This window comes from Romboutsia sp. 1001285H_161024_C4 (genome assembly GCF_015550185.1).
In the GTDB taxonomy this organism is placed as follows: Bacteria; Bacillota; Clostridia; order Peptostreptococcales; family Peptostreptococcaceae; genus Romboutsia_C; species Romboutsia_C hominis.
Genome location: NZ_JADNAJ010000002.1, coordinates 1 through 57,671 on the forward strand (window position 1 = coordinate 1; position 57,671 = coordinate 57,671).

The 57,671-nt window shown below is 27.5% G+C and carries 51 protein-coding genes, 1 tRNA gene, 1 rRNA gene, 1 other RNA gene and 1 riboswitch (1 of these 55 running past the window's edge); of the genes, 47 read left to right on the forward strand and 7 right to left on the reverse strand.

Annotated features, from left to right (window positions below; genetic code table 11):
* The 25 genes from I1959_RS03540 to I1959_RS03660 form a co-directional block, all read left to right on the forward strand.
* A 23S ribosomal RNA gene (locus tag I1959_RS03540) occupies positions 1 to 79 on the forward strand; the annotation flags it as partial.
* A gap of 65 nt (positions 80 to 144) precedes the next feature.
* A tRNA-Thr gene (locus I1959_RS03545) sits at positions 145 to 219 on the forward strand.
* Between the two features lie 524 nt (positions 220 to 743).
* Positions 744 to 1,073, forward strand: coding sequence for a PadR family transcriptional regulator (locus tag I1959_RS03550; protein WP_092923816.1), 330 nt, complete (start codon positions 744 to 746; stop codon positions 1,071 to 1,073).
* A gap of 90 nt (positions 1,074 to 1,163) precedes the next feature.
* Positions 1,164 to 1,436: a DUF2812 domain-containing protein gene (locus I1959_RS03555; RefSeq protein WP_195237137.1), complete on the forward strand. Its 273-nt coding sequence runs from the start codon at positions 1,164 to 1,166 to the stop codon at positions 1,434 to 1,436.
* Positions 1,411 to 1,662, forward strand: coding sequence for a hypothetical protein (locus I1959_RS03560; RefSeq protein ID WP_195237138.1), 252 nt, complete (start codon positions 1,411 to 1,413; stop codon positions 1,660 to 1,662). Before I1959_RS03555 ends, I1959_RS03560 begins: the two co-directional genes overlap by 26 nt.
* Positions 1,663 to 1,810: 148 nt before the next feature.
* An RNA gene (gene rnpB, locus I1959_RS03565) (RNase P RNA component class A) lies at positions 1,811 to 2,152 on the forward strand.
* 655 nt (positions 2,153 to 2,807) lie between these two features.
* Positions 2,808 to 3,659: a GDSL-type esterase/lipase family protein gene (locus tag I1959_RS03570; RefSeq protein WP_195237139.1), complete on the forward strand. Its 852-nt coding sequence runs from the start codon at positions 2,808 to 2,810 to the stop codon at positions 3,657 to 3,659.
* 41 nt (positions 3,660 to 3,700) lie between these two features.
* Complete coding sequence (locus I1959_RS03575) at positions 3,701 to 4,174, forward strand: DUF4358 domain-containing protein (protein WP_195237140.1); 474 nt, start codon at positions 3,701 to 3,703, stop codon at positions 4,172 to 4,174.
* 252 nt (positions 4,175 to 4,426) lie between these two features.
* Positions 4,427 to 5,803: an MBOAT family O-acyltransferase gene (locus tag I1959_RS03580; RefSeq protein ID WP_207733522.1), complete on the forward strand. Its 1,377-nt coding sequence runs from the start codon at positions 4,427 to 4,429 to the stop codon at positions 5,801 to 5,803.
* A 14-nt stretch (positions 5,804 to 5,817) separates the two neighbouring features.
* Positions 5,818 to 7,011: a DHHW family protein gene (locus I1959_RS03585; RefSeq protein ID WP_195237142.1), complete on the forward strand. Its 1,194-nt coding sequence runs from the start codon at positions 5,818 to 5,820 to the stop codon at positions 7,009 to 7,011.
* A gap of 476 nt (positions 7,012 to 7,487) precedes the next feature.
* On the forward strand, positions 7,488 to 7,919 hold the full coding sequence (locus tag I1959_RS03590; protein ID WP_092923831.1) for a MarR family winged helix-turn-helix transcriptional regulator: 432 nt from the start codon (positions 7,488 to 7,490) through the stop codon (positions 7,917 to 7,919).
* 145 nt (positions 7,920 to 8,064) lie between these two features.
* Positions 8,065 to 8,541 (forward strand): glutathione peroxidase, encoded by a 477-nt coding sequence (locus I1959_RS03595; RefSeq protein ID WP_092923834.1) that lies wholly within the window; start codon positions 8,065 to 8,067, stop codon positions 8,539 to 8,541.
* A gap of 43 nt (positions 8,542 to 8,584) precedes the next feature.
* Positions 8,585 to 9,481: an NAD(P)/FAD-dependent oxidoreductase gene (locus I1959_RS03600; protein ID WP_092923836.1), complete on the forward strand. Its 897-nt coding sequence runs from the start codon at positions 8,585 to 8,587 to the stop codon at positions 9,479 to 9,481.
* A gap of 21 nt (positions 9,482 to 9,502) precedes the next feature.
* On the forward strand, positions 9,503 to 9,820 hold the full coding sequence (gene trxA / locus I1959_RS03605) for a thioredoxin (RefSeq protein WP_092923839.1): 318 nt from the start codon (positions 9,503 to 9,505) through the stop codon (positions 9,818 to 9,820).
* A 37-nt stretch (positions 9,821 to 9,857) separates the two neighbouring features.
* Entirely contained in the window at positions 9,858 to 10,391 is a 534-nt protein-coding gene (locus tag I1959_RS03610; RefSeq protein ID WP_092923842.1) for a glutathione peroxidase, read from the forward strand.
* Positions 10,392 to 11,097: 706 nt separating this feature from the next.
* Positions 11,098 to 12,141: an Ig-like domain-containing protein gene (locus I1959_RS03615; RefSeq protein ID WP_207733523.1), complete on the forward strand. Its 1,044-nt coding sequence runs from the start codon at positions 11,098 to 11,100 to the stop codon at positions 12,139 to 12,141.
* A gap of 175 nt (positions 12,142 to 12,316) precedes the next feature.
* Positions 12,317 to 13,234, forward strand: a complete 918-nt coding sequence (gene galU, locus I1959_RS03620; protein ID WP_092923848.1) for a UTP--glucose-1-phosphate uridylyltransferase GalU — start codon at positions 12,317 to 12,319, stop codon at positions 13,232 to 13,234.
* Positions 13,235 to 13,379: 145 nt separating this feature from the next.
* Complete coding sequence (gene galE / locus I1959_RS03625; RefSeq protein WP_195237517.1) at positions 13,380 to 14,426, forward strand: UDP-glucose 4-epimerase GalE; 1,047 nt, start codon at positions 13,380 to 13,382, stop codon at positions 14,424 to 14,426.
* A 242-nt stretch (positions 14,427 to 14,668) separates the two neighbouring features.
* Positions 14,669 to 16,759 carry a cell wall-binding repeat-containing protein gene (locus I1959_RS03630; RefSeq protein WP_330615169.1) on the forward strand — a complete coding sequence of 697 codons (2,091 nt, stop codon included), beginning with the start codon at positions 14,669 to 14,671 and terminating at the stop codon, positions 16,757 to 16,759.
* A gap of 110 nt (positions 16,760 to 16,869) precedes the next feature.
* Positions 16,870 to 17,481: a DedA family protein gene (locus tag I1959_RS03635; protein ID WP_195237145.1), complete on the forward strand. Its 612-nt coding sequence runs from the start codon at positions 16,870 to 16,872 to the stop codon at positions 17,479 to 17,481.
* Between the two features lie 326 nt (positions 17,482 to 17,807).
* Entirely contained in the window at positions 17,808 to 19,283 is a 1,476-nt protein-coding gene (locus tag I1959_RS03640) for an N-acetylmuramoyl-L-alanine amidase family protein (protein WP_092923857.1), read from the forward strand.
* A gap of 78 nt (positions 19,284 to 19,361) precedes the next feature.
* The gene (locus I1959_RS03645) at positions 19,362 to 20,594 is read left to right on the forward strand and encodes a DUF6080 domain-containing protein (RefSeq protein WP_442971099.1); all 1,233 of its coding nucleotides are present in this window, start codon (positions 19,362 to 19,364) and stop codon (positions 20,592 to 20,594) included.
* Positions 20,595 to 20,614: 20 nt separating this feature from the next.
* Complete coding sequence (locus I1959_RS03650) at positions 20,615 to 21,517, forward strand: decaprenyl-phosphate phosphoribosyltransferase (RefSeq protein WP_195237147.1); 903 nt, start codon at positions 20,615 to 20,617, stop codon at positions 21,515 to 21,517.
* A gap of 8 nt (positions 21,518 to 21,525) precedes the next feature.
* A complete protein-coding gene (locus I1959_RS03655; RefSeq protein WP_166505969.1) occupies positions 21,526 to 22,170 on the forward strand; it encodes an HAD-IB family hydrolase in 645 nt (214 codons plus the stop codon).
* Positions 22,171 to 22,230: 60 nt separating this feature from the next.
* Positions 22,231 to 22,638 carry a GtrA family protein gene (locus I1959_RS03660; protein WP_195237148.1) on the forward strand — a complete coding sequence of 136 codons (408 nt, stop codon included), beginning with the start codon at positions 22,231 to 22,233 and terminating at the stop codon, positions 22,636 to 22,638.
* Between the two features lie 2 nt (positions 22,639 to 22,640).
* Here the strand turns inward: I1959_RS03660 and I1959_RS03665 are convergent, their stop codons facing one another.
* The gene (locus I1959_RS03665) at positions 22,641 to 23,726 is read right to left on the reverse strand and encodes an acyltransferase family protein (RefSeq protein ID WP_195237149.1); all 1,086 of its coding nucleotides are present in this window, start codon (positions 23,724 to 23,726) and stop codon (positions 22,641 to 22,643) included.
* Between the two features lie 480 nt (positions 23,727 to 24,206).
* Here I1959_RS03665 and I1959_RS03670 point away from each other — a divergent pair, with 480 nt between their 5' ends.
* The 8 genes from I1959_RS03670 to I1959_RS03705 all read left to right on the forward strand — a co-directional run bounded on the left by I1959_RS03670 (position 24,207) and on the right by I1959_RS03705 (position 37,257).
* Positions 24,207 to 26,045, forward strand: coding sequence for a cell wall-binding repeat-containing protein (locus I1959_RS03670; RefSeq protein WP_195237150.1), 1,839 nt, complete (start codon positions 24,207 to 24,209; stop codon positions 26,043 to 26,045).
* Between the two features lie 197 nt (positions 26,046 to 26,242).
* On the forward strand, positions 26,243 to 26,491 hold the full coding sequence (locus tag I1959_RS03675) for a hypothetical protein (RefSeq protein ID WP_195237151.1): 249 nt from the start codon (positions 26,243 to 26,245) through the stop codon (positions 26,489 to 26,491).
* A gap of 234 nt (positions 26,492 to 26,725) precedes the next feature.
* A riboswitch (cyclic di-GMP riboswitch) is annotated at positions 26,726 to 26,809 on the forward strand.
* A gap of 69 nt (positions 26,810 to 26,878) precedes the next feature.
* The gene (locus I1959_RS03680; protein WP_195237152.1) at positions 26,879 to 29,626 is read left to right on the forward strand and encodes a cell wall-binding repeat-containing protein; all 2,748 of its coding nucleotides are present in this window, start codon (positions 26,879 to 26,881) and stop codon (positions 29,624 to 29,626) included.
* Between the two features lie 180 nt (positions 29,627 to 29,806).
* On the forward strand, positions 29,807 to 30,415 hold the full coding sequence (locus I1959_RS03685; protein WP_207733524.1) for a DUF4352 domain-containing protein: 609 nt from the start codon (positions 29,807 to 29,809) through the stop codon (positions 30,413 to 30,415).
* A gap of 644 nt (positions 30,416 to 31,059) precedes the next feature.
* Complete coding sequence (locus I1959_RS03690; RefSeq protein WP_195237153.1) at positions 31,060 to 33,306, forward strand: cell wall-binding repeat-containing protein; 2,247 nt, start codon at positions 31,060 to 31,062, stop codon at positions 33,304 to 33,306.
* An 84-nt stretch (positions 33,307 to 33,390) separates the two neighbouring features.
* Complete coding sequence (locus tag I1959_RS03695; protein WP_195237154.1) at positions 33,391 to 36,390, forward strand: cell wall-binding repeat-containing protein; 3,000 nt, start codon at positions 33,391 to 33,393, stop codon at positions 36,388 to 36,390.
* Positions 36,391 to 36,637: 247 nt separating this feature from the next.
* A complete protein-coding gene (locus I1959_RS03700) occupies positions 36,638 to 36,793 on the forward strand; it encodes a hypothetical protein (protein WP_195237155.1) in 156 nt (51 codons plus the stop codon).
* A 32-nt stretch (positions 36,794 to 36,825) separates the two neighbouring features.
* On the forward strand, positions 36,826 to 37,257 hold the full coding sequence (locus I1959_RS03705) for a cell wall-binding repeat-containing protein (RefSeq protein WP_330615170.1): 432 nt from the start codon (positions 36,826 to 36,828) through the stop codon (positions 37,255 to 37,257).
* A 54-nt stretch (positions 37,258 to 37,311) separates the two neighbouring features.
* On the opposite strand, the gene I1959_RS03710 is transcribed toward I1959_RS03705, so the two are convergent.
* Both I1959_RS03710 and I1959_RS03715 read right to left on the reverse strand, forming a co-directional pair.
* Complete coding sequence (locus tag I1959_RS03710; RefSeq protein WP_195237156.1) at positions 37,312 to 37,482, reverse strand: hypothetical protein; 171 nt, start codon at positions 37,480 to 37,482, stop codon at positions 37,312 to 37,314.
* Positions 37,483 to 37,648: 166 nt separating this feature from the next.
* Complete coding sequence (locus I1959_RS03715) at positions 37,649 to 38,005, reverse strand: helix-turn-helix domain-containing protein (RefSeq protein ID WP_092923892.1); 357 nt, start codon at positions 38,003 to 38,005, stop codon at positions 37,649 to 37,651.
* 181 nt (positions 38,006 to 38,186) lie between these two features.
* On the opposite strand from I1959_RS03715, the gene I1959_RS03720 reads away from it, so the two are divergent.
* Together I1959_RS03720 and I1959_RS03725 are read left to right on the forward strand one after the other, a co-directional pair.
* Positions 38,187 to 38,978: a conserved phage C-terminal domain-containing protein gene (locus tag I1959_RS03720; protein WP_207733525.1), complete on the forward strand. Its 792-nt coding sequence runs from the start codon at positions 38,187 to 38,189 to the stop codon at positions 38,976 to 38,978.
* Positions 38,979 to 38,986: 8 nt separating this feature from the next.
* Positions 38,987 to 40,291: a replicative DNA helicase gene (locus I1959_RS03725; RefSeq protein WP_195237157.1), complete on the forward strand. Its 1,305-nt coding sequence runs from the start codon at positions 38,987 to 38,989 to the stop codon at positions 40,289 to 40,291.
* 38 nt (positions 40,292 to 40,329) lie between these two features.
* On the opposite strand, the gene I1959_RS03730 is transcribed toward I1959_RS03725, so the two are convergent.
* The 3 genes from I1959_RS03730 to I1959_RS03740 are packed head-to-tail and all read right to left on the reverse strand — an operon-like array spanning position 40,330 to position 40,995.
* Entirely contained in the window at positions 40,330 to 40,479 is a 150-nt protein-coding gene (locus I1959_RS03730) for a YvrJ family protein (protein WP_092923898.1), read from the reverse strand.
* A 4-nt stretch (positions 40,480 to 40,483) separates the two neighbouring features.
* Positions 40,484 to 40,711, reverse strand: coding sequence for a DUF2922 domain-containing protein (locus I1959_RS03735; RefSeq protein ID WP_195237158.1), 228 nt, complete (start codon positions 40,709 to 40,711; stop codon positions 40,484 to 40,486).
* Positions 40,712 to 40,770: 59 nt separating this feature from the next.
* On the reverse strand, positions 40,771 to 40,995 hold the full coding sequence (locus I1959_RS03740; RefSeq protein ID WP_092923904.1) for a DUF1659 domain-containing protein: 225 nt from the start codon (positions 40,993 to 40,995) through the stop codon (positions 40,771 to 40,773).
* A 182-nt stretch (positions 40,996 to 41,177) separates the two neighbouring features.
* Here I1959_RS03740 and I1959_RS03745 point away from each other — a divergent pair, with 182 nt between their 5' ends.
* Positions 41,178 to 41,456, forward strand: coding sequence for a Mor transcription activator family protein (locus tag I1959_RS03745; protein ID WP_330383783.1), 279 nt, complete (start codon positions 41,178 to 41,180; stop codon positions 41,454 to 41,456).
* A 326-nt stretch (positions 41,457 to 41,782) separates the two neighbouring features.
* Positions 41,783 to 44,098 (forward strand): cell wall-binding repeat-containing protein, encoded by a 2,316-nt coding sequence (locus I1959_RS03750; protein ID WP_195237159.1) that lies wholly within the window; start codon positions 41,783 to 41,785, stop codon positions 44,096 to 44,098.
* Between the two features lie 308 nt (positions 44,099 to 44,406).
* Here I1959_RS03750 and I1959_RS03755 read toward each other — a convergent pair whose 3' ends face one another.
* Positions 44,407 to 44,604 (reverse strand): hypothetical protein, encoded by a 198-nt coding sequence (locus tag I1959_RS03755; protein ID WP_092923913.1) that lies wholly within the window; start codon positions 44,602 to 44,604, stop codon positions 44,407 to 44,409.
* A 543-nt stretch (positions 44,605 to 45,147) separates the two neighbouring features.
* Here I1959_RS03755 and I1959_RS03760 point away from each other — a divergent pair.
* The 10 genes from I1959_RS03760 to murJ form a co-directional block, all read left to right on the forward strand.
* Positions 45,148 to 45,633 carry an acyltransferase family protein gene (locus I1959_RS03760; protein ID WP_092923916.1) on the forward strand — a complete coding sequence of 162 codons (486 nt, stop codon included), beginning with the start codon at positions 45,148 to 45,150 and terminating at the stop codon, positions 45,631 to 45,633.
* Positions 45,608 to 45,787, forward strand: a complete 180-nt coding sequence (locus I1959_RS03765) for a hypothetical protein (protein WP_166505950.1) — start codon at positions 45,608 to 45,610, stop codon at positions 45,785 to 45,787. Before I1959_RS03760 ends, I1959_RS03765 begins: the two co-directional genes overlap by 26 nt.
* Before the next feature lie 39 nt (positions 45,788 to 45,826).
* On the forward strand, positions 45,827 to 45,970 hold the full coding sequence (locus tag I1959_RS03770; RefSeq protein ID WP_166505949.1) for a hypothetical protein: 144 nt from the start codon (positions 45,827 to 45,829) through the stop codon (positions 45,968 to 45,970).
* Between the two features lie 64 nt (positions 45,971 to 46,034).
* Positions 46,035 to 46,664, forward strand: a complete 630-nt coding sequence (locus I1959_RS03775; protein ID WP_195237160.1) for a DedA family protein — start codon at positions 46,035 to 46,037, stop codon at positions 46,662 to 46,664.
* A gap of 699 nt (positions 46,665 to 47,363) precedes the next feature.
* Positions 47,364 to 49,007: an EAL domain-containing protein gene (locus tag I1959_RS03780; RefSeq protein ID WP_195237161.1), complete on the forward strand. Its 1,644-nt coding sequence runs from the start codon at positions 47,364 to 47,366 to the stop codon at positions 49,005 to 49,007.
* 332 nt (positions 49,008 to 49,339) lie between these two features.
* Complete coding sequence (gene secA / locus I1959_RS03785; RefSeq protein WP_195237162.1) at positions 49,340 to 51,682, forward strand: preprotein translocase subunit SecA; 2,343 nt, start codon at positions 49,340 to 49,342, stop codon at positions 51,680 to 51,682.
* 514 nt (positions 51,683 to 52,196) lie between these two features.
* Positions 52,197 to 54,164, forward strand: a complete 1,968-nt coding sequence (locus I1959_RS03790) for an N-acetylmuramoyl-L-alanine amidase (protein WP_195237163.1) — start codon at positions 52,197 to 52,199, stop codon at positions 54,162 to 54,164.
* A 197-nt stretch (positions 54,165 to 54,361) separates the two neighbouring features.
* Complete coding sequence (locus tag I1959_RS03795; RefSeq protein ID WP_408638361.1) at positions 54,362 to 55,015, forward strand: sugar transferase; 654 nt, start codon at positions 54,362 to 54,364, stop codon at positions 55,013 to 55,015.
* An 80-nt stretch (positions 55,016 to 55,095) separates the two neighbouring features.
* Entirely contained in the window at positions 55,096 to 56,130 is a 1,035-nt protein-coding gene (locus I1959_RS03800) for a cell wall-binding repeat-containing protein (protein WP_195237164.1), read from the forward strand.
* A gap of 27 nt (positions 56,131 to 56,157) precedes the next feature.
* A protein-coding gene (murJ, locus tag I1959_RS03805; RefSeq protein WP_195237165.1) for a murein biosynthesis integral membrane protein MurJ crosses the window boundary here: on the forward strand, positions 56,158 to 57,671 show its 5' portion. Its footprint extends 25 nt past the window's final position; 1,514 of the gene's 1,539 nt are visible here — the first part of the coding sequence; it begins with the start codon at positions 56,158 to 56,160; the stop codon falls past the right edge of the window.

A 57,671-nucleotide genomic window follows, 5' to 3' on the forward strand; every position in this document is an offset into this window, starting at 1 on the left:
TACCTGGTTGATAGGTCGAAGGTGTAAGTGCAGTAATGTATTTAGCTTATCGATACTAATAGGTCGAGGACTTGACCAAAATAAAATGATTGACTAAATGATATGCAGTTTTGAGGGTACTAAACTTAATCAAAAAAATAATATGCTGGTGTGGCTCAACGGTAGAGCAGCTGACTTGTAATCAGCAGGTTGTAGGTTCGATTCCTATCACCAGCTCCAGTAAAAGACTATGTATTTATACATAGTCTTTTTTGTTATAATAAATTACTTGCAATATTATAACTAATGATAAATCAAAATATAGAGTTTTATATTATATAAAAAATAAATATTATATATAAATTATGTTTTATAATAAAATTTATACACAATATAATCTAATTATGATATATTGTAATTAGATATATCAATAATGGATATATTAATTAATGATATAGAGGTATAGATAGTAAAATTGTTTAATCAATACCTAGACATATAAGTAAAAGAGAAGAGTAGATTATGTGGGAGTAAATAGGTATTAGTGGTTGGGTAGCGTTAATAATAATTTTTGATTTATGTTTTGTTGTTAAGTTAGCTGTTATAAGTAGAATAAACGAATCAGCAATAGTTAATATGGGTAAAAAAGATTCCATTAAACATGTAGAAAAAATATTTGAATATGCGCAAAAAATAAAAATGTAAAGCTAAAGAGAGATTAAATATTGAACTAGGTTTATACCTATAGAAAGGAAGTGAGTAGAGTGAGTAGAAATAATTCACTACAAGAAGAGCAGTTAACGGAATCAGGGTATTATATACTTTTAGCATTATTAGTACCTATGCATGGTTATGGAATTAGTAAATATATAGAGGAGTTGACTGAAAAAGAAGTTATAATAGGGCCTGCTACCTTATATACTATGCTAAAGAAGATGCAAGAACAAGATTATATAGAATTAGCTGGAGAAGAAGGAAGAAGAAAGATATATAAGCTTACAGAGAGAGGACTAAAAGTTATAACTATGGAAAAAGAAAGAAGATATAAGATGGCTCTTCATGGTGCAGAGGCCTTTAGTAGATTAGAGAGATAGATATAAGTAAATCAAAACGATTTAATGATAATGTAGATTAGTTATAAAGGGTAAATATAATAAATTAATGATATTAAAAAGGTGATAATTATGAGTAAAAATGTAAAATATATAGCATCAATGGGATTAGGATTTGCGGAAGAAAAAGAAATGAAAAAGCTAGGAAAATTAGCTAAAGAAGGATGGATATTTGAGAGTTTTGAGAAGTTATCTTATAAGCTTGTAAAAGGAGAACCTCAAAATCTTATATACTGTGTTGATTATAATGAAAATAAAGATGATTTAGATTCTTATATAGAATTGATAGAAGAAAGCGGATGGACTCATGTAACTTCTTATGAAGGAATACAAGGCTATGAATAAAGGTGTTAAAAAGACCGCGATCTACTCAGTAGTAATAGCGATAATATCAGGATTAATAGCTTATATAATGGAGAATATGGCAATAGATTCAAGTGTATATGAATGCCTAAAATTTATTGTTTATATGATAGCAGGAGGAGCTTTTGGATTTTTTATAGCTTTAATACCATGTAGTATGTGTATTAAAAGCAAGATGAAAAAAGCAATATTATCAGCTAAAAATTAATGATTGCAATTCTAAAACGTATATATAAAATATTAGATAATACCTATAGGGCTAATTAATTATTAGTCCAGATGATAGAAATATAGGTAAAATTTAAATTTTGACATAAATAATAATATATGATATATTATATACATCAATTAAATATTAAGTAAGCCAGACAATCGCGGGTAGCTTTTAGCTACGTGAGGAAAGTCGGAGCTCCATAGAGCAGGGTGCTAGGTAACGCCTAGTGAGAGTGATCTTAAGGAAAGTGCAACAGAAAATAACCGCCACTTTTGTGGTAAGGATGAAAAGGTGAGGTAAGAGCTCACCGTTTGCTAGGTGACTAGCAAAGCCGTGTAAACCCCACCTGGAGCAAGGCCAGAATAGGATAAAAAGGGTATTGCTCGTACCCTCCGGTTGGTAGGCCGCTTGAGTTTATTGGTGACAATAAGCCTAGAAAGATGATTGTCAAATACAGAACTCCGCTTATAGACTTGCTTATTATTTATAACACTAGTTTAGCTAGTGTTTTTTTATTGCACAAATTTATATAAAAAACAATTAAACTAAATTGAGTATATCGAAAAATAAAGAGGATAAATATTGGGGTTAAAAGAAACTATAGAGCTTATACGTAAAATGTATTGAAAAATAAAAAAATCTATATTAACTATATTCTATTAAAATTTCAAATAATCTTTTTAAAATATCATATCTAATATTAAAATAGAGCTATATATCAAGAGAAGCATTGATAATATATGTATAAATTTATACATATGTTAGAATATATTGAATTAAATTATTGTAAAAAGTTTCCGGTAAAATTGTTACATTTCTGACATATTGTTTATCCAATTTGTTCCTTTACTAACCAAAAGTATTACCTTATAATTAGCATTGCAACTTACAAAATTCGACAAGAGGTGATGCTTATATCTAAATAAAGATTAAAGTGATAATATTATATTTATTTAGATAATCGATTATATAAATAAATATAAACAATACAGAAATGTTTATATAAAAAAATATATAAACATAGATTTTAAATTGAGAAATTTAGAATTAGAAAAAATTACATTTAATAAAAAATTTTATTTATATTATAATAGAATTCATAATAATTAAAAAGTAACTAAGAGAAGGGTAGAACTACTATGAAAAGAAAACTTAATAAAAAAAGAGTAGCAATAGCAACATTTTTACCACTAGTAGCTATACTAGCCCTATTCACAGTAATTAGAGGAGAAATGAAAAACTCAGGTAATGAAAAAATTAGTAATAGTAAAGAAATAAGTAAAGACAAGAATAACAACGATAATACTAATAGCAATGAAGTATTTGAAATGGCTAATAGTGATAAAACAGTAGAGTCAGGTGTAAAAGCAGTAAAGCGATTAGAAAGTAAAAATATTACAGAGATTCAAGAAGAAATAAATGATATTAAACGTAAAAAAGAAGAGAATGAACCTAAAGATAAAAATAAGAAGGTAGACTATAGCACTTTGTTTGAAAACTCAGTTATAATGGGAGATTCAAGGGCGGAAGGTCTTACAGAGTATGAGATATTAAGTGGATCATCAGTAGTTGCCTATAAAGGTAGAACTACTGTAGAGGCAAAAGATGATGTATCAACCGTAGTAGATTTATCACCTTCAAATGTAATTATGACTTATGGAATGAATGACTTAGAATTATACAGTAATCCTAAAGATTTTATAAAAAGCTATGAAAAACTAATCAAAGAAGTTCAAAGTAAGTTACCAAGTTCTAAAATTTATCTAACATCTATTTTCCCAGTACAACAAAAAGCCATAAACAAACAACCTATGCTTAAAAATTTAGATAGTTTTAATATAGCATTAGAAAATATGTGTAGTGAATTAGGAATTAGATATATAAATGTAGGTACTTTAGACTCTAAGTATTATGAACCAGATGGAATACACTTTCTACCAAGTGCTTATAAATTGTGGTTAAATTCTATGGTATCACAAATGAATTTATAAGATTAGCATTTATGGACAAATCTATAAGGGAAGTGATTATATTGAAAAAGAAATTAAAAGTTAGTCTAATGATTCTTGTAGTTATGTTTTCTATGATTTTTATGAGCGTATGTGGAATTAATCAAAATAAGAAACTAGAAGATATAGAAAAAGATATAAGTAGTAAAGTTAGCTTAGATAAGATGGAAAAAGGAAATAGCAAAACTTTAAAAAGATACTATGGATTAAATTCAAATGACTTAGATGGTTTTATATTATACACTCCAAAGTCTACTATGGATGTAGATGAGATGTTAATAGTAAAAGTTAAGGATGAAAGTCAAGTTCAGTCTATAGAAGATGTTATAGACTCTAGAGTTAATAAACAATTAGAAAGCTTTAGTGGATATGGACCAAAGCAATGTGAGCTTTTAGATAATTATGAATTAAAAGTTAAAGGTAAGTACATATTTTTTGCTGTATCACCAAAGGCAGAAGAAATGAAAGAGGCTTTTAAAGAAAGTATTGTTAAGTAATATAGTTTAAAATAAATACAATATACAAATGGCAAATTATGCAAAATATATGATTTGTATCGATATAAAAGTCAATTAACGTATACTTTATAAAATGAGAAAGTTTTAAATTAATATTTATTAAGATTTGAAATTTGCTTTAAATAAATATTTATATTTAAACGTAATAGTATTAAGTAAAAATTGATTAATTTAATTAAATAAAGAAAATAGAAAGTAGGTAAAGGTGTGGTTTTTAGTAGTATAATTTTTATGTTTACTTTTTTACCTATAACACTAATGCTATATTATATAGCTCCTAGAAGTTTTAGAAATTTTATATTACTTCTTATAAGTTTAGTGTTTTATGCATGGGGAGAGCCTGTGTATGTATTTTTAATGATATTTACAACCATATTTGATTATATTATGGGGCTTATTATAGACAAGCATAGAGGCAAAAGTTTGTCAAAGGGTATATTTATACTCACAATAGTAGTTAACTTAGGAATATTAGGATTTTTTAAATATTATGGTTTCCTAATAGAAAATATAAATACTTTATTTTCTTTAAATATTTCCTATTCACAACTACCTTTACCTATAGGAATATCTTTTTACACATTCCAAACATTATCTTATGTAGTAGATGTGTATTTAAATAAGGTAAAAGTCCAAAAAAGTGTTATATCATTTGGACTTTATGTATCTATGTTTCCACAACTTGTAGCAGGACCTATAGTTAGATATTCTGATATAGACTACCAAATAGATAATAGAAAAGAAACTGTTAGTAAATTTGGAGAAGGTGCAGAAAGATTCATACAAGGTCTAGGAAAGAAAGTTTTATTTGCAAACAACATAGGTATGTTATTTACAAGTGTACAAGCAATGGATATAAACTCTATTTCAGTGCTTACATCATGGCTAGGAATAATAGCATACACACTTCAAATATACTTTGATTTTAGTGGATATAGTGATATGGCAATAGGTCTTGGAAAAATGTTTGGATTTGACTTTATAGAAAACTTCAACTATCCATACGTATCTAAAAGTGTTACAGAATTTTGGAGAAGATGGCATATAAGTCTTGGAAGCTGGTTTAGAGAATATGTATATATACCACTAGGTGGTAATAGATGTTCAATACCAAAGCAAGTTAGAAACTTATTTGTAGTATGGTTTTTAACAGGTCTATGGCATGGATCTAGTTGGAACTTTATAGTTTGGGGATTATACTATGGAGTAATACTTTTTATAGAGAAGATATTCTTAAAAAATGTACTAGAAAGCATTCCATCATTTATAAGACATCTATACACTATGATATTAGTTATGATAGGATGGGTATTTTTCTCATATGATAATCTAGGAACTGGACTTTTGTATATAAGTGTTATGTTTGGATTAAACGGAAATCCAATCATAGATAGTACTTTTATGTATTATTTCTATACTAATATAATAATTTTAATTCCTATAATACTATGTTCAACACCAATAGTTAACATGGTATATCAAAAGATAGTGTATAAGAAAAAATGGGGTATTATACTAGGAATAGCTATAAATTTAATAATACTATTTATAGCAACGGCATATCTAGTAAATGCAACCTACAATCCTTTCTTATACTTTAGATTCTAGGAAGGGAGATTATTATGAAAAAAAGATGCTTAAAAAATAAAAATGAATCTAAAATATATAAACAAACTAGATATAAAAATAGATATTTTAAAGTCTTAACTATAGTATTTTTAGTATTTATATTTTTAGTATTTACATTAAATATTGTAACTAAGGATAAGGACTTTTCAGAATCGGAAAATAGAATGCTTGCAAAGAAACCAAAGTTTACCTTTGAGAGACTATTAGAAGGTAGATTTACAACAAAATATGAAAAGTATAAGGTAGACCAATTTATAGGAAGAGATTTCTTTATAAATGTAAAGTCACATATAGATAGAATGCTTGGGAAAAAACAAAACAACGGAGTATATATATGTGATGATGGATATCTTATGGAAGAGTTTAGTAAGCCAGATAAAGAAAGTTTAAATGAAAATATAAAAGCTATAAATGATTTTGCTAAAAAGCATAAGGATATAAATCAATATATGTTTATAGCACCAAATGCAATTAGCATACTAGATGATAAATTACCTACATATGCTCCAGTATTAGATCAAAAGAAATATTTAGATGATTTAAATAAATCTTTAGATAATAAAATAAACTTTATAGATTCATATAATGCACTAGATAAACATAAGGATGAATATATATACTATAAAACAGACCATCACTGGACGACTTTAGGAGCTTATTATGGATTTTTAGAAACTGCTAAAGCTATGAAGTTAGATAATAAAGGAAAAGAATATAATATAGAACCAGTAGCTAATGATTTTTATGGAACATTATACTCAAAAAGTGGATTTGCATCTAAGGATACTGATACTATAGATGTATATATTCCAAAGGACGATAGTGACCAAGTAGTAGTTAATTATGTTGAGGAAAAGAAAAAAGCACCATCTATATATAATAGTGAGAAGTTAAAAACTAAGGATAAGTATGGAGTATTCTTAGGAGGCAACCATCCATTAGTTAAGATAAGTACAACATCAACTAGTGATAGAAAGCTATTATTAGTTAAGGATTCTTATGCAAATAGTATGGTTCAGTTTTTAACTCCTTATTTTAGCGAGATAATAATGGTTGACCCTAGATATTTCTATGAAGATATAGAAAAATTAATAGACAAAGAAAATGTAACTGATATGCTTTATTTATATAATGCTAATACATTTTTCTCTGATAATACATTAGCACCAGTTTTAAATAATATATAAATACTATTTTAAGTAAAATAATAATAGATAAGTATTAACAAAGAAAAACAATACTATTTTATATTATATAGGGTAAAATTTATATAATCAAACTACTAATTTAGATACTGTATGGCTAATATACAGTATCTTTTTTTATCGTTATTATTTATAAATATAAGGTAAAATATATAATCAATAATCAAGCTATAATGATATAATCTAATTAAATCACAATTGTTATATATTACGAAGTAATTATTAATTAAGAGATAGATTTATACTAAGCTCAATTCCTATGATTTTAATATTAGTAAAAGAATAAATCCACGAATAAGAAATTTTTGAATTAGAAAAATGATTAATAATTTATAGGAAACCAACAATATATTTACTTTATTATTGACAACTAAAAAAATATCGATTATTATAAAGATAAATTAATTGAGTTAAATTAAATTTTAATTAATTAAAATAATTACAAGAAAGAGGTTGCTATGGGTAAATACGATGTTTTAAAATTGGAAAACCAGATCTGCTTTCCTTTATATGCATTATCAAGAGAGATAATAAAGCTATATAAGCCTTATCTTGATAAATTCAATCTTACGTATACTCAGTATATTGCAATGCTTGTAATGTGGGAAGAGGAAAAGATAGTATTTAAAGAACTTGGAAGAAAACTTCATTTAGATTCTGGAACTCTTACTCCTGTATTAAAAAAGCTTGAGTCTATGGGGTTTATAGTAAAGTACAGAAGTAAAGAAGATGATAGAATTGTAATTGTTGAGCTTACTGAAAATGGAAGACAACTTAAAGATGAAGCTATTACAATTCCAGAAAAAGTATTTTGCGAGTCTAAAATTTCTGGAGAAGATGCTATTCAACTTAAATATTATTTAGATAAGATATTAGAAGGTTTTATATAATTAAAGATGTAGTTCACTTTTTAAGTGAATTCATCATCTTTGATTACATTGATACTTTCATGTATCAATTATATTAATTTTTATATACTAATCGATTGAATTAAATTAAATTTATATAAATTAAAAATATTTGGAGGGATATATTATGAAATTTTATGATTTTACTGCAAATAAAATGAATGGTGTAGAAGTTAAAATGGATGAGTATAAAGGAAAGGTGTTATTAGTTGTAAATACAGCTAGTAAATGTGGGCTTACTCCACAATTAACAGAACTTGAAGAAATGTACAAAGACTATAAAGATAGAGGGTTTGAAATACTTGGATTCCCTTGTGGTCAATTTGCTAATCAAGAGTTAGATTCAAACAAAGAAATAAGTGACTTCTGTCTTGTAAATTATGGAGTTACATTTACAATGTTCGAAAAGATAGATGTTAATGGAGAAAATGCACATCCAATATATAAATACTTAAAGAGTAATGCAAAAGGAATATTAGGAAATAAAATAAAATGGAACTTTACTAAATTCCTTATAGACGCTGAAGGTAATGTTGTTGATAGATTTGCACCTACTACAACTCCTAGTAAAATAAGAAAAGATATAGAAAAATTACTACCATAAAAGTAGTATTTTCTATTAAAAATATAAAGAGGAGGAAGATAATATGAGCGAAAGATATGATTTAGCTATAATAGGTAGTGGTCCTGCTGGATTATCAGCAGCATTAAATGCCAAAATAAGAAAGAAGAGTTTTATAATATTTGGAACTAAAGAGCTTAGTGGAAAGCTTACTAAAGCAGAAAAGATAAATAACTACTTAGGGTTCTATGGAAAAGGTGGAAAAGAAATAAGAGATGAATTCATGAACCATCTTGAGTCAATGGATATAGAAATTACAGAAGAAAAGATAAACAACATATATGCTATGGGAGATTACTACTCATTAATGGCAAAGGATAAGATTTATGAAGTATCTGCTGTAATATTAGCCACTGGTGTTAATTTCGGAAAGACATTTAAAGGTGAAGAAGAATATTTAGGTAAAGGTGTAGGATATTGTGCTACTTGTGATGCTCCTCTTTACAAAGATAAAGTTGTTGCAATAATTGCTTATAATAAGCATGATGAAGATGAGGCGAACTTTATAGGTACAATTGCATCTAAGGTTTACTATATACCAATGTATAAAGAAGAAGTTGAAGTTGACGAAAAAATAGAAATAATAAATGATACTCCATTAGAAATACAAGGTAGTATGAAAGTAGAAAAGTTAGTTCTAAAAAATTCAGAAATAGATACTGACGGAATATTTATCCTTAGAGATAGTATATCGCCAGGGCAACTTGTTCCAGGGTTAGAGCTGGATGGAAATCATGTAAAAGTAGATAGAAAAATGCAGACTAATTTAAAAGGATGTTTTGCAGCTGGTGATATTGTTGGAACTCCATACCAATATATAAAATCAGCAGGTGAAGGAAATATCGCTGCATTATCAGCTGTGTCATATATAGATGAGCTAAAAAGATGTTCAAAAAATAAAATAAATGAAATTGCATTATAGAAAAGAATAAGAGGTTCAAAAATGGTTGAAATAATAAATGAAAGTAAATTTGCAAATGAAATTAGCGAAGGAGTTGTTGTTGTAGACTTTTTTGCAACATGGTGTGGTCCATGTAAAATGCTATCTCCGATAATTGATAGTTTAGCAGAAGAAATGAAGGATAGCGTTAAATTTATAAAGGTAGATGCAGATGAGTCTGTAAATATACTACAGGAGTATGGTGTTGCTGGACTACCTACAATAGCAATTTTCAAAGAGGGTCAAAAGCAAGATATGATAGTAGGGTTCTCACCAAAAGAAATTCTTGCTGAAAAAATAGAAAATTGCTTAAACAAATAATAAATCTATAATAATAAAATAAAAGGAGAGATTAAATATGATATATACTTTCAATGTACAAGAAATAGGTGGCAATGAGGCTACAATGAAAGACTATGAAGGAAAAGTATTACTTATTGTAAATACTGCAACTGGATGCGGATTTACTCCACAATATGAAGGTCTTCAAAAAATATATGATAAATACAATGATAAGGGGTTTGAAATATTAGATTTCCCATGTAATCAATTCTTCGGGCAAGCACCAGGAACTAATGAGGAAATAGTAACTTTCTGTCAACTTAAATACAATACTACTTTTAAGACTTTTGCTAAAATAGATGTTAACGGAGAAAATGCATCTGAGTTATACAAATACTTAAGAGAGCAAGCTCCAAATGCAGAAGAAGATGCTGCTTCAGAAGGTCTTTATGCTATGCTTAAGCAAGGTGGATTCACAACAGAAGGTGATGAAATAAAATGGAACTTTACTAAATTCCTTGTTGATAGAAATGGGAATGTAATAAAAAGATATTCTCCAACTTGTGAGCCAGAAAAGATAGAAAAAGATATTGAAAGCTTACTTAAATAGATTAATTAATACTTTAAGTAAATTTAAAGATTATTATAAAAATAGTATACAACCTAGAAGTATTAATAAAAACAAAATACTAAGTCAAATTACTTAGTATTTTTATAAATAAAAAAAGTATAATGAAAAATACAATTATTACATTAAAATCTATTGTATAAAAATAATATTTTTTAATTCGCATTATTAATATAATGCGAACTTGGGAGTAGTTTAGTAAAATAATATAAAAACCACATCCATTTACTATTAATAAGTAGATGAATGTGGTTTTTATATTGTAATTCTAGTTTGATTATACTATTTGATTATATATAATCAAAATCAATTAATTGCAATATAAGGCTTACAATATATTAATTATACTTTTCACCATATATTTCATAATGTAGTATTGTTTTTCTTTGTTAATATAAAAATTTTTAGAATATGAATGTAGATAAAGATAAAAAGGCTAATGATATAGTTAGTGAATAATAAGAGTATATAATAACAAGTAATAAAAAATGAATGAAATAATTTAATTATGAAAGGTATAAGTGAAAAGAATAAACTAAATTATTTGGTGGAGCTTTTTATAATTAATAATTTCACTATAAATAATAAAAGTTACAATACGTAAAATTAATATATAAAAATATCATAAAGTTTTAGATACTAGAATGGTAGAAAAGATACTATGGAGGAATAAATATTGAATCAGCGTGTGAAGCAGAATAAGGTCATAATAATGTTAATTGCTATATTTTTATTGGTTAGCATCAGTGAAATTAACTCTTATGCAGAGGAAAAATGTTATAAAGAATTAGAAAATATAGAACCAGAAAATAATGAAGAAACAATAGATGAAAAAGAAATAAGTGAGATTATAAACATAAGCGATGTAAATTTAAAAAGAGCAATAAATAAAGAACTAGATAAAAGCGATATAAACTCGTCTGTAACAAAATCAGAAATAGAAAGTCTTAAAAGTATAAGCTCAGGTAATGGAAGCAATAAAAATATAAAAAGTCTGTCAGGCCTAGAATATGCAACGAATCTAGAAAGTATAGATTTATCAAATAATAATATAGAAAATATAAGTGAAATAAAAAACTTATTTACAAATGGAAAACTAAAAAGTGTAAATATATCAAATCAAATCATAGATCTTGGAACTGAGAGCATAATAGAAAATAAGTACAGAATATATAATAGTATAGATAATCTAGATAACAAGCAAATAGTACCAAACTATATAAGTGATAATGGAAAATATGTAGAAGGTAATGTACTGTGGGATGATTTAGAAAGCTTTAAAGATTATAACTTATACTATAACTTTGAAGAAAATGTAGACAAAGATGGGAAGCACTTAGTATTTGGTGGTAGAGCATATAAGTATCTTCAAGTGGGAGGAGATGTATCATCAATAAATAATGATAAACAAGAAAATAATCAAGAATCAAATAAAGGTGAAAATTTAGATTCAAGCGATGATAAAGATGTTGATAATGATAATATAACAGATAATAATATAGACAAAGATATAAATGTAAACGAAGTAAATATAGATAAAAAAAATAACTCTAATAATGAAGTGACAAATACCGATGATGATAAAATTGAAGACAGCAAAGAGAAAAGTCAAAAACAAGAAGTAAAGAAGGAAGAAAATAAAGAAGAAAGTAGTTTATTAACACCAGAAGTGATGACATCAATAGCTATATTTGGTATAGGTATAGGTATTAAATTTATGAATATGAAGTAGCATTATATTACTTTAAATGATAAAACTAGATAATTTAGTATAAAGTTTATCAAATAAACTTCATTAAATTGAAAATTGTTGTATAATATAGAATGATAATTAAAATGTTAATAACATTACAGATAAATATACAATAGAAAATTATTATATTAATTTATGAAGGGAAGTAAATGCGATGACAGTTAAAAAAGCTATAATACCAGCGGCTGGATTAGGAACAAGATTTTTACCAGCTACAAAATCTCAACCAAAAGAAATGCTACCAATAGTAGATAAACCAACTTTACAATATATAATAGAAGAAGCAATAGAATCAGGTATAGAGGAAATATTAATAATAACAGGAAGAAACAAAAAGTCAATAGAAGACCATTTTGACAAGTCTGTTGAATTAGAACTTGAACTTGAGCAAAAAGGAAAAACTGAAATGTTAGAAATGGTAAGAAATATATCTAACATGGTAAATATACACTATATAAGACAAAAAGAACCAAAAGGATTAGGTCATGCTATACATTGTGCTAAAAGTTTCATAGGAAACGAACCATTTGCAGTACTTTTAGGAGATGATATAGTTGACAATGAAACTCCTTGTTTAAAGCAATTAATAGGTGCTTATGATGAGTACAAAACAAGTATATTAGGAGTACAAGAAGTTGCTAAAGAAGATACTTGTAAATATGGAATATTAGATGTTAAACACATAGAAGATAGAGTTTATAAAGTTAAGGACATGGTTGAAAAACCAGCTGTTGAAGAAGCTCCATCAAACATAGCTATACTTGGAAGATATATAATAACTCCAGCTATATTTGATATACTTGAAAATCAAGAGCCAGGAAAAGGTGGAGAAATACAATTAACAGATGCTCTTAAGACTTTAGGAAACCAAGAAGCAATATATGCATACAACTTTGAAGGAAGAAGATACGATGTAGGAGATAAGTTTGGGTTCTTAGAAGCAACTATAGATTTTGCTTTAAAAAGAGATAACTTAAGAGATGATTTAATGAACTACATGAGAAAAATAGTAAATGAAGAAGATAAAAAAGAATTAGTATCAGATAAAGAAGTAGCATCAGATAAAGAGTAATAGTTTATATATTTAAATTCCAAAACAAAGACTAAAAACAATAATATATATTTAAACTATTAAGTATGCCTAGACATAAATTTATGCAAAAATATTATGACTAGGCTTTAAAAATAAAAAATATTAGAGAAAGAATGTGATGAATATGGCAGTTTTAGTAAGTGGTGGTGCTGGGTACATAGGAAGCCATACTGTAATAAAGCTATTGGAAGAAAACCATGAAGTAATAATAGTTGACAACTTATGTAATAGTAGCAAAGAGGTTGTAAATAGAATAATAGAGCTAAGTGGTAAAACTCCAAAATTTTATGAAATAGATATTACAGATAAAGAAAAGATGGATAAGGTATTTGAAGAAAATAATATAGATTCCATAATACATTTTGCATCACTTAAGGCTGTAGGAGAATCGGTATCTATGCCTATTGAATACTATTCAAATAATCTAATAACTACACTAGTCCTATTTGAACTTATGAAAAAATATAATGTTAAAAACTTCGTATTTAGTTCATCAGCAACAGTATATGGAAGTCCTAAAACTTGCCCAATAAAAGAAGACTTCCCACTATCAGTAACAAACCCATATGGAAGAACGAAATTAATAATAGAAGATATGATAAGAGATATATGCTATGCAGATAAAGATTTAAATATAGCTATACTTAGATATTTTAATCCAATAGGTGCACATAAGAGCGGAAGAATAGGTGAAGAACCAGTTGGAATACCAAATAATATAATGCCATATATAACTAAAGTTGCAGTAGGTCAGCTTCCATATTTAAATGTATTTGGAAATGATTATGATACAGTAGATGGAACTGGAGTTAGAGATTACATACATGTATTAGACTTAGCATATGGACATGTAAAAGCACTAGAAAAACTAGATGAAAATCCAGGTTTAGTTACATACAACCTTGGAACAGGGAAAGGATATAGTGTATTACAACTTGTAGAGGCATTTTCTAAAGCAAGTAATAAAGAAATTCCATATAAAATAGCACCAAGAAGAGAAGGTGATATAGCAACTTGTTATGCAGACCCTTCAAAAGCAGAAAAAGAGCTTGGATGGAAAGCTAAGTATGGAATAGAAGAAATGTGTGAAGATTCATGGAGATGGCAAAGTAATAATCCAAATGGATATGAAGTAAAAAAGTTTGATGAAGTAGCAATTGACAAAGAATAGTATACGAGCTATTTTAATAGGTTCTATGTAGAACATATTAAAATAGCTTTTTTAATTACAAAAAAGCATATAAATTTAAATAGATGAAATTTTGTTTAAAAATTTATTATAAAAAAGTACAAAAAGGAAATAATGTAAAATAAAAATAATTAAAAGGAGAGATTGATATAAAAAAATTCATAAGTTTAGTAACTATATTAAGTACACTAATCCCCCTACAAATATATGCATCAGAATGCATAATAGGAGGAGAGAATAGATTTGAAACATCTATAGAAATATCTAAGAATTTTAAAATATCTAAAGAAGTAATAATAGTAAATTCAAAGTCAATTCCAGATATGCTATGTGCAAGTATATTAGCATCTCAAATAAACTCACCAATACTTCTAACTAAATATAACAAAATAGATAATAAAACAATAGAAGAAATCAAAAGGCTAGAAACAGAAAAAGTATATATAATAGGTGGGAAATCCGTAATTCATAAAAACGTAGAAAATCAGCTTAAGGAAAATAACTTAGAAATTGAAAGAATAAATGGAAAAGATAGATATGAAACGTCAGTCCAAATAGCAAATAAAATAAACAGCATAAGCAATGAAAAATGTGATGAAGTAATAGTTGTTAATGGACAAGAAACTTTAGTAGATGCAATATCAATAGCACCAGTAGGAGGAAGTAAAAATACCCCAATCATATTATCAAAAAGAGATAACATAGAACATGGTTATAGATGGATAGAAGATAAGTATATAGATAAGACTTATGTTATAGGAGGGGAAGATTCAATATGTAATGAAATATTTAAAAAACTACCAAATCCAAAAAGAATAAGTGGTAAAGATAGATATGAAACTAATGGGAAAATAATAAGAGAATTTTATCCTGATAAATTAAATAAATTATATTACTGTAAAGGAAATAGTGAAGATTTAGTAGACGGAGTATTAATAACACCGTTAGCTACAAAAGAACAATCTCCTATTGTAGTATTAGGCAAGAGTATTGACAATACTCAAAAAAAAGTGCTAAAAGGAAAAGAAATAAAAGAACTTGTACAAGTTGGGTATGGGATACACCAAAATGCAAAGAATGAACTAATTAGTATTAAAGAAAATTATAAACCACTAAAACCAGTAAATCCACCTACAAAACCATCACCACCGGCAAAACCAGAAGAGTCAATACCATCAACGCCAATAGAACCACCAACAGAACCGGAAGAATCAATACCGCCAACGCCAATAGGACCACCTCTAGAGATAGAAGATAAATTAGCACCCAATTATGTGAATCATAGTACTGATAATGAAAAGAGAATAATAAACATAGAATTTGATGAAGACATAGATAGCAATGTAGATTATATAAAAGAAAAAATAAAAATAGAAGTAGATCCTAATTGTATATTAAAATTAGAAAATAAAGATTTTAATACAACTTTAGATGAAGTAAAATATATTAAATTAAGTAAATATGATGATGTAAAAATAGATAACAACAACCTAATAATAAAATTACAAGAAGAAATTGTAGGTAAAGATAGTAAGATAATAATAGAAAAAGAAAGCATAAAAGATAAATATGGCAATATCATAGAAGAAGATATAATAATAGAAAACTTAGATGGAGTAGATAAAAATATAGCATTTGTAAAAAATGAAGATGAAATAAGAAAGTATATAAAAATAGCATCACAAGACAAGGAAACTATAATAAAACTAGAAAATCATATTAAAATAGCAACAAACAACTATTTAAATATAAATAATAAAGTAACTATAGATGGAAGTAATGGTGAAGAAAATTATAGTATAGAAACACTAAGTTTGCAAAATCCAGGAATATTTATAGGTCATGATGGAGTAGAGCTTAGAAATTTTAATATAAAATCAAGACAAGAATCTATATCTATACAAATGTGTTCAGATATAAAGCTTAAAAATATGAATATAGAAACACAATCGGAAATTTTACCAGCTATAAGTATTTCAAGTTCAAATGTTAAAGTAGATAATATTGTAGGAAAGAGTAATAAATCTACAATTAGTTTAAATGAATCTTATATTAAAAATCGTGTATCAAAACTTATATTAGAAGGAAGGGTGACAAATAGTTTAAATGATGAAAATGTAATAAAATCAAGTGATACTATATACAGCAAGATCCCTTCTATATATGTTGAAAATAAAATAACAGAAGATGTAAATACACCTAAAAATAAAATAATATTAGGAGAAAATTTAGAGAAAGATTATATAAACAATAACTACGAAATAATTAATCAAAGTGATGAATACAAAACATATGAATTATATTTTGAAATATAAAATAACATAAGTTATTATAAAATATAGAAAATCTAACCATTTATGACTACTAATAGAAACTGTAATAATGTATAATAGAAACTGACTAAATTTATAAATGGAGAGATTCAATGGCTTTAGAACAGTTTTTAGAAGTTTTTATTAGAGAATATGGATTAATAAGTATGTTTTTATTAGTAGCATTAGAATATGCAAATTTTCCACTACCTAGTGAAGTAGTACTACCACTTATAGGTATGGTAGGAGCATCATATGATATGGATTTTGTGACTATACTTATAACAACAACAATAGCGGGAATAGTGGGATCTTTATTAAATTATTGGTTAGGAGCAAAATTTGGAGATGGACTTTTAGATTATATTAGAAAAAAGTTTCCAAAAACTAAAAAATCTCTTTCAGCATCTTATAATTTTATAAAAAAATATAATAAATCAGCTATAATGTTATCTAGATTTGTGCCTGTAGCAAGAACAGCTATTTCATTAGTAGCTGGAACTGTGAAAATGAATGTATGGTATTTTATACTATATTCAAGTATAGGAATACTTTTCTGGAACTTAGTATTAATAGGTGGAGGATACTTTATAGGAAACAAAGTATTAGCAAGTGGCGGAATTATAAATACTATAGTAATGGTGACAACAGTATTAGTAGTTGGAATAGTAATAATACTATTTATAAAAAACATAAAAAAATCAAACTGTAAAAGTAAAAACTAAGATTATATATTAAAAATATAATAGTAAAAAGTCCCTTGAGATAATATAGTTATTATTTCAAGGGATTTTTTATATAAAACATTTAGATAGTATTAGTTAAATTAGCAAATTGGATTTTTAATTGTAATAATATATATACAAATATATATACAAAGTAATAAAAAATTTAATTTCATAACAAAAAATAATGAAATAAAAATAATAAAATAAAAGTAAATGAAAAAACAAGGAAAAATAGCAATTAATAACACTAAAGGAAACCCCCTTAAATAAGTCTAACTAAGTAATTCAAGCAATATATTAGAAATCAGGGGGGAGGAATAAGAGTGAAAAAAAAGCTAAAAAAACACATATCTATAATATCAACAATGGTATTAATATTAGCATTTTCTTTTATAAACATAATAAACATAGAAGCAGCAAGTAAACATCTCTTAGTTATAAATTCAAAAACTAATAGGATGGGATATTATGTTAATAATAAGTTTGTTAGGGAATACAGGGTAGCAACAGGCAAAAAAAGTACACCAACTCCACAGGGAAAATTTAAAATAGTAAATAAGATTAAAAATAGACCATATTATTCAGGGGGAATACCAGGAGGAGATCCTAGAAATCCACTAGGTGATAGATGGTTAGGGCTTCAAGTAGGCTTAACTTATGGAACAACATACGGAATACATGGAAACAATAATGAAAGCTCAATAGGTAAACATGTATCAGGTGGATGTATAAGAATGCACAACAAGGAAATTAGAGATTTATTTGAAAAAATACCAAATAAAAGTGAAGTAATAATAAAGTATACAGACCAAAGCTTTAAACAAATAGCAGCAGGCTATAAAATAAGTTTAACTGATGGAAATGAAATAAAAACAGGATGGCAAACTATAGGCGGAAAAAAATATTACTACAACTCTAAAGGACAAAAAGTAACAGGATGGCAGACAATATCAGGAAAGAAATACTACTTTGATGGTAATGGAGTAATGCAGACAGGTCTTAAAAACTTAAATGGAAATAGCTATTACTTTGCAAATGATGGGATAATGAGAACAGGATGGCAAGAAGTTGTAAAGGGAAGAAAAAGTTACTTTGATAGCAATGGAGCAATGAAAATAAAGTGGCAAGTGATAGATGGGAAAAAATATTACTTAAATCCATTAAATGGAGTGGCACTTTGGAATTGGCAATATCTAGATGGTAATAAATATTATTTTGGACCAGATGGAGTGTTAAGAACAGGACTTCAAACAGTAGGTAATGAAAAATATTACTTTGGAAATGATGGAATAATGAGAATAGGATGGCAAGAAGTCGTAAAAGGTAGAAGAAGCTACTTTGATAATAACGGAGTAATGAAAATAAAGTGGCAAGTAATAGACGGTAAAAGATATTATTTGAATCCACTAAATGGAGTATCATTATGGTACTGGCAAGAGTTAGATGGTAATAAATATTATTTTGGAAATGATGGAGTAGTAAGAACTGGTTGGCAAATAATAGATGGTAAAAAATATTACTTTAATCCAGATGGATCAATGCAACAAAGATGGGAAGAACTAGATGGAAATATGTATTACTTTGGATTTGATGGAGCAGTTAGAACAGGATGGCAAAATATAAATGAAAAAACATATTACTTTAATGGTGATGGAGTGCTTCAAAAAGGAATAGTAGAGATAGATGGTAAAAGCTATTACTTTAATGAATATGGAGAGATGGAAAGAAACACAGTAGTAGGTAATGGAGTAATAATAGATGAAAATGGAGTGATAATTGATTTCGGAGAGGGGATGTAGAAATACATCCCTTTTTTCATATATAAAAATAGAGATTATATGGTATAATAAACAAGCTATAAACTTATGCAAAAAGGAGTGGAAACTTTGACAGAAAAAATAGCAAAACATAAATCAGAGATATTGTTATTTATATCAGTAGCAATTATATACTTAGCAATAGCTATAATATTTTATTCAAAAACAACAATATTCTATGATACAAATAATACGTATGATGTATTATTAGATACAGATACAGGTGTATTATTTAATTGGAATACATTTGCGTTAGCGCAAGATAATAGTAAACATATACTATTCATGCAGATAGTATCATTAATAGGATATCCAATACATTTACTGAGTACGAACATAGCTACTAATTTTAATATAGGGTTTAACCATGTATATGGTATGGGGTTAATACTATTACAAATATTAGTAAGTTCAGCGTCAATAACAATGGTATATAGTACAATAAAGAAATTAAATATAAAAAGGGAAATACTATCACTAATAATAAGTATGATGGTATTTTCATTCCCTCAAATATTTATGACTATGAATGTAGAGAGATTTATATATGGCCAGTTATCATTAGTATTCTTTGTATTCTTAGTAAATAAACTTAAAAATAAAGAATCATACTGGATAGATATAGCTGCAATACCTTTATTCGGAATAACTCTTACCAATATATATATGTATGGAATAAACTTATTATTAGAGTTTAAAATAAACATCAAAAAAATGGCAAAGCATATTGGAGCATTTGTATTAGCAGCTTATGTAATTATCGTATCATCAAGAGCATATAATAGCTTTTTCATGGTAAAAGATATAGTCAAAAGTGATACAAAATTTATACAAGTAATACCTATGTTTGAAAAACTAAAGATGACATTAGTAAGATTACTATACCCAACAATGTATTTTCCTAGTGCAAAATTTGAAAATGGGATGTTTTTACAACAAGGACTTCCTAATATGATATTTTTCCTAATATTTTTAGTATTATTTGTATGTGCAATAATAGGAGGTATAAAACACTATAAAGAAAGAATACCTCAATTATGTTTAGGGGCAATACTTGCGAATATAACATTACATGGAATAATAGGATATAACCTAAAAAATGCAAACATAATGGCAATATATTTTTCATTTGCAATAATAATACTTTTAGCTTATTTTGCAAAATCTTTACCTAAAAAATATACAAAAATATTCATTATATTCTTAGTAGTAGTACTAGTAACTATGATAATAAGTAATATACAAGGATTTTTAAAAATATTAGAAATAGGTATGAATAATTATCCTAAATAAGACACAAAGAAGGTGAATATATGCAAAATTTAAAAGAAGAAATTGTCATTGAAGATAGCATAATAAAAGAAAACATAATAGGTCAATACATAAAGCTTATGAGACCAAATCAGTACATAAAAAACTTATTTGTAGTAGCGGCACTAATATTTTCAAATAACATAGGAAATTTAGATTTAATATATAAAACAATAATAGCATTTATATCATTTTGTCTAATATCATCAGCTGTATATGTGTTAAATGATATAGTAGATATAGAAAAAGATAAATTACATCCTAAAAAATGTAAAAGACCACTAGCAAGTGGGAAAATAAAAATACAAAATGCAGTAGTATTGTTAATAGGATTAGTAGCAGTAGCACTAGTTTTATCATCAAAAATAAACTTAAAACTAACAGCCATAATATTTATATACTTAATAAATAACCTATTATACTCATTTAAAATAAAAAATGTAGTACTACTAGATGTATTTTCAATAGCAATAGGATTTATATTGAGAGTATGTGCAGGGAGTGTAGCAATAGGAGTAGAATTATCAAGTTGGATAATATTATGTACATTCTTCTTATCTTTATACTTAGGGCTAGGTAAAAGAAAAAAAGAAATAGAAGGACTTAAAAATCAAGCAGGAGAACATAGAAAAATATTAAAAGAGTATAACTCAGAAATAATAAACCAGATGATGGGAGTAGTATTAAGTTCTGTAATAGTATGTTATGCGCTTTACTCAACAAGTAATCCAGATAAACCTCAAATGATATATACAACAATATTTGTAGTATATGGAGTGCTTAGATATAACTATATAATAAATACAACAGAAGAAGGAAACCCAACTGATGTAGTATTAAAAGATAGAACTCTACAAATAAATGTAATATTATGGGTATTAAGTTGCCTATTAATATTAATGTAGGAGGGTATATGAAAAAGAAAGTACTATTACTAGATATAGACTATACAGTAATAAATACAGATAGTATGATAGACTTTATACTATACTCACTAAAAACAAAGCCATTAAAAACAATAATAAAAATACCATATATATTTATAACTCTAGTAGGGTATGCATTAAAGTTAACTAGCTTGAAAAAAGCAAAAGAAGCTGTATTTAGCCCAATAGTAAACTTTAGTGAAGAAGAATTAAAAGAATTTTTTGATAAAAAATTAAAAGTTAAGATAAATAAAAATATAAAAGACATAATAGAAAAATCAAAAAAAGATTCAACAATAATAATGATAACTGCATCACCAAAAGCATATATGAAATATTTCAAAGAATATAAATATGCAGATGAAGTGATAGGTACAGAATTATTATATGAAAATAATAGATATAAAAATGAAATAATAGGAAACAACTGTAAAGGGAAAGAGAAAGTAAAAAGAATTGAAGAAGTATTAAATAAACTAGATATAGAAATAGACTATGAAAATTCATATTCATACTCAGATTCAATGAGCGATATGCCAATGTTTGAATTAGTAAAAAATGCATATCTAGTAAACAAAAAAGATGGAAGTATAAAAGAAAAAATAAATCATAAATATATACAAAAAGCATAGCTATAACCATTAACCACCAGTATTAAAAATTGGTGGTTAAATACTAAATAGGAGAATAATATGGATATATTAAAAAAGTATAGAGAAAGCATCATGTATTTAGTCTTTGGAGGGCTAACAGTAGGTGTTAATATAGCTACATATATAGGATTAACAAGAATAATAGAACTAAACTATATGGTAGCAAATATAATAGCATGGATAGTAGCAGTAATATTTGCATATATAACAAATAAGTTTTTTGTATTTGAAAGTAATAATACAGAGCTAGAATTTTTAATAAAAGAATTTACGTCATTTGTAAGTTGTAGACTATTATCAGGTGTAATGGAAATGATATTAATGTATGTGATGATAGATATGATGGGAATCAATGACTTTATAACAAAGATATTTACAAACATATTAGTAATAGTACTAAACTATGTACTAAGTAAAGTAATAATATTTAAAAAACAAGCGTCATAAAATTATGACGCTTTTTTCATATCCATATTATTTTTCATATCTATATTAGATGAATTAAACTTAAGCTTAAAATTCTCAAACCTACCAAAAGTTTTGGCAAATATAATATTAATTAAAATAACAGCAACAATATTTATAAGAGTTAAAACACATCTTAATATAAAGTTGTATCCAGTTAAATTAAATAAATATAGATAAATAGGCTGTAGTAATAAATAAGTAAAAGGTTGATATAAATAAAGGGTAAAACCATAAGCACTATAAATATCAACAATATTTCTTATATAAGGTAAATCTCCAAATTTTAATATAACTTTTCTAAACATATATAAAAAGCTAAAAGCAGTCATAGTAAAAACTAAGAATGTAAAATTTGGGGGAAATTTATTAGTAGACATATTTAAAACATATCTATCACCCTTAACAATTAAAACTAAAGCTATAAAAAGAATCGAAGATATAGCTATATTTTTGACTACTGAAATATTAACATCCTTAAATTTTGTATAGAAAAATCCTGTATAAATCCAAAAAGCATAGAAAATAACACTTTTAAAATCAATATTAAGAGTAGTATTTTCAAAATATAATACTAATATTGCAATAAATAATAAAGGGATAAATTTAAAAATACCTTTTAGACTTTCAAATAACTTAAACATTGGGGGTATGAAAGGTACTAACAATAAGTACACAGGCATAAACCATAAATGCCAAGTAATAAAAGGTATGAAAATCCCAGGTTTCTTTAAAGGATGTAGTGTATCATATACAAATATATTTATAGGAGAATCAGTAATAGAAGTTCCTAAAATATAAGCTATATATTGAATGAAAATAACAAATAGTCCAAAAATAAGATATGGAACTATAACCCTTGGCACACGAGATATAAGGTATTTAATGTAGCTTTTTTTTGAGCTAAGAGAATAACTAGCACCAGTAATAAAAAATACCACAGCCATTTCAAATAAGAAAAGTGACTTTAAAACGTGATTAGAAACAGGGAACCAAAATAGAGTATGTATAACTCCAACTACATACATCATTATAAGACCGCGATAAATATCTAGTTTTTTGTCTCTCAAAATGTCAACTCCTTGCAAAAATAAGATGTCTAAAAAAATATTATACCATATATAAAAGAAATCTCAGATATATAGTTATTACTTTAATAAACATAAATAGATAAAAGTAAGTATTTAATATTAAAAAATATTTACCTTGATATTAAAAATTAAAAAATAACATGTAATAAAATAGAGAAAAATGCATTATATTATCAAATAAAAACATTAAAAAATAAAAGAAATTTAATACAATTATCGACAAAATTATACGCTTTTAAAATGATTTTTAAATAAAGTGAATTCAATAAATAGATAGGAAAAATGTGAAAAGTACAAAATGAAATGTGATAAAATACGACAAAATAATACTTAGTAAAATGATTTTATGTCGAAATGAAAATGTTGTAGATTGTAAAAAAATGTAATAAGATTGTCCTGTGAGAAATACGGAAGAATATTCGATGTTGTTAAATATATAAAATATTCGGAGGTATAAATATGTTAAAGAAGAAAAACATGGCTATGGTAATGGCAGGGGTAACAGTAGCTACTTCAGTAGCACCAGCATTTGCTAACGTTGCAGATGAAAATAAAATAACAATGAGAGTAGATTCAAATAACAAAGAAGCTGTAAATGAATTAGTAGGGAATATAAGAAAAGCTTTAAACGTTAAGTTTGAAGATGCAATATCTAAGGCAACAGTTGGAACTAATGTATATGATATAAAGTTAGGTTCTACAGCAATAAAAAATGCAACAGAATTAGAAACAGCTATAAAAGGATTAGCAAAAGGTGCTGAAATAAAAGTAACTGTTAAAGATAAAGGTCACCAAACATTAGATGGAAAAGTTGTTGACTACAAAGTAGACAAGTACGAATCAGTAGATCAAATATTAACAGACCTTATTGGTAAGGGATTAGTAGAGGAACACACTACAGATACAGTAACAGTAAAAGAAACACCATCATCAAAAGATATAGTAACTGTTAAAGTTGGGGATGACAAGTTAGACTTTAATAAGAAAATAGTAGATGAAAATAAAAAATTAGTAGGATTTGAAAAGCAATTAAGTGATATAGTAGTAGAAGATGAATTCGTTGTAACAGTAAAGAATGTTGATGAAATAGATGTAAATGAATTATTTGACGGAGTAAGACTTACTTCAAAAGGTATGGAATTAGTAAAAGCTATGAATGATAAAGCTCTAACGTTTGTATTATCTGATTTACCAGATTTACCAGGATTTAATCCAGAGGGAGATGCTTTAACAAGATTAGATATAACTGTAAAAAAAGGTTCTTATGTTGTTGGAAAAACAACTATAGCAGGTGAATTCCACACAATGAAAGACTTTAAAGCAGTATTAGAAAATAAAGATACACTATTAGTTGGATCATTAGCAGGAGATGATAGATTTGCTACTTCTATAAAAGTAAGTAAAGAAGGATTTGAAGATGGAACAGCTAATGCAGTAGTATTAGTTGGACAAGATGCAATAGTAGATGGATTAGCAGCATCACCATTAGCAGCTAAAGAAAAAGCTCCAATATTATTATCTCAAAAAGCAGGAGTAACTCCTGAAGTAGAAGCTGAAATGTTAAGAGTTCTTGGAATAAATGGATTAGCAGGAAAGACTATATACATAGTAGGTGGAGAGAGCCAAATATCTAAAGAAGCTGAAGCAAAATTAGCTAAATTAGGAACAAAAGTAGAAAGAATATCAGGAGATGACAGATATGCTACATCTTTAGCTATAGCTGAAAAAGTTGTAGAGGGAGAAAAAGCAGGAGCTGAAAAGCCTGCATTCGTAGTTGGTGGAAACGGTGAAGTAGATGCAATGAGTATAGCCGCATATGCTGCACAAACAAAATCTCCAATAGTAGTAACAAATAAAGCTGCTATAACTAAAGAAGCTAAAGAATTTATGGCTAAGAGAGATATGACAATAGTTGGTGGAACTAGTTCAGTATCTGATGAAGTTAAAGCTGAATTAGACGCTATGGATGATGTTAAAAACAATGTAGAAAGATTATCAGGAGCTGATAGACAAGGAACTAACGCTGCTGTTATAAACAAGTTCTATAATGATAAGACTACAAATGCATTTGTAGCTAAAGATGGATACGGAGTAGGAAAGAGCCATTTAATAGATGCTTTAACTGCAGCTCCTTTAGCAGGAAGCCAAAATGCTCCAATAGTATTAGCTACAAATAACTTATCAGTAGATCAAAAAGAAACTGCTGAATTAAAGTTAACAGGTGTTAAGAAGATAGTTCAAATAGGACAAGGAATAGCAAACACTGTAATAGAAAAGATAGTTGAAATAGTAAAATAATTAAAGTGTTAATATAGATAGAACCTACCTCATGAGAGGTAGGTTTTTTATTATAAAGCCTAAACAATAAATTAAATAACTGTTATGATATAATATATTCAATTAAATAATGTAACACAAAAGGGATTATATAAGGAAAAATTAAATGAGGGAAAAAGTATTACCTAGAAGAAAAAGATAATCCAAAAGCAAGTAACATGAAATTGGGATTAGAAGAAATAGTGATAGATGATGTAGTAGTTGGAGATAAGGTAACTACTATAAAAGGAAAGAATTTTACAGATAGTAGTCATGTGTACGTAAATGATAAGAAAGTAGAAACTAAAAGAATAGATTATGATACTTTAGAGATTGATAATGTAGATGGTATAAAAAAAGTATGTGTCAAGCAACTTGGTAGATATGATGGAGAACTTGGAAGCACAAATGAATATATCGTTAAATAAAAGAGCCTTAAATGGGCTCTTTTTTAATGAGTATAATGTAATATAATTAATTAGCATTAAAATAAAAATTAGGGGTACATATTTAGTATTATTAATGAAATAGTCGAATAAAATAAATAAATAATGTCGAAAAATAAGCGAAAATGTCGCTTGAAATAGGTTGATATCGAAATTATTATGAAATATAATGAATATGAATAAAAATTATTTATTAATAAAATAAATTTATTGTGAATCATATGCAGAAACGTTGAAATATAATCTGTACATGGGCACTTAGATTATATGGAGTTAGTAGTGCAACCGGCTAAATTTGATTCTAGGGGTATATCTAGAAATATTTTTAGTCTATTTTTATGAAAAAATATAAAAATAAGGAGATTAAAAATGAATAAACAAGCAGTAAAGTTTATTAAAACAAAAAAAGCATTAGCAATAGGGTTAACAGCTAGTATAGTATCTACAACATTAGCACCAACATTTGCAGATACAACTAAAGATAAAGTGTTAGCAGGGAATGACAGATACAAAACAGCAACAGCCGTATCTAATGAAGGATGGAAAAGTGCTAAAGAAGTAGTAATAGTAAATTCTAGTAAAGTAGCAGATGCACTTAGTGCAACACCATTTGCAACTCAAAAAGATGCACCAATACTTTTATCTAAAAAAGACACATTAGGGGAAGATACAAAGGCTGAATTAGCTAGATTAAAAGCAGAAAAAGTATATATAATAGGTGGAGAAAACTCAGTAAGCCCAAAAGTAGTAGAAGAATTAAAAGCTATGAACATAGCTGTTGATAGAATAAAAGGTGAAGATAGATACGATACTTCATTAGAAGTAGCAAAAGCTATAGATAAAGCTAAAAATATAGAAGAAGTAACAGTAGTAAGTGGAAATAAAGGACTTCCAGATGCTATAAGTGTAGCACCAGCAGTAGGGGATAAAAATATGCCAGTGATACTATCATCTACAGATAGCCTTGGAAAAAGTGAAGAATGGATAAAATCTCAAGGAATAAAAAAATCTTATGTAGTAGGTGGAGTAGTTAGCGATAAAGTAATGAACAAACTACCTAATGCAGAAAGAATAGCAGGAGAAGATAGACACGAAACAAATGCAAAAGTTATAGATAAGTTCTACAGTGATGTAGAAGTTGAAAATGTGTTCTATGCTAAAAGTGGAATGGGAAATGAAGATCATTTAGTAGATGCTTTAGCAGTTGGACCATTAGCAGCTAAGAAAGATTCACCAGTTGTAATACTTGGAAACAAATTACATACAGCACAAGAAGATGCAATAGCTAGAAAAAAAGTTAAAGAAATGGTACAAGTAGGACAAGGAATAAATGAAAACTCTAAAAAAGCATTAAAAGACACTCAAATAAGAGAAACTTTTGTAGTTAAGACAGTAGCTGAATTAGAAGAAGCTTTGAAGAAAGCTAATCATCACGATGTTATAGAATTTAGACCAACATCAACAATAACTCAGGATTTAACTATAAATAGTGACAAGCTTTTAGAAGTTAAATTCTTTGGAAAATATAGCGGAAAAATAACTGTTAAAGCTAGTAGATCTACTGTTGTTGTAGACAAAGATGCTACATTAAAAAATATTGTAGTTGAAGGAAGTGGAGTTGTAGTTGAAAACAACGGAACTATAGAAGGATTTAAACCAGCAGGTGATACAGTATTAGAAGGAAATAAACCAAACCCACCATCAACTGGAGGAGGCGGAGGAAGTACAACTCCAAGACCACCACAAGATACAACAAAGCCTCGTGTATTAAAATCAAATACAAATGAAAAAGCAGTAGTATTAGAGTTTAATGAAAATATAAATAGCAATGTAGATGATATATCAAAAGAAATAAGCGTAATATCAAAAAACGATGCTACTAGCAAAACAAGTATAGAGAAAACAGCATATATAAAAGAAAATAAATTAGTAGTATTATTTAGCGAAAAATTAGAACAAGGTAGTACTATAAAAGTAAATGCTGATGCTATAAAAGATGACAGTAACAACAAAAATGAAGCAATTGAAATAGAATATAAAGAGAATAAAGAATTAAAACTAGAAAATATAGAATTTAAAAAGGATATTCATAAAATAACTGAATATGGTGTATTTGTAAATCCTAGAACAGTTTTAGATGTAGAACAAGTAGGAGAGAATGATGTATATAAGCTAGATGGAGCTAATTTAACAACAGAATTTAGTGCTCTAGGTGATAAGGTATATTATGATGAAACTGGAAGAACAGTAAATACTGGTTTTGTAAACTTTACTGATGTGGTTGATCAAATTATATATATTGAAACAGGAGCAGAAGATAGTGGATACAATGAAGGTAAAGATATTGCACTAGGAAGATTTGAGCTATATGGAAACCTAGAAGATGGAAGTGTTAATCCTGGAATAGTAAATGCTGAAGTTGACTATGCAAGAGAACACAAGAAGTTAAACTCACTAACAATACCGAAAAATCAATACCCTGGTAATATAAACGTATATGTTGTAAAGCCAGATGTAAAGCCTCTTATTGAATCAAAATATGATCCAGGAGTAGTATTAAAAGAAGAACAAAAAATTATCGATAAGACTTCAATAGGCGTTGCTTCAATACCAAATATTACTGATATAGAGTCATTAAATTATACTATAACAAATCAACAAAAAAATATAAATGGAAATGTTATAAAGGATGATTTTGGAACATTAAATTCTATAGTTTTAAAAAAGGCTACAGAAAATGATGCTAAAGTTACTATAAAAGGATTAGATATTGTGACTCATATGGGTCAAAGTAATCAAAGAAGTAGTATCACTTACACTACATCTAACACGAGTCATAAAGGTATATTAGAAAAATATATAGGTGATAGAGTATTAGAAAAAACATCTACAGAATCAAGTGGAAAAATTAATTTAGATGGTCTAGATATAGATATACTTGGATTTGCAGAGTTTTTCAAAAAACAGAATATAGAGAATGAAAAATATCCAATGCCAGAAGGTACGGAGATAAAATATATAAATATGATATTTACTTTAGAAGTTAAAGTGGGTGAGAGAACTGAAACTGAAAAAGTAGGTATAATCTGGAATCCATTAGCAAAGGATGCACAATAATAGATTCAAATTAAAAATATATTAAGACAAAGAAGGGACATCATTGATGTTCCTTTTTTATTAAGAAATAATTATAAAAAAGTTCCAATTCTAACAATAAATGACAAAAAACGACAAAGTAAATATGTATAATATACCTTGGACTTAAAAAATATATACAACTTGTAGGAGGATTATATAATGGCAAAATTAATAAATTGTAAAAGCTGCGGTAATGAAATAGCATCTAACGCAAAAGCGTGTCCTAAATGTGGGGCAAAAAATTCTAAACCATTTTATAAAAAGATATGGTTCTGGGTTTTAGTTGTAATAATAATAGCTGCAATTGCAGGATCTGGTTCAAATAAACCAAAATTAGTTTCAGAAGATAAACCTATAGTAACAAAAGAAGAAAAAAGTAATAAAGAAGAAGTATTCAATATAGGAGATACTATTGAATTAGATAAATTTAAAATAACAGTAAATGAAGTAAAAACTACAAATGGAAGTGACTTTATAAAGCCACAAGAAGGTAATGAATTCTTATACGTAGATGCAACAGTAGAAAATATATCAGATAAAGAACAAACTGTATCATCTGTACTAATGTTTAAAGTAGTAGATAAAGATGGAAGAGCTATGAAACAAACTATAGTGGAAAATGCTAATGGTCAACTAGATGGAACAATAGGACCAGGAAGAAAAATAACTGGAGAATATGTAGTTGAAGTTCCTAAAGATGCAACAGGATTAGAATTACAATTTGATAGCTCATTAGCAGGGAACCAAGTAGTAGTTAAACTTAAATAAATACATATTAAAATGCAATAAATAAAAAAGAAGGTCAAAATATCTTTAACCTTCTTTTTTTATTTATAAAGTTAATTGAAAAATAAATATAAATTTAAAAGTAGTATAAAAGGTTATAAATTAACAAGTGAGATATTAGGGGAATTTATAAAACAAAAAAATTGATAGAGATATACACATACAATACACTACACTATAACTAGTGTAAGTATATTAAATTTAAATATATGCATAGGCTAAAAGACTAATACAAAAATCTAAGTATTAGTCCTTTTAGTTTGTAAAAATAAAACATATACATTTTATGTAGGTAATACAAATGGAGAAATAAATTAAGATATGGGAAAAAATATCGACAAAAATAATGTAATATAAAATATTTTTAAAATTAAATATTTTAAAAATAAAAAATAACAAAAATAAATAAAAAAACTGACAAATAGAAAAATGTAGAAAAAAATAGAAAGTTCAAAATAACAAAAAATACATATATTATTGACGCAAAATGTAGGAATAAAAATGTATAAAATATGTTGAAGATATAATATGATTATGTTGTGAGAAATGCGAGAAATTATATTTACGGAATTATACATAGTAAAGAGATGTGATTTAAATATAATTATTTGGGGAGGCAAAGCAATATGATGAAAAGAAAAATGGCTGTAGCTATGGCTGGTGCTATGGTAGCAACAACTGTTGCACCTGTAGTATCTCAAGCTATGGAGCAAAAAGCACTACCAGCGGGGGCAATAGACTTAGCAGATGCGGAAGCTAAGGCTGAATTAATGAAAACAGTAAAAGGATACTTAGATAAGACTTATACTGAAAATGAAGATATGTTATTAGATGCTGATAATGCAGGAAAATGTGCATATACAGTAACTGTTAAAGGTAAAGTAGCAGCAAACTATGCTGAATTCGTAGCTATAATGGATACAGTTAAAGTAGGTGACGAAGTAAGAATATCTATAGAAGATAAAGGTTCTAGAGAAGTTTCTGGAGAATTAGTAGATTGGGATAACTATGCTTACAGTGCAGAAACTAATACAGATAGCATAGACAAAATGGTAAATGAATTATCTACTGATATAGCAGCAGGATTAACTCCATCAGCAAGCAATGGATTTACATCAATAGTAGTTCCAGATGCATCTAATTTATCTAATGTTATAAAGTTAGAAGCTGGAGACATTGTGCCTGAAAAAAATGGTGATAAAGTTGATTTAAAGGATGCTAATCATGATGTCAATGGAGATGGAAATCTAGGTACAAAGATATTATCATTAGGATTAAATGATGCGATAAGAGATTTCTCTAAGCCATTAAAGAATTCTTCAGGATATATATATGACTTCGAAGCTGCAAGAATAGCGGTGAAAGAGAAAGAAACTATAAAAGATATAGAGGTTGAGTACACTGCAACTGAGGGAGCAGTAAAGAAAACTTTAAATGCATCTGAATTAATAAAAGAAGGAAGATACACTAGAGAAGGAAATGAGTTAGCTAAAGAATTATATACAGTTGATGGAGAAAAATTAACTGATATATATGGTAATAAATTAGCATTACAGTATGTTGGTAAAAGTGCTGTATCAGCTAATGAATTAATAGCATCAAAAGATATAAAAGAAGATAAAATAACTATATCAGGTCAAGAAGAAAAAATGTATAATGTAAATGTTTCTGATGTGAAAACAGTAGATTCTAAAACTAGTGAATTTAAAATAACTGTATCTGCAGGTCTTGGATATGCATATGAAAATAAGTTAGACCTAAAAGCTAAAGTTGAGATAGCTGCTGGTTCATCAACAGCACAAGATTTAGTAGAGGGTAATAATGTTGAGTTTGATGAAACTAAGTTAGCTGAGTTAACTTTCACAGGAACATTCGATGAAGTTAAAGAGTTATATGCTCAAATAGCTACAGGAAATACTATAAACAACCCAAGAACTGTTACTACTGGAGATTTCACTACTACATTAGCAGGAACTGATAGATATGAAACTGCTATAGAAGTAAGTAAATCTGCAAATGCAGGAACAAATAATAATGTAGTTTTAGTATCAGGAGAATCTTTAGCTGATGGATTAACTGCTACTCCATTTGCAAAAGCATTAGGAAATGCTCCAATATTATTAACTCAATCTGGAAAATTAACAGAATCAACTAAGGATGAAATAAAGAGATTAGAAGCTAAGAATGTATACATAGTAGGTGGAGAAAACTCTGTATCTCCTGCTGTTGCAGAAGAATTAGCTAAAATGAGAGTTAAAGTAGATAGAGTTAAAGGTGACGATAGATGTGATACATCTTATGAAGTTGCTAAGAGAATAGCTACTTTAACTAAGAATGTTGACGAAGTATTCGTAGCTCAAGGATATGCTATGGCAGATGCTTTATCTATATCAGCAGAAGCTGCTAAGAAAACAGCTCCAATAGTATTAACTGAAAAAACTTCTATGAGCAAAGATATAGAAACATTCATAAGAACTAACAATGTAGTAGAAGCATTCGTAGCTGGTGGAGATAACACTATAGCTCCTGAGTTAGTTAAGGAAATAGATAAAGTTTCTGATAAAGTAACTGTATTTGCTGGAACTGACAGACAAGACACAAATGCTAAGGTTTTAAGACATTTTGGTTCTGATGAGCAAAAAGCTGTAGTAGTTAAGTCTGATGACAAAAACTTAGTAGATGCTTTAGCTGCAGGTGTATACGCTGCACAAACAGATAGCCAATTAGTTATAGCAACTGATAATTTATCTGCATCTCAAAAGATAGCTATAGAAGATACTGCTCATGCAACTAAAGACAATAAGACTACTGTTCAAGTTGGATACGGAGTATCTGAGAAAGTTATAAAAGTATTAAAGTCTGTATTTAAGTAAAATATAGAATTAATACTAGAATATAAAGAGTACTAGATATTCTAGTACTCTTTTATTTTTCAATATATTATGGAGGGGAATATTATGAAAAAAAGACAAAAGATAGTAGCATATTTACTAGCTGCTGCTATGATGGCTCCAATAGGAACTAGTGTATATGCAGCTACTAGTGTTACAACAGACGAATTATCAGGAACTGATAGATATAAAACTGCTGTTGAGGTTAGTAAGGATGGATGGAGTAGTGCTACTGATGTAGTTTTAGTAAATGGTTCATCAATACCAGATGCATTATCTGCTACTCCTTATGCAAAGTCTAAAAATGCTCCAATTCTTTTAACTGAAAAAGATTCATTAAATGCAGATACTAAAACTCAGTTAACTAAGTTAAGAACAACAAGAGTACATATAATAGGTGGAAAAAATACTGTATCTGATAATGTAGTCAAACAGTTACAAGACATGGGCATAACTGTAGAAAGAACTTATGGTAATGATAGATATGAAACTTCTTTAAACGTTGCGAAGAAGATGGATGCAAGTAAAGACATTACAAAGATAGCTGTAGTAAATGGTGATACAGGATTACCAGATGCTATAAGTGTAGGAGCTCCTGCTGCTATGAATGGTATGCCTATAATACTTGCTCAAAAGAGTAGTATACCATCAGAAACTAAGAAGTGGATAGATGAAGAAAAATTAACTAAGTCTTATGTTGTTGGTGGGCCTAACACTATAACTGATGCAGTTAAAAATCAATTACCTAACAATGAAAGATTAAGTGGTACTACTAGAAACAAGACTAATGCTGCTGTTATAGAAGAATTTTATACAAGTAAAAATTTACAAAATGTATATGTAGCTACTGATGGTTCCAAAAAGCAAGATGAGCTTATAGATGCATTAGGTGTTGGTGCCCTTGCAGCCAAAAAAGGTCAACCTGTACTTTTAGTTGCTAGTAGTTTAGATAGTGACCAAAAGAGTTTATTAGAGAAGAAAGAGTTTAACAAAGTAACTCAAGTTGGTGGGAAAGTTTCTTCTTCTGTTATAAATGAAGTAAAGAAAACACAAGAGCCAGTAGTTGAGTATGCGAATGTAACAGGTGTGAAAGTTGTTGATTATAAGACACTTGAAATAACTGGTACTAATTTAGATAAATTAACTAAGTCAAGCTTTAGCTTAAGTGGAAACACTGTATTATCATATGAAGGAAGTGATACAAAGGCTACTTTAAAGTTTGATAAGGCATTTAGTGATGGTACATCTACTTTAAAGGTTGAAAAAGGTGATGGAACTACTACAAGTCATAATTTTACATATAGTTCAGCTATAAGCTCTGTTCAAGGTGCTACAACTAAAGTAAATGTTAATGGAGTTCAGTACTTAGAAGTAGCTATAAATGGTGGGCAAAAGGTTACTACTTCATATTTAAAAGAGAATGGATGGACTGTTGAGTTTAAGGCTAATAAAACTGTATTTGATAAGAATGGAGTAGCTAGTAATACATCAGATACTGGAAAATTAGTTACAGAGCTAAATGGTACTGTATTAGGAGCTCAAAATGACTTTAACTACGAAATAAAATTAACTAAGGGAACTACAGAAATAAAGACTACAAGTCCTGTATACGTTACAGTAGTTGATAAGACTTTAAATTTATCTGCTATAACATCTTTTAGTGTGGAAGTTGGAAGTGGAGCTAATGATACTGGAGCTATAACTAGCAATAAGATGGTTACAGGTGAAACAGCAACTATAACTAATGTAAAAGGTACTAATTTATTTGGAATAACTAATGTTGGTGTAAATGGATTTACTGTTGAATCTTCAGCACCTGGAGTTATAACTGTAAATGAAAATAACACATTAACTGCAAATGCTACAGGTACAGCTACCATAACTGTAAAAAAAGGAGATGTTAGAAGAAGTATAAATATGACTGTTGTTGATCAGCCTCGTTATGCAAATAATATAACATTTTCTAAGAGTAGTGTTAATATATTAGATAAGGAAAATAGTAATACTACAATAATAAATGCAGTTGTTAAAGACCAATATGGAGATTATATAAATACAAGTAATGCAGGACTAACTGTTGAAAATGCTACAGTTTCTGTGATAAGTGGTCAAACAACAACTAAAGAAGATTTAGCTAGTGCTACTTTAAGCAAAGTTAGTCAGGATAAGAAAGGTAACTATACATTGACTATAACTGAGTTAGCAGATGGAACTACTGTTAAATCTGGAACTGGTAACTTAGTTATAAAAAGAGGAACTAATCAAGTTTCAACAATAAGCGTTAAAGTTGATGTAAAAACAAATACTACTGTAAATTCTCGTAATTTAGAATTAAAGAATGGTTTAGATTTTGTTTTAGATAAGTATGCCATATTAGGCGATAATTCAATAACATTAAATTATAATCAATATAATAATCAATCTTGTTTTATAGCTTCAGAAATGATACAACTTCCAAACTCTGCCACAAATGATCAATATTATGTTAAGTCTTCAAATACAGATGTAATAACTGTAACACCTACTGATGGAGGAAGTGCAAGTTCTGATATAACTGTTACTGCTGTTGGTGCAGGTAGTGCATATGTGGAAGTCTACAAGAAGGGAACTACTAATAAGATTACTTCTCAGCTTATAACTGTAAATGATTCTACTCCTAAGATATCTGATGTTGTTATAAATGATATACCAAAGATAGTTAAAGCTACTAATTTCGATGTTAGAGATTTATTTAGCATAACAGGTTCGGGTAATAATGAATTAGTTCATGGTGTATCTGTATTAAATTCGTCTAAGGAAGTTAGAGTAGATACTAGTGATGATGACAATGTTATTTTCTATATAGAAAATGGAAGTGTTGCTGGATATGGTAGTGGAGATGATTTATTAGCTACTATAGAAGTTAAGACTGACATAACTGGGGTTAGTGTAGCAGCTGGAGGTACTGTTAATTTAGAGGCTGGTAAAAAGGGTAATATAATAGTTAATATGTATCATGGTGCTAAAGAAAGTAATGAAAATCCATTTAAGGTTAAGGTTATAGCTGTGGATATACCAGCAAGCTAATAGAATATTTTAAGTTTATATAAATAAGTTGTAGTTTTTACTACAGCTTATTTTTTTAAACGATTACATTAATTTGATAGTTTGAATACTATTAAGATAAGAAATTAACAAAAAATAAATACTAAAGAATATATAAAAGAATCTAATTTAAGAGGTTCTTTCTCTAGGTATTTTGTGATATACTTTTTAGGTTAGGGGGTGAGGAAAATGGTTTTATAAAATATAATTATTAATAGGGGGAGAAAAATTGAATAAAGTACAAAGACTTATAACATTAATATTTATAATATTAATGACTACAAAATCAAGCGCTATAAACATAAAAGAATTCGTTGATAAAGACATATACAACACATCAATAAAAATAAGCCAAGAAATCCAACAAGAAAAACAGATACAATAATATTAATAAACGAAAAATCAGCAGTAGATGCAATCATAGCAACACCATTAGCCACAATACATAACGCACCAATGCTACTTATCAATAAAGACAACATACCAATACAAATAAAAAACGAAATTATAAAAATAAATCCTAAAAAAATAATCCTAATAGGTAAAGATCATACAATACCACAAAAAGTAGTAGATGAAATAAAATCAATAATACTAAATATAAAAATTGATAGAATAGGCGAAAATAGTATATATGAAACTTCATATATAATAGACCAAAAGATACATGATGAAAATAATATAGAAGAAATATATATAGGAAATGTATATGATGAAGACGATCTACTATCAATAGCACCAGTAGCAGGGAATAAAAAACAGCCTATAGTGATAACTCAAGAAGATAAATTAGATGAAAAAATGTGTACTTGGTTAAGTGATAAAAATATAAAAAATGTATATTTTTAAAGTTAAAATGTATAATTAAACAATATAAGTAAAAGCCAGGTATATACCTGGCTTTTATCTATACATTTCATACATAAGATTGACTTTCATATAAAGGTCTTTCTTTTCTTCAGAACTAAAATTATCACTAGAAAAAACTACACTAGCAACTTCCATTATCTTATCAAAGTCCTTAGTAGTAGGTTTTTCACCTTCAAATTTAAGAAACTTACATTCACTAAACATAAAAAATCCCCCTGAGTTTATTATTATAATTAAAATTGTTTAAAATGACATCAAATAACTAAAATAACAAAAATTCAAATAAATAGTATATATAGTGCAAAGGTTCGTAAATATACAGAATATATGTTTCGCACTAAGCTGAAAAATTAGCCACGCTTTGCGTAGCCTATTTTAATGAATCAAAATAAAGTGTAGATAGCTCTTTAAATAGCTTGTCCTTTTCATCTCTACTAATATCTTTATCTTTAAAGAATCCTTCAACAAAATCTAAAAATTGGTCTTTTATATCTATATTAATATCTCTGTCTTCATTTATACATAGTAAGTAATCTAAAGATACATTAAAGTACAGGGCGAAATCTCTAAGTGCTTCTGTTTCTGGCTTTCTCTTGTCGTTTTCATATTGAGATATTGCTGACTTTGTGAATGTATAACCATATATCTTATTAAAATCATCTACTAACTCTTGTTGTTTTAGACCTTTTTGAATCCTAAGTTCTTTAAATCTTTGTCCAAAAGTCATTTTAAATCCACCTCACCATACTTAAAGTATAGTATAAAGTTTCGTTGGTGTAAACTAAAAAACAAATATTAGAAAAAAATATTAAAAATGTATTGAAAGTTAACGTAAATAGAACTACAATTTAATTAAAGATAACAAAAATAAAACTAATTAACGAATACAAAACTTAAAGGGGGATTTTATGTATAGTAAGTTAAATATTAGAGTCCTTAGGTTTAATCCAATTAAGGATGTAGATAAGATTATATTTAATCATTATCTTATGAGGAGGGTTAATGCTAATAATATTTACAAAAAACTTGAAGCTGGGTATTTTACATTTACTATAAGTGGGGCAGTTAGTGAGCTTGGTTTTTCTAAGGGTAAGGTGCAAAGATTAATTAAAAGCTTTGTAGAGTTAGGTATTATTAGTAGGGTAGTTAAAGGCAATAAAACTAATAAATGTTCTATATATAAATATATAACTGACTCTAGGTATGATACTAAAATTGATACAAAAATAATAACTAAAAATGATAATGATACAAATTTAAGTGAAATATTATATATTAGTGATTTTAAGGATTTAGGGGATAAGGATTTTAAAGATTATTTAGATATTGATACTAATAATGATAATAAATGTGCAACTAAAGAAGGTAACTTAGAAAAAGATAATATAAATAAAAAAATAAATAATATATGTATTGATGTAATTGCTTATTTTAATAAAACCTGTAAAAAGAATTTTAAACCAACCACCAATAAAACAAAAAGCCTTATTAAGGCAAGGGTAAATGAAGGATTTGAGTTAGAAGATTTTAAGAAAGTTATAGATATTAAGTCAAAACAATGGATGTATAGTGATATGCAAAAATATTTAAGACCTGAAACTTTATTTAGCAATAAGTTTGAAGGGTATTTGAATGAAGAAATTTTAAATTATTCAAAAGAAGAGTCTGATGAAGAATGGGAAATTGAATTTGATTATTAGGGGGAACTATGAAGAAGTTTGATGCTATTAATATAGAGCAAAGTATTATTGGGAGCTTAATAAGTGATAATACATTAAATTTTAAGCTAGAGGAATTATATGAGGATTTATTCACTATAAATATTCATAAGTATATTTTAAATGTTATGAAAGTTTTGTATAAAAATAATATGGCTATTGATATTCAAAGTGTATATACAAAGCTTAAGGACAGAGATATTAATATAGAGATAAGCTATTTAACTGATATGGTAGCTATTGGAGAAAATTATTCTATAGATAGTCATATTAGAATTTTAAAGGACAAGTATTTAAGAAGAGAGATTATCAAAAATTGTACTAATCTTTTTCAAGACCTAGGTGATGATGAAGATATGGATTTGGTTGTATATAATTTTGAGAAAAGAATGAGGGAAATTTTAAATAAAAATACGAAAAATTATAATGATAGTGTCAAAGATATTTGTGAAAACTTACTTTATTATTTAGAAAATGATGGGGATATGGGAATAAAGTTTGGTGTTGAATATTTGGACAATATTATAGGTGGACTTTTTAAAGGAGAGCTTACAACTATTGCTGCAAGAAGTGGTGTTGGAAAGACTGCTCTAGCTCTTCAGATTATGTTAAACTGTGTTTTTCAAAAGAAAAAGGTATTATTTATTAGTAGGGAAATGAGTAATGAGCAAGTTTTTATGAGAAATATTACAAAAAAGACTGGAATTAGCACCAAGAAAATGAAGAATAAGCAATTAGAAGAAGATGAGTGGAAATTGGTTATAGATACTTTTAAGGAGTACTCTAGTCAAAACTTAATGTATATAAATGATAAGATAAGCACTATTAGTGCATTAAAAAGAAGGATAAGGGAGTTAGAGCCAGATTTAGTTATTATAGATTATGTTCAGCTTATGAATGTTGAATCTACTATGCAAAATAGAGAAAGAGAAGTGGCTAGTTTGTCTAGGGAACTTAAAAATATAACTTTAGATTTTAATATACCTGTTATTCAGCTTAGTCAATTAAATGATGAGATGAAGGACTTTAGACCTTGGGGAGAGCGACCTATGAGAGATAGTAAGGCTATATTTCACGATAGCAACAATGTAGTATATATTCATGAGCCTGTTAATTCTGATTTTGAGGATGCTATAAAGACTATAGGTACAAGTAGGGATAAGGTTATAAATTCTAGGAAAAATGGAATAAAGCTAGTTGATTTAATAGTTGCAAAGTGTAGAGATGGTGAAACAGGATATAGGCATTATTGCTATAATGGAAGAAGACTTCATTTTCAGTCTATTAATTATTAATGTTACTTAGTAGAGGAAAAATAAAAAGGAGCTAGCCTCTATTTAGAGACAGCCCCTATATTTTTAGAGAGTTCACTAATACTATCTGTTAGTTTAGTTAGCTTTCCTTCTATTCTAACTAATAAATACATAGAAAGAGCAATAGGAAAGCCAACATTAGCAATCAGATTTTGCAAGTTTTCTTCCAACTAATTATACAACTAAGTCGTATTCAGTAGTATCAGTTTGAACTGCCTTAGCATCTACTAAAGCAGCTAATTCCTCTCCATTTACAATAAATACACCTTTTGATAAAACTAAAGTCATAGCAGACTTTATCTCAGATTCAGTTAGATTTTCTCTAGGATCATCTACTGATAAAGAAATATTTTTTCCATTTGAAGTTTTAAAAGTCATTACAAGTTTCTTTTTTATTTCCATAATATATCCCCCTAATTTTAATAATTAAATTTTTTAAATAACATATAAAATAAGTAATTTTATTCTGATAAGGTATTAGTGTCTATTTTAGATACACTTAAAAGAGTATTAGATTGAAGTGATGAAATTGCTGCTGCAACATCATATACATCTTGGTCTAGTGCATCTGGTGATATATTAGCATAAGTTTTACTTTTAACTATGCTTTTTCCAGTCTCATCATCCTTTCCACAATCATATCTTAATTTAAGTCCTGATGGGTTTTTAGTTACTACTACTGCCATAATAATCCTCCTTATATTCTTAGCAATTAGCTAAGTTATTTTAGCAAGTTGCCTTGCTTATACTTATATAATAGGTGAGAAAAATTATATGTAGTTATAATGTAGGTTGACAACTTATGTAATGGATATATGTTTCTCAAATACTTTTGTGGAAAGAGGTATTTAATGACACTACTATATAAATAGAAGGAAAAAGTAAGGAAAATAATAAAAAACAGGAGGAAAGTATGATAAGAGAAGACTTAGAGGCTTTATATGAGTTAGTTGGTGAAGAAGTATATTTAGAGATATGCAAACTATATGGAGGGAACAGTTTATATGTTCCAACTTATAGTAGCGCTATAAGGGATAAAAGGAATGAAGAAATTATTAAAAGATTTAATGGAGTTAATGCATCTATATTAGCTAGGGAATATAAAATGAGCGTTAATCATATAAGAAGAATAGTTAAATGTGGTTAAGAATTAGAAAAATATTTGTGAATAATGTTTGAAATGATAAAGTTAGAAATTGAATCTTTTGTTCAAAAATGTAGTGATTTCAAATAAAAAGGGGAAAGGTGTCGAAAAAAGGGGATAGCTTTAGCTATGTAATGGCAGTATATAGAGAAATTAAAATGTAAAAAAATGGATTTGAATGTTAGAAAATGTCGAAAAAAGGGGGCTTCGCAAATTTGAAATATTGGCTAAAATCATTGAAATAAATATTTTCCTGGACTATGATTAATCTTGTGAGAGATACAAAGACCTGAGAGATGTTAAAATAACATAAATCGGAGGGAAATATTATGAAAAAAAGAAATATGGCTATAACAATAGCTGCAGTTAGTGCGGCAACTTCAGTAGCGCCAGCCTTAGCTTTTGCTGATACTTTAGATAATCAAGTAATAGCTTCTACTGATGCTAACGCAGTTAATCAATTAAAAGGGGAAATACAAGGATTTTTAAACACTAAGTATACTAACGAAGCAAATATGTTAAAGGATGTAACATATCAAAATTCAGAAAAACAAAATTTAACAAAAGCTGTAGCAGGACAATGTGTTTATACTATACAAGTAAAATGTGAGAACGCTAAAAATAACATATCTAACTTAACAGATATGGATCAATTAGATGTTGCTTTAGCACAACTAAATAATACAGATAATAGATTTTTAAATATAGAAGTAATAGATAATGGACATAACACAGTTAATGGACAAATAGTTAACTGGAAAGAAGGAAAATACACTCAAGAAGAGGTACAAGCTCTATTAAATACACCATTAGATAAAGAAGCTGCACAAAAAGCACTAGAAACTGCACAACAAAATGCAAAAACAGCAGCAGATGCAGTAACAGCTGCACAAAGTAAAAAAGATGCAGCAGATAAAGCAGTAACAAGTGCAGGAGGTTCAGCTACAACTGAACAAAAGCAAGCTGCAGCAGCTGCAGCAACTGAATTAACAGCAGCGCAAGAAGCAAAAACAGCAGCAGATAAAGCAGTAACAGATGCTCAAGCTGCAGTAGCTAAAGCTCAAAGTAATACAGGTATAGAAGATGTAACAAAAGTAGATGATAATACTGTATCATTAACATTAAAAAATAACAAAACTCCATTAGTTATAAAAACAGGAGATACTATACTTAACTTACAAGCTCCTATATATTCTCAAGATAAATCAGGAAGCTACTTAGATAAAGATGGACAAGTAATAGCTGGTGTAACAACTAATGAACAAGCTGCTACTAATGACGATACAGTAGTAACTGGATTTGAAGTTGCGAGAGAAAATTTACAAACAGCTCAAAATGGACAACCAAGTGATTTTGAAGCTAATAGAAACTATGGTGTTGATTATAAAGCAGTTGCAACTACTAATTATAAAGCACAAGACTTATATGATTCTTCAATAGGTAGATTTACAGATGCAGGAAATCAATTATATAAATTTATAAAAGACTACAATGCAACAGCTCCAATAACTTCAGGAAACTTAGCTACTATAGGTGATGTTACAAACGGCACATTAACTATAACATTCCCAGTAGACAAAACTGAAGCAATGAAAAATAGTGTAGCTACAAATGCAGCTGATGGTGCATTTGCTAAAACAGTTATATCAGGAAGCAACAATGATTTAACTGCATTAAAACAAGCATTAACTAACAATGCTCCAATAAAAACATTAGCTGGTGCTGATAGATATGATACAGCGGTACAAGTAAGTAAAGCTGCATTTACAGCTAATAACTCAGCACAAAATGTTGTTTTAGTTTCAGGAACTGCCTTAGCTGATGGATTAACAGCTACTCCATTTGCTGCAAGTAAAAACGCTCCAATATTATTAACAGGAAAAGATAAAGTTAATGATAAGACTATGGCAGAAATAGCAAGAGTATTACCAGCTAATGGAGCTAAAAACGTATATGTTATAGGTGGAGAAAACACTATATCTAAATCTGTTGAAACTCAATTAAAAGCTAAAGGATATACTGTAACTAGAATACAAGGTGACGATAGATACCAAACATCTTTAGCAATAGCTAAAGTTATGGAACCAACATTAAATGGAGACATATATGTTGCTGGTGGATATGCAGAACCAGATGCTATGAGTATAGCACCGATCGCTGCTAGAAGAGGGGCTACTAATCCAATATTATTAGCTAATGATAAAACTGGATTAAGTACAGATCAAATAAATTATATATCAGGAAATAAGGCTGCTAAATCATATATAATAGGTGGTGCTGATAGAGCTCCAGAATCTATAAAAACTCAATTAAAAGATGCTGGTATGACTAATGCTACAGAAAGATTATCAGGTGCTGATAGACAAGGAACTAATGCTGCAGTTATAAAAGAATTTGCTACAGCTGATAATATGAAAAACTTATATGTTGCTAAATCAGATAACCAAGGATTAGTTGATGCTTTATCTGCAGGTGTATTAGCTGGTCAAACTAATTCTCCAGTAGTATTAGCTACTAATGCTGTAAATGCTGAGCAACAATCAGTAATAAAAGCTAAAAACCCAACTATAACAAATAAGACTCAAATAGGTGAAGGTATAGCTGCTCAAGTTTGGTCAACTATAAATAACTTATTCACAAAATAGTATTTGTTTAATATAATTTCATCAATCTTCCTAAAAGAGTATAGACGAAAGTCTATACTCTTTTTAAAGTTGCTTATAGTTAACTTATTTAAGTATAAAACTAGTATAATAGCCATAGCAGCTATTATCGTAATATTTCATGTAGTTACAAGCACATTTAGATGATGGAAAACTTCTTTGAAATAATGAAACAAGAAATGTATTAAAAATTATAGAATTGAATAAGAATTAAAGATTGCATAAAGTAAAAATACTGGAATGAAAATTCATTCCAGTATAAAGTTCAATTTTGTGTCTTAGTACAATAACTAAATAGAGCTCTTTTTATTATCAAAATCATCCAACTGCCCATAAGCACAACAAAGCAACAAATAAAGCTCCTTTTTCCTATCAGCATCCACATTATCATCAACAAAAACCCTACTAGCTAAATTTATCATCTTATCATAGCTATTAGAGTACGACCCTTCAACATCTTTGTCCATAAAAATATCATTAAAAAACATAATAATCCCCCTGTTATAAAACTATATAAAATAAATTAAAATCTCAAATAGAAATTCCTATCTATAAATAATTGTATCACAATATGGAAACAAATGGTAAAAAAATTAAAACAAATGTTTGGTAAAAACAATCACTCATTCCTAGTAAATGATATATAGATACATTAAAAAACAATCTATTGATATATATAGCATTTATAGTTTGTGCTGAAATAAATATTTAAAAGATTAGACATAAAAACTTTAAATAAAGCAAAAAGGCAAAAGTAAAAAATAGTGAAAAACATGGAAAATTATGTTGAAATGATTTTAGTATCTAATAATTACTAGAGTAGATGTTAATATGATTTGAGAAAATCAAAAATTTCAAAAAAATTGTAATTAATTATGGATATAACAATAATAGTTATATCCTTTTTATTTGCTTATACAGATACTTATATAAATTAAGGTTGGAATTTAAATATATTCTAAGCTATTCAATAAGGCAACGTAAATTAAGGTACAGGAAAAATTATAGGAGGTTAAGAATATAGGATAATTATGAGGGATGAAAAATTAGATATATATAGGGGTTTAATTATGATGTATATCATTGGATTTATACATACATTATATTGGTTTCCGAATTTTGGAACTAAAATTAAATCCTTCTTTCTTTTTGAGATGGCAGTTGTATTTTTTATAACTGGAGCAAGTTATTCATTAAGTAATAAAAAATCATATGGTAAATATATTATTTCAAGGATACCTAGAATATTAATACCATATTTTATATTTATAATACTATTTAATATTTTTATGCATGGAATTGTTGGATTTAATTTAATAAATGCTAATATAATGACTATACATTTTGGTTTTGCAATAATAATATTATTAGCACATTTTTGTAAGAATATTAAAAGTGAAAATATAAAAAGTGTAAATTTATTTTTAATTATAGTTTTGACTACAGTGATATTAAGTAATGGGCAAGGTTTTATAAAAATATTTAACTTAGGTGTACAAATGTTACCTAGACTATAAATTTAACAACAGAGAGATATTTAGGTCTTGGAAAAAGAAAGAGATAAATACTTTAAAAAGTAGTGCAAGTGATCATAGAAAGATACTTAAAGATTATAATGAAGAAATAATAAATCAAATGATTATGGTAGTTCAAAGTTGTACAATAGTTTGATATGCGCTTTATTCTGCGAATAATATAGATAATCCTAATATGATATTTACAACTGTATTTGTAATATATGGTATTTTTAGACACAATTATATTATTAATATCAGTGATGAAGGAAAACCAACAGATGTGGTATTAAGTGATACTAGTTTAAAAATAGATGTTTTGTTATGGGTAGTAACATGAATTATTATATTATTATTCTAGTATATAATTTTCATGATAAATAATATAAGGGGAAATAAAATTAATGGAATTAAAGTTATTGATAGAAGAGTTTATAATAAATTATGGACTCATAAGTATTTTTATAATAGTAGCCCTTGAATACGCAAATGCTCCTTTACCTAGTGAGATAGTATTACCATTTGTAGGAATACTAGCATTTAAATTTGATATGAATATATTTTTAGTTATACTAGTATCAATAATCGGTGGAGTATTTGGATCAGTATTAAATTATTATTTAGGATACAAATTAGGGCAACCACTATTATCATTTATAAAAAATAAATATCCAAAAACTAAAAAATCTATAAAAGCATCGTATAGATGGTTAGCAAAATATGAAAAAATATCTGTTATGTTATCAAGATTAGTTCCATTAGCTAGAACTTTTATATCTATAGTAGCAGGTGTTACTAGAATGAATGTATTGCAGTTTACATTGTATTCTGCAATTGGAATATCTGTATGGAATATAGTTCTTATATTAGTTGGCTATTTTATAGGAGATAATATGGATTTAATTGTTAATATAATGAATAAGTACTCTCTAGTAGTAGGAATAATAGGTATTTTAGTAATAGGATTTTATTGGATAACATTAAAAAATAGAAAAGAAAAAGATAGTGATAAATATATAAATCAAGAAGTATAATATACTAAAATAATGAAAAACACTGTAAAATACTTTAATATATAATAATTAGTAAAGTAGGCGTTAAAATTATTAGGAAAAATCAAAAATTTTTAAATAAAATACAAGTAATTATGTATATGGCAATAATAGTCATATCCTTTTACTTGCATATTATATTTGTTTTTATATTTTGTATGGTAAATAATATTAAAGTAATAGCAGAAGGTGTTTAAAATAAAGAGTAAGTAGATATTTTAAAGAATATAGATAATGATAATGTATTTAGATAATGATATTTTTATGCTCAGCCTCAGAGTAAAGAAAATATAAAATTAATAATATGTATAAAAAATATAATAGATAGTAGTAAAAGGGTGGTTTGTAAAAGCCATCCTTTTTTAGATAAACAATGTAAAAAAAAATAGAACGAGCACAAAGGTAAGAAAAATACTAAAACATACAAAAAAATACAAAAAATACAAATAATATCAAAAAAGTGTTGAAATTTTGTAGAAAAGCATATATAAATATATAAATAAAATAATTTTAAAATTAAATTGAATTAAATAAAAATATTTGAATGATAAAATAATTTTGAATTGAGATTAATAAAATGTTATTTAACTAAAAATTTAAAATAGGAAATAGTATTAAATTTAAAAATGCAAGGAACTTAATTATAAAGTAGTATTTGAAACTTAGAGGGGAGAACTGAATGTGATAAAAAATAAGTTTTATAAAATCTTAATAGTAAATATATTACTTGTAATAGTTGCATTAAATTGCAGTATTTTATATGCCAATGAAAAAGATATAACCATAAAGTTAGGGGTATATGATTATGAACCATATTTTTATATTAAAGATGGAGAAGTTAAAGGGTATTATAAAGATATTTTAGATAAGATTATTCATGATGTTAATAAAAATAATACTAGTAATAAAAAGATAAAGGTTGAATATGTAAAAGGAAAGGTATCTTCATTAATCAAAGATTTAGAAGCAGGTAAAATAGACATTATGATGGACCTTCAGTATACAAAGGAAAGAAAAGATAAGTTTATTTATTCTAAAAATTATATTGGAGTAGAGAGAATATCAATTTACACTTATAAAGATTCTGAACCTGAAGATATAAAATATCTAGACAAAAAAAAGGTTGCTTTTATAAAAGAAGAATATGGATCACAATGGTTATTAGATTGTTTACAATCATATAATATAAATCCTATACCTATATGGGTAAATGATTATAAAGAAGCATTACAAAAGTTAGATGACAAATCTGTAGTGGCAACAATTTCCCCATCAGACGAAAATAAACTTGATAGATACAACGAAATTCAGCAGTTTTTATCAGGTCCTGTATATATAGCAGCATCAAAGGATAATAGATGGATTATAGATAAAATTGATAACACTATAGACAATTATACTAAAGAAGAGAAAGAGGAATTAGAAAAGATATATTTTAAATACTTTCACAATAAAATTGCAAAGAAAGAAGTTTTATTATATATAATATCCTCAATATTTATATTATTTATATTAATAAAATATATAATACCAGCTAAAAAGAAAAATAATCTAAGAAAAAAAATAAAAGATGACTTAATAAAAGATAGATATACAGTTTATTATCAACCAATAGTTAATCCTAAAAATGATAAAATTGTAGGATTTGAAGCTTTAATTAGATATATAAATCCTGAAGGCAAAATAGTACCACCACATTTTTTTATAAATGATATTGAAAATAGTAATATGACTGAGGAGTTATCAATATGGGTGTTTAAAACCATATTAAGAGATTATGAGTGGTTTAAATTAAACACAAATCTAAAGGATGAAAAGTTCTATATTTCTATGAACATATCTTTTAATGAGATAAAAAGCAAAAAATTCTTACAAACAGTCAATTCTATAATTGAAATGGATGAGAGTTTTGAGAGTAAAAAGATTGTATTTGAAGTTGTTGAAAATATAGAATCAGAGAATTTAAAAGAAATAAAAAAAGGTATGGAGTTTTTACAAACTAAAAATATAAAAATAGCTTCAGATGATTTTGGAATTAAATATTCAAATCTAGATATATTATCCAAATTTAATTTTGACATGGTAAAAATAGATAAATATTTTATAGATGAGATTAAAAATAACGAATTTAATCATGAGGTTATAATGTTTTTAAGTAAGATATGCAAGCAATATAACAAAAGTATAGTATTAGAAGGTGTTGAAGATAAAGAACAAGTAGACATTATAAAAAACATAGACTATGATAATATATTTATACAAGGATATTTTTATGCAAAGCCTCAGAGAAAAGAGGATATAGATTTGATTAAAATAAGGAAATAACAAAAAGTTAATAAAACAACAATATAAAGCGAAAAGGAGCAGACATTGTCTGCTCCTTTTCAGTGTGAGAAATACTTGAAAAAAGAGATGTTTTAAATTTTTCAAGTATTTACATTATATACCACCTAAACATATATGTCTATATAAAAACTAAAATATATAATATAAAAATTATTAAAAAATAAAATGAGGTATGTAATTAATAGTTTTTACTTATATTAAGTAATTTTGGGATATATGGTATAATAAGGTTATAAATTAAAAAAACTAGTGATAAAAATGTATGTAACTAGACGAATTCTATTGAATATTAGGGGAGGCAGTAAAAATATATGTCAATTTTAGATAGATTAGTCAGTAAAGCTGATGAAAATGAAATAAAATCATTAAATAAAATTATAGATCAAATCGATAGCCTTGAAGAAAGTATGATAGGCTTAAGTGATGAACAATTAAAGGGAAAAACTAAAGAATTCAAGGAAAGGTTAAAATTAGGCGAAACATTAGATGATATATTAGTAGAAGCTTTTGCAGTATGTCGCGAGGCATCAAAGAGAGTTTTAGGTATGCGTCAATATAGAGTTCAGCTAATAGGTGGTATAGTTCTTCACCAGGGTAAAATAGCTGAGATGAGAACAGGAGAAGGTAAGACATTAGTTGCAGTAGCACCAGTATATTTAAATGCTCTAGAAGGCAAAGGGGTACATGTAATTACTGTAAATGATTATCTTGCTAAGCGTGATAAAGAAATCATGCAACCTGTGTATGAGTTTTTAGGTATGAGTGTAGGGGTTATACTTGCAAACCAAGATCCATCTGAAAGAAAAGCACAGTATAATTGTGATATAACATATGGTACTAACAATGAGTATGGATTTGATTATCTAAGAGATAATATGGTAACTAATAATGAAGAAAAAGTACAAAGAGAATTAAACTTTACTATTATAGATGAGGTGGATTCTATACTTATAGATGAAGCTAGAACACCACTTATAATATCTGGTACTGGAGATGAAAGTAATAAGCTATACGAATTAGCAAATGCTTTTGTTAAGACCTTAATAGAAGAAGATTATGAGATAGAAGAAAAAGATAACACTATATCACTTAGTGATAGTGGTATGACTAAGGCTGAGAAATTCTTTGGTATAGAAAACTTAACTAACATAGAAAATATAGAAATATATCATCATATTAACCAAGCACTAAGAGCTCATAAGTTAATGGATAAAGATGTTGATTATGTAGTTAGAGATAATGAAATAATGATAGTTGATGAGTTTACTGGAAGAATAATGGATGGAAGAAGATATTCAGAAGGACTTCACCAAGCTATAGAAGCTAAAGAAGGTGTTGAGATAAAAAGAGAATCAAAAACACTAGCAACAGTAACATTCCAAAACTTCTTTAGAATGTATAAAAAACTTTCGGGTATGACTGGTACTGCAAAAACAGAAGAAGGTGAGTTTGAATCAACATACAATATGAATGTTGTTACAATACCTACAAACAAACCAATTCTTAGAGCTGATTTAAATGATTTAGTATTTAAGACAGAAGAAGACAAATATAATGCAGTAGTTAATGAAATAGAAAGAATACATAAAACTGGACAACCTGTATTAGTTGGTACTGTTTCTATAGATAAATCAGAATATTTATCTTCTTTACTTAAGAAAAAAGGTATAAAGCATGAAGTATTAAATGCTAAAAATCATGAAAAAGAAGCTGAGATAGTTAAAAATGCAGGGAAATTAAATGCAGTTACAATAGCTACAAACATGGCAGGTCGTGGCACAGATATATCTTTAGGAGCAGAAGATAAAGAAGAAGAAGTTAAGGTTAAAGAACTTGGAGGTCTTTATGTAATAGGTACAGAAAGACATGAAACAAGAAGAATAGATAATCAGCTAAGAGGACGTTCTGGTCGTCAAGGAGACCCAGGTACTTCAAGATTCTTTGTTAGTTTAGAAGATGAAGTTATAAAACTATACGGTGGAAGAAGTATAGAAAAAATAGCTAAAAAAATTACTCCAAATAAAGATGGCTCATTAGAAGGAAAGAGCTTATCTAAAGCAGTAGAAAGAGCTCAAAGAGGAATAGAAGGTAAAAACTTTGAAATAAGAAAAAACGTAATAAAATACGATGATGTTATAAATGAGCAAAGAAAAGTAATATATTCTGAAAGAAACAAAGTCCTAGATAAAGATGATTTAAGCGAATCGATACAAAATATGGTAAAAGATATAATAGAAGAAACTGCACAAAGATATTTAAGACATCAAAAGGATTACTATGGATTTTTAAATAGTCTAAATGCTAGTTTTATGCCAAAAGAATCTTTAATGATACCTGGTATGGACAAAATGACAGTTGAAGAAACAATTGATTACACTTATGATTTATCTAAGAGAGTGTATGACCTAAAGAAAATAATGATAGGGCCAGATAAGCTTAAAGAATTAGAAAGAAAAGTATTATTAGAAGTAGTGGATACTAACTGGATAGATCACATAGATACAATGGATCAGTTAAGACAAGTTATAGGGCTTTCGGCTATTGGTCAAAAAGACCCAGTTAAAGAATACACTATTCAAGGTTATGAAATGTTTGAAGATTTAAATAGAACAATAAGAATTGAAACTGTAAAATATTTATATAAATTTAACTAATTTGCTAATTCCCCTAAGATATAATTTTTTATATATTAGGGGAATTTTATTTTTATATTATAAAAGTAAAGAGGTCATAGACTAAGTCTATGACCTCTTTTATGTGAGAAATACGGAAAAAAGAGATGTTAGAAATTTCTTTCTTCCTAAGACAATTATACTATAACTTATTTTAAAAGTCGAGTGAATAAGTAAATATTTATGTTAGTTAATTACAAAAATGTAACAAAATATGATTAAATAAATTACTTAAATAAATTGAGAAAATAAATTAATTTATTAATTATCCTACTTTTATTAATATAAAAATATAATTATAAAATTTATAAATATACGATAAATTAGAAAAAAAATTGAACAAATTTGAAAGTTTGATAAGTTAGTAAAAGTGTGTAAAAAATTGTAAATTTCAACGTTGTTGTGATATAATGTTACATATTGAGTAAAATTTGGAGAATTTTTGCTTTACAAAATTTGGAGAGAATATTAATTAAGTAAATTTGGAGGAATATTAATGAAGAAGAGAAGAAAGATGTTGTCAACAGGAATAATGGCAACTATGTTAGCTGTGCCAACAATGGCTTTTGCTAACGAAACTAATGTTAACAGTTCAGATATAAATATAAACTTAGAAAAAAGAAGTGTTATATATGGAGACACTTCAAAAATAAGCATATCTTTTAAAGAAGACTTAAAAGCAAATAGCATAACTTTAAATTATTTATGTTATGACCAAACTTTAAGTACAACATTAAATTACAATCCACAAACTAAATCTTATGAGGGAACTATAAATTTCAATATAGACCCAGAATATCTAAATGTTTGGCAAATTGAAAATATAGTAGTAAATAGTGATGAAAATGCACAAACTTTAGATAAGTCTAAATTAAAAGAAATGGGATTAAACTTAGACGATTACAAAATAACTCAAGAATATATAGTATCAGATTTACCTAGCATGGCAAACTATATACAAAGAACTTCATCACCTGTTAAAAAGCTTGTAGGAAGCGATAATTTTGAAACAGCGGCTAAGATAAGTCAAGAAGGATGGAAAAATGGAAGCAACAAGTTAGTTGTAATAAATGGAGATAAAGTAGCTGATGGTATAACTGCAACACCACTTGCTGCAGTACACAATGCACCAATATTAACAGTTGGCCAAAATAATATACCAGATGTTATAAAAAATGAAATAAAGCGTTTAAATCCAAGTGAAATAATAATAGTAGGTGGAACAAATACTATAACAACATCAGTACAAAATCAATTAGCAGGAATAAACAATGCTAGAGTTAGTCGTATTGGTGGAGTAGATAGACACGATACATCTTTAAAAATAGCACAAGCTATGGATAATCAATATGATGTTCAAACAGTCTATTTAGCAGAAGGATTTAGAGGAGATATAGATGCTGTATCTATAGCAACAAAAGCAGGTCAAGATAAGCAACCAGTAATATTAACAGAAAAATACAAAGTTCCAACTGCTACTTATAACTGGTTAAAAAATGAAGGATTAAAAAATGCTTATTTTATAGGTGGACCAGAGACCTTAGATACTAAGGTTATAGACCAAATGGCAGATATAACTAATGTAGCTAGTGGACAAAGTGTATATAAAAATAGAGTATATGGTGCAGATAGAAATGAAACTAACGCAAAAGTTATATCAAAATTCTATCCACAAGCAAATTTAAATGCTATGTTAGTAGCAAGATCTGATAAGCTTACAGATGCATTAGTGGCAGGACCACTTGGAGTAAAATTAGGTTCACCAGTACTTATAACTCCACAAACATATTTATCAAAATACCATGAAGCAAACCTAGATGCTAAAAATGCAGATATGGTTTATCAAATAGGTGATGGAATGAGACAAAGTGTTATAGATGATATAGCTTATAGATTATCACCTCATAATGCTGGTGGTAAAACTGTAGTTGTTGACCCAGGTCACGGTGGAAGTGACCCAGGAACTAGTAATTTAGAAAAAGATTATACGTTAGATACATCATTATCAACGACAGAATACTTAAGATCAAAAAATGTTAATGTAGTTCTAACAAGAGATACTGATAAATATATAACTCTAGCAGAAAGATCTAGCATATCAAATGCAATGGGTGCAGATTTATTTGTAAGTGTTCATTTTAACTCTTTTAATGGACAAGCAAGTGGTTCAGAAGTTTACTATAAATATAAAGACAGAAATGGTGGAACTAGTAAAACACTAGCTACTAATATATTAAATAGTATACTAAGCAAGTTTGACTTTAAAAACAGAGGAGTAAAAACTAGAACAACTGATAGTGGTCAAGATTACTATTCTGTAATAAGAAGAACTGATGCACCAGCTGTAATAGTTGAAAGTGCATTCTTAGATAACTCTAGTGATTTATCTAAATTAAATACATTAGAAAAAAGAAAGACTTTAGGTGTTCAAATAGGTAAAGGAATAGAACAAACTTTAAAGTAAAAATTTAGTCGAAAAATTTAAGAAAATAAGCAAAAGTATTGAAATATCAAGAATAATTTGAACTAATAAGCATTTATTTTATTGATTAACTACAAAATATTGAGTATAATATAAAAATGAGTCGAATTATATTTTATGCAAAATAACAATATATGGAGGCATAATATATGGATGATTATACTAGTGAGGGAAATGAAATGAATGTAACTACTTATAATAGTGAAAAAGAGCAATTATTCAACGATATCGATTACAGCTTAGTTAAAGGTTCAGTATTATTTAGCGTATATCAAAGAAGTTTAGATATAGTACTATCTTTAATTGGATTACTAGTAGGTGTGCCTATAATGATCATATTTGGTATCCTTATAAAGTTAGAAGATAAAGGGCCAATGACTTATAAGCAAGAAAGAATGGGCAAAGGTGGTAAGAGATTTTATATATATAAATTAAGATCTATGAGAACTGATGCCGAAAAATTTGGTGCTAAGTGGGCGGAAAAAGATGACCCAAGAATCACTAAAGTTGGACGTTTCATCAGAAAAACTAGAATTGATGAAATACCTCAACTATTTAACATACTTAAAGGTGATATGAGTATAATAGGTCCAAGACCTGAAAGGCCATCTTTTACTATTGAGTTTAATGAATACATTCCTGGATTTATAAATAGATTGGCGATAAAACCTGGTCTTACAGGATGGGCTCAAGTAAATGGTGGTTATGATATTACTCCAGAAGAAAAGTTGGTAGAAGATTTATACTATATAAGAAATAGAAGCATACTACTAGATATGAAAATACTTCTTAAAACTGTTAAGGTCGTACTAACAGGTGATGGAGCTAGATAATTTAAAACTTAGATTATTAACCTAAAAAGCTCTTTTTTTAAAGAGCTTTTTTTAAATTATAAAAAAGATAGGAGGTTAACATGATAAAGAAAAAAATTCTAACTTTACTGGTAGGCTTTGTATTTGCTACTACATATATAAATGTATATGCAGACTCTAATTATAAAAAGACGCTTATAAATGGAGATAACAAGCAAATATCTATGGAGCTTAATAAAAGTTATTTTAAAAAAGCTGATGAAGCAATAATTATAAATGAAAACGCAGGAGTAGATGCTATAAGTGCAACTCCATTAGCATACTTAAAAGATGCGCCTATTATAGCTGTAGATGGAAAAAAAATTAGTAATGATATACTTAATTATATTAAAGGATTAGAAGTTAAAGACGTAACTATAATCGGAGGCGTTAAAAATGTTTCAAAATCTGCTGAAAAACAATTACATGATATTGGAATAAATATTAATAGAATTCATGGAGAAAACAGATATGAAACCTCTCAAAGTATAGCTGAAGAAATGGGAAAAGAAAAAGATATATCAAATGTTGTAGTTATAAGCAATACTGCAGGTCTTGAAAATGCCATAGCAATATCTAATTTTGCTTGTAAAAAGAATGCTCCAATAATTTGGGCAGATGATAACTCTTTTAGAGATACTTCAGATTTTGTTGAAGAGCAAGAATATGATAATGTTTATGCAGTTGGAAATTCAGCTAGATTTACTTATGCAAGTAAAAATGAAATGAACAATGTTAAAATAATAAAAGAAATGAGTAGATATGAAACCAACATAGATACTATAAAAGAAAATAATAAAAATTTAGATACGATTTATACAGTTAATATTGATTATGGAAATCGTGCAGATATAAGTAAATATGTATCATTACCAGTAGTGGCAGCAAAGGAAGATATACCTATATTAGTTTGTAACGATAACTTTACATACCCTCAAGAAGAATTTATTAAAAAAAATGTAGATAAAGTAATAGAGGTTGGAGAAGCAGTAGAACCTTATAGTATTATCGATACATTAAAAAATAAATCGTTTATAAGAGTTTATATAATAATTTTAGCTATGATAGCAATTCTTATAAGAGGAGTTAAAGCCTAGTATATATACAAGTAAGGAGATTTAAAAATGTCAAAAACAGCTAAGGCAACTTTATGGATTATGATAGGTACTATGCTTTCTAAAATATTAGGATTTTTTAGAGAGATTGTACTAGCTAATTTCTATGGTACGAGTGCACATACTGATGTATTTTTAGTAACACTAAATATACCAGGTCTTATAATAGCAGTAATAGGATCGGCTATTGCAACTATGTATATACCAGTATATATTTCAACCAAAGAAAAACATGGTGAAGAAGAAGCTCTAAAGTTTACCAATAATATGTTAAATATTTGTTGTGTAATCGCAATTATAATAGCCATATTAGGATTATTATTTACAAAAGAGTTTATAGATGTACTTGCAGGTGGATTTACTGGTGCAAAGTTTGATACAGCAGTCAAATTTACTAGAATAATGATGCCAGGAGTTATTTTCTTAAGTGCTAGTAAATTACTTAGCTCATATTTACAAGCTAATGATAAGTTTACAGTACCAGCGTTAATAGGTATACCTTATAATCTTATAATTATATTAGCAATAGTAGTAAGTACATTTACTGATTTTAAATTCTTAGCAATAGGTGCACTATTAGCAATGGCAAGTCAAATGATATTCCAAATACCTTTTGCATTTAAAAGTTCATATAGGTATAAACCATATTTCAATTTAAAAGAAGAAAATATAAAAGAACTATCTGCATTAGTATTACCTATGCTTATAGGAGTTGCAATAGGTCAATTAAACATAGCAGTAGATAGAGCATTAGCTACTACATTAGGAGACGGACCATTATCTGCTTTAAACTTTGCATCAAGATTAAATGACTTTGTAATGGCGTTATTTGTTGCCTCAATTATAACTGTTATATACCCAAAACTTTCTAGATTATCTAATGGAAATAATAAAGAAGGTTTTGTAAGCACTATTGTAAAAACTTCAAATTGTATAACATTAATTGTACTTCCAATATCAGTTGGAGCAATAGTACTTGCAGAACCAATAGTAAGGATACTTTTCCAAAGAGGAGCATTTGATGCAACATCAACACATATGACTTCTATTGCACTAAAATTATATTCATTAGGATTAATAGCAGTAGCAATTAGAGATGTACTTATAAGAGCATTTTATTCTTTAGCGGATACGAAAACACCAATGATAAATGGTAGTATAGCCTTACTAATAAATATAGTACTTAACTTTATACTTATAAAGTTCTTAGGATACGCAGGACTAGCACTATCAACAAGTATTGCATCCATAGTAACAGTACTACTTTTATTTAGATCTCTAAAGAAAAAGCAAGGATATTTTGGAGGAGATAAGATAGCAAAAACAGGTATAAAGAGCTTAATAGCTTCTATAATTATGGGTGGAATAACTATAGTCTCATATAAGTACCTATATGCATTTATAGGAACTAGTAAAATAGAAGAAATAATAGCAGTTGCATTATCTGTTTTAATAGGAGCAATAGTTTATGCAGCATTAATAGTACTATTTAAAGTAGATGAAGTTAAATTAGTATTTGATAT

Excerpts from the sequence above, each read along its gene's own strand:
- I1959_RS03600 (WP_092923836.1), top strand. The coding sequence starts at position 8,585 with ATGAGCGAAAGATATGATTTAGCTATAATAGGTAGTGGTCCTGCTGGA.
- I1959_RS03740 (WP_092923904.1), bottom strand. The coding sequence starts at position 40,995 with ATGGCAGTAGTAGTAACTAAAAACCCATCAGGACTTAAATTAAGATAT.
- I1959_RS03755 (WP_092923913.1), bottom strand. The coding sequence starts at position 44,604 with ATGTTTTTTAATGATATTTTTATGGACAAAGATGTTGAAGGGTCGTAC.
- I1959_RS03560 (WP_195237138.1), top strand. The coding sequence starts at position 1,411 with ATGAAGGAATACAAGGCTATGAATAAAGGTGTTAAAAAGACCGCGATC.
- I1959_RS03695 (WP_195237154.1), top strand. The coding sequence starts at position 33,391 with ATGAAAAAAAGACAAAAGATAGTAGCATATTTACTAGCTGCTGCTATG.
- I1959_RS03795 (WP_408638361.1), top strand. The coding sequence starts at position 54,362 with ATGAATGTAACTACTTATAATAGTGAAAAAGAGCAATTATTCAACGAT.
- I1959_RS03715 (WP_092923892.1), bottom strand. The coding sequence starts at position 38,005 with ATGACTTTTGGACAAAGATTTAAAGAACTTAGGATTCAAAAAGGTCTA.
- I1959_RS03590 (WP_092923831.1), top strand. The coding sequence starts at position 7,488 with ATGGGTAAATACGATGTTTTAAAATTGGAAAACCAGATCTGCTTTCCT.
- I1959_RS03735 (WP_195237158.1), bottom strand. The coding sequence starts at position 40,711 with ATGGAAATAAAAAAGAAACTTGTAATGACTTTTAAAACTTCAAATGGA.
- I1959_RS03685 (WP_207733524.1), top strand. The coding sequence starts at position 29,807 with ATGGCAAAATTAATAAATTGTAAAAGCTGCGGTAATGAAATAGCATCT.
- I1959_RS03580 (WP_207733522.1), top strand. The coding sequence starts at position 4,427 with ATGTTTACTTTTTTACCTATAACACTAATGCTATATTATATAGCTCCT.
- I1959_RS03585 (WP_195237142.1), top strand. The coding sequence starts at position 5,818 with ATGAAAAAAAGATGCTTAAAAAATAAAAATGAATCTAAAATATATAAA.
- I1959_RS03790 (WP_195237163.1), top strand. The coding sequence starts at position 52,197 with ATGAAGAAGAGAAGAAAGATGTTGTCAACAGGAATAATGGCAACTATG.
- I1959_RS03800 (WP_195237164.1), top strand. The coding sequence starts at position 55,096 with ATGATAAAGAAAAAAATTCTAACTTTACTGGTAGGCTTTGTATTTGCT.
- I1959_RS03655 (WP_166505969.1), top strand. The coding sequence starts at position 21,526 with ATGAAAAAGAAAGTACTATTACTAGATATAGACTATACAGTAATAAAT.
- I1959_RS03750 (WP_195237159.1), top strand. The coding sequence starts at position 41,783 with ATGAAAAAAAGAAATATGGCTATAACAATAGCTGCAGTTAGTGCGGCA.
- I1959_RS03760 (WP_092923916.1), top strand. The coding sequence starts at position 45,148 with ATGAGGGATGAAAAATTAGATATATATAGGGGTTTAATTATGATGTAT.
- I1959_RS03775 (WP_195237160.1), top strand. The coding sequence starts at position 46,035 with ATGGAATTAAAGTTATTGATAGAAGAGTTTATAATAAATTATGGACTC.
- galU (WP_092923848.1), top strand. The coding sequence starts at position 12,317 with ATGACAGTTAAAAAAGCTATAATACCAGCGGCTGGATTAGGAACAAGA.
- I1959_RS03720 (WP_207733525.1), top strand. The coding sequence starts at position 38,187 with ATGTATAGTAAGTTAAATATTAGAGTCCTTAGGTTTAATCCAATTAAG.
- I1959_RS03675 (WP_195237151.1), top strand. The coding sequence starts at position 26,243 with ATGAAATTGGGATTAGAAGAAATAGTGATAGATGATGTAGTAGTTGGA.
- I1959_RS03570 (WP_195237139.1), top strand. The coding sequence starts at position 2,808 with ATGAAAAGAAAACTTAATAAAAAAAGAGTAGCAATAGCAACATTTTTA.
- secA (WP_195237162.1), top strand. The coding sequence starts at position 49,340 with ATGTCAATTTTAGATAGATTAGTCAGTAAAGCTGATGAAAATGAAATA.
- I1959_RS03770 (WP_166505949.1), top strand. The coding sequence starts at position 45,827 with ATGATATTTACAACTGTATTTGTAATATATGGTATTTTTAGACACAAT.
- I1959_RS03635 (WP_195237145.1), top strand. The coding sequence starts at position 16,870 with ATGGCTTTAGAACAGTTTTTAGAAGTTTTTATTAGAGAATATGGATTA.
- I1959_RS03670 (WP_195237150.1), top strand. The coding sequence starts at position 24,207 with ATGTTAAAGAAGAAAAACATGGCTATGGTAATGGCAGGGGTAACAGTA.
- I1959_RS03650 (WP_195237147.1), top strand. The coding sequence starts at position 20,615 with ATGCAAAATTTAAAAGAAGAAATTGTCATTGAAGATAGCATAATAAAA.
- I1959_RS03555 (WP_195237137.1), top strand. The coding sequence starts at position 1,164 with ATGAGTAAAAATGTAAAATATATAGCATCAATGGGATTAGGATTTGCG.
- I1959_RS03660 (WP_195237148.1), top strand. The coding sequence starts at position 22,231 with ATGGATATATTAAAAAAGTATAGAGAAAGCATCATGTATTTAGTCTTT.
- I1959_RS03595 (WP_092923834.1), top strand. The coding sequence starts at position 8,065 with ATGAAATTTTATGATTTTACTGCAAATAAAATGAATGGTGTAGAAGTT.
- trxA (WP_092923839.1), top strand. The coding sequence starts at position 9,503 with ATGGTTGAAATAATAAATGAAAGTAAATTTGCAAATGAAATTAGCGAA.
- I1959_RS03610 (WP_092923842.1), top strand. The coding sequence starts at position 9,858 with ATGATATATACTTTCAATGTACAAGAAATAGGTGGCAATGAGGCTACA.
- galE (WP_195237517.1), top strand. The coding sequence starts at position 13,380 with ATGGCAGTTTTAGTAAGTGGTGGTGCTGGGTACATAGGAAGCCATACT.
- I1959_RS03725 (WP_195237157.1), top strand. The coding sequence starts at position 38,987 with ATGAAGAAGTTTGATGCTATTAATATAGAGCAAAGTATTATTGGGAGC.
- I1959_RS03680 (WP_195237152.1), top strand. The coding sequence starts at position 26,879 with ATGAATAAACAAGCAGTAAAGTTTATTAAAACAAAAAAAGCATTAGCA.
- I1959_RS03690 (WP_195237153.1), top strand. The coding sequence starts at position 31,060 with ATGATGAAAAGAAAAATGGCTGTAGCTATGGCTGGTGCTATGGTAGCA.
- I1959_RS03710 (WP_195237156.1), bottom strand. The coding sequence starts at position 37,482 with ATGTTTAGTGAATGTAAGTTTCTTAAATTTGAAGGTGAAAAACCTACT.